This is a genomic window from Abditibacteriota bacterium (assembly GCA_017552965.1).
Lineage (GTDB): Bacteria > Armatimonadota > UBA5829 > UBA5829 > UBA5829 > RGIG7931.
Genome location: JAFZNQ010000039.1, coordinates 1 through 57,671, shown reverse-complemented (window position 1 = coordinate 57,671; position 57,671 = coordinate 1). Strand labels below are relative to the sequence as shown.

The 57,671-nt window shown below is 57.3% G+C and carries 44 protein-coding genes and 3 tRNA genes; 13 read left to right on the top strand and 34 right to left on the bottom strand.

Going from position 1 to position 57,671, the window contains the following annotated elements; translation table 11 throughout:
* Window positions 1-4: 4 nt before the first annotated feature.
* The 7 genes from IK083_04180 to IK083_04150 all read right to left on the bottom strand — a co-directional run bounded on the left by IK083_04180 (window position 5) and on the right by IK083_04150 (window position 7,110).
* Window positions 5-1,459, bottom strand: a complete 1,455-nt coding sequence (locus tag IK083_04180; protein ID MBR4748755.1) for a sodium/proline symporter — start codon at window positions 1,457-1,459, stop codon at window positions 5-7.
* An 11-nt stretch (window positions 1,460-1,470) separates the two neighbouring features.
* Window positions 1,471-2,571 (bottom strand): hypothetical protein, encoded by a 1,101-nt coding sequence (locus IK083_04175; protein MBR4748754.1) that lies wholly within the window; start codon window positions 2,569-2,571, stop codon window positions 1,471-1,473.
* Window positions 2,572-2,641: 70 nt separating this feature from the next.
* The gene (locus IK083_04170) at window positions 2,642-4,918 is read right to left on the bottom strand and encodes a DEAD/DEAH box helicase (GenBank protein MBR4748753.1); all 2,277 of its coding nucleotides are present in this window, start codon (window positions 4,916-4,918) and stop codon (window positions 2,642-2,644) included.
* Window positions 4,918-5,907 (bottom strand): RluA family pseudouridine synthase, encoded by a 990-nt coding sequence (locus tag IK083_04165; protein MBR4748752.1) that lies wholly within the window; start codon window positions 5,905-5,907, stop codon window positions 4,918-4,920. Before IK083_04165 ends, IK083_04170 begins: the two co-directional genes overlap by 1 nt.
* Before the next feature lie 2 nt (window positions 5,908-5,909).
* A complete protein-coding gene (locus IK083_04160; GenBank protein MBR4748751.1) occupies window positions 5,910-6,860 on the bottom strand; it encodes a hypothetical protein in 951 nt (316 codons plus the stop codon).
* A gap of 98 nt (window positions 6,861-6,958) precedes the next feature.
* Window positions 6,959-7,032 (bottom strand) — tRNA-Met (locus tag IK083_04155).
* Between the two features lie 3 nt (window positions 7,033-7,035).
* A tRNA-Glu gene (locus IK083_04150) sits at window positions 7,036-7,110 on the bottom strand.
* A gap of 139 nt (window positions 7,111-7,249) precedes the next feature.
* On the opposite strand from IK083_04150, the gene IK083_04145 reads away from it, so the two are divergent.
* Genes IK083_04145 through IK083_04130 form a run of 4 tightly spaced genes read left to right on the top strand, consistent with a single transcriptional unit; the run spans window position 7,250 to window position 11,932 of the window.
* Window positions 7,250-8,101 carry an ABC transporter permease gene (locus tag IK083_04145; GenBank protein MBR4748750.1) on the top strand — a complete coding sequence of 284 codons (852 nt, stop codon included), beginning with the start codon at window positions 7,250-7,252 and terminating at the stop codon, window positions 8,099-8,101.
* Window positions 8,101-8,877 (top strand): ABC transporter ATP-binding protein, encoded by a 777-nt coding sequence (locus IK083_04140; GenBank protein MBR4748749.1) that lies wholly within the window; start codon window positions 8,101-8,103, stop codon window positions 8,875-8,877. Before IK083_04145 ends, IK083_04140 begins: the two co-directional genes overlap by 1 nt.
* Window positions 8,874-10,901 (top strand): hypothetical protein, encoded by a 2,028-nt coding sequence (locus IK083_04135; GenBank protein MBR4748748.1) that lies wholly within the window; start codon window positions 8,874-8,876, stop codon window positions 10,899-10,901. Before IK083_04140 ends, IK083_04135 begins: the two co-directional genes overlap by 4 nt.
* Before the next feature lie 2 nt (window positions 10,902-10,903).
* Complete coding sequence (locus tag IK083_04130) at window positions 10,904-11,932, top strand: aminopeptidase P family protein (protein ID MBR4748747.1); 1,029 nt, start codon at window positions 10,904-10,906, stop codon at window positions 11,930-11,932.
* 168 nt (window positions 11,933-12,100) lie between these two features.
* On the opposite strand, the gene IK083_04125 is transcribed toward IK083_04130, so the two are convergent.
* A complete protein-coding gene (locus IK083_04125; GenBank protein MBR4748746.1) occupies window positions 12,101-12,670 on the bottom strand; it encodes a histidine phosphatase family protein in 570 nt (189 codons plus the stop codon).
* 1,122 nt (window positions 12,671-13,792) lie between these two features.
* Here IK083_04125 and IK083_04120 point away from each other — a divergent pair.
* The gene (locus IK083_04120) at window positions 13,793-16,696 is read left to right on the top strand and encodes a leucine--tRNA ligase (GenBank protein ID MBR4748745.1); all 2,904 of its coding nucleotides are present in this window, start codon (window positions 13,793-13,795) and stop codon (window positions 16,694-16,696) included.
* A gap of 203 nt (window positions 16,697-16,899) precedes the next feature.
* On the opposite strand, the gene ald is transcribed toward IK083_04120, so the two are convergent.
* The 10 genes from ald to IK083_04070 form a co-directional block, all read right to left on the bottom strand.
* On the bottom strand, window positions 16,900-18,015 hold the full coding sequence (gene ald / locus IK083_04115) for an alanine dehydrogenase (GenBank protein ID MBR4748744.1): 1,116 nt from the start codon (window positions 18,013-18,015) through the stop codon (window positions 16,900-16,902).
* Between the two features lie 43 nt (window positions 18,016-18,058).
* Window positions 18,059-19,246 (bottom strand): alanine racemase, encoded by a 1,188-nt coding sequence (alr, locus tag IK083_04110; protein ID MBR4748743.1) that lies wholly within the window; start codon window positions 19,244-19,246, stop codon window positions 18,059-18,061.
* Between the two features lie 117 nt (window positions 19,247-19,363).
* Window positions 19,364-20,485, bottom strand: coding sequence for a glycerate kinase (locus IK083_04105; GenBank protein ID MBR4748742.1), 1,122 nt, complete (start codon window positions 20,483-20,485; stop codon window positions 19,364-19,366).
* 8 nt (window positions 20,486-20,493) lie between these two features.
* Window positions 20,494-21,567, bottom strand: coding sequence for a metallophosphoesterase (locus tag IK083_04100; protein MBR4748741.1), 1,074 nt, complete (start codon window positions 21,565-21,567; stop codon window positions 20,494-20,496).
* A 29-nt stretch (window positions 21,568-21,596) separates the two neighbouring features.
* Window positions 21,597-22,673, bottom strand: coding sequence for a metallophosphoesterase (locus tag IK083_04095; GenBank protein MBR4748740.1), 1,077 nt, complete (start codon window positions 22,671-22,673; stop codon window positions 21,597-21,599).
* A 43-nt stretch (window positions 22,674-22,716) separates the two neighbouring features.
* On the bottom strand, window positions 22,717-23,802 hold the full coding sequence (locus IK083_04090) for a metallophosphoesterase (protein MBR4748739.1): 1,086 nt from the start codon (window positions 23,800-23,802) through the stop codon (window positions 22,717-22,719).
* 25 nt (window positions 23,803-23,827) lie between these two features.
* Complete coding sequence (locus IK083_04085) at window positions 23,828-24,940, bottom strand: metallophosphoesterase (protein MBR4748738.1); 1,113 nt, start codon at window positions 24,938-24,940, stop codon at window positions 23,828-23,830.
* A gap of 1 nt (window position 24,941) precedes the next feature.
* A complete protein-coding gene (locus tag IK083_04080; GenBank protein MBR4748737.1) occupies window positions 24,942-26,018 on the bottom strand; it encodes a family 10 glycosylhydrolase in 1,077 nt (358 codons plus the stop codon).
* The gene (locus tag IK083_04075) at window positions 26,015-27,505 is read right to left on the bottom strand and encodes an NAD(P)H-hydrate dehydratase (protein ID MBR4748736.1); all 1,491 of its coding nucleotides are present in this window, start codon (window positions 27,503-27,505) and stop codon (window positions 26,015-26,017) included. The genes IK083_04080 and IK083_04075 overlap by 4 nt, the downstream gene beginning before the upstream one ends.
* On the bottom strand, window positions 27,505-28,383 hold the full coding sequence (locus tag IK083_04070; protein MBR4748735.1) for a DUF805 domain-containing protein: 879 nt from the start codon (window positions 28,381-28,383) through the stop codon (window positions 27,505-27,507). The genes IK083_04075 and IK083_04070 overlap by 1 nt, the downstream gene beginning before the upstream one ends.
* Window positions 28,384-28,575: 192 nt before the next feature.
* Here IK083_04070 and IK083_04065 point away from each other — a divergent pair, with 192 nt between their 5' ends.
* Together IK083_04065 and IK083_04060 are read left to right on the top strand one after the other, a co-directional pair.
* The gene (locus IK083_04065) at window positions 28,576-29,517 is read left to right on the top strand and encodes a glycosyltransferase (GenBank protein MBR4748734.1); all 942 of its coding nucleotides are present in this window, start codon (window positions 28,576-28,578) and stop codon (window positions 29,515-29,517) included.
* Window positions 29,514-30,449, top strand: a complete 936-nt coding sequence (locus tag IK083_04060) for a glycosyltransferase family 2 protein (protein ID MBR4748733.1) — start codon at window positions 29,514-29,516, stop codon at window positions 30,447-30,449. Before IK083_04065 ends, IK083_04060 begins: the two co-directional genes overlap by 4 nt.
* Before the next feature lie 45 nt (window positions 30,450-30,494).
* Here the strand turns inward: IK083_04060 and argJ are convergent, their stop codons facing one another.
* The gene (gene argJ, locus IK083_04055; protein ID MBR4748732.1) at window positions 30,495-31,694 is read right to left on the bottom strand and encodes a bifunctional glutamate N-acetyltransferase/amino-acid acetyltransferase ArgJ; all 1,200 of its coding nucleotides are present in this window, start codon (window positions 31,692-31,694) and stop codon (window positions 30,495-30,497) included.
* Between the two features lie 10 nt (window positions 31,695-31,704).
* Entirely contained in the window at window positions 31,705-33,081 is a 1,377-nt protein-coding gene (gene dnaA, locus IK083_04050; GenBank protein ID MBR4748731.1) for a chromosomal replication initiator protein DnaA, read from the bottom strand.
* A gap of 136 nt (window positions 33,082-33,217) precedes the next feature.
* On the opposite strand from dnaA, the gene IK083_04045 reads away from it, so the two are divergent.
* From IK083_04045 to IK083_04020, 6 genes are all read left to right on the top strand, one after another.
* A complete protein-coding gene (locus IK083_04045; GenBank protein MBR4748730.1) occupies window positions 33,218-33,820 on the top strand; it encodes a hypothetical protein in 603 nt (200 codons plus the stop codon).
* A 37-nt stretch (window positions 33,821-33,857) separates the two neighbouring features.
* Window positions 33,858-33,940: transfer RNA gene (locus IK083_04040), tRNA-Leu, on the top strand.
* A gap of 109 nt (window positions 33,941-34,049) precedes the next feature.
* Entirely contained in the window at window positions 34,050-35,096 is a 1,047-nt protein-coding gene (locus tag IK083_04035; GenBank protein ID MBR4748729.1) for a metallophosphoesterase, read from the top strand.
* A 26-nt stretch (window positions 35,097-35,122) separates the two neighbouring features.
* Entirely contained in the window at window positions 35,123-36,094 is a 972-nt protein-coding gene (locus tag IK083_04030) for a metallophosphoesterase (GenBank protein MBR4748728.1), read from the top strand.
* Between the two features lie 13 nt (window positions 36,095-36,107).
* Window positions 36,108-36,926 carry a metallophosphoesterase gene (locus IK083_04025; protein MBR4748727.1) on the top strand — a complete coding sequence of 273 codons (819 nt, stop codon included), beginning with the start codon at window positions 36,108-36,110 and terminating at the stop codon, window positions 36,924-36,926.
* Window positions 36,927-36,938: 12 nt separating this feature from the next.
* Window positions 36,939-38,012, top strand: coding sequence for a Gfo/Idh/MocA family oxidoreductase (locus tag IK083_04020; protein MBR4748726.1), 1,074 nt, complete (start codon window positions 36,939-36,941; stop codon window positions 38,010-38,012).
* 60 nt (window positions 38,013-38,072) lie between these two features.
* Here IK083_04020 and IK083_04015 read toward each other — a convergent pair whose 3' ends face one another.
* The 14 genes from IK083_04015 to IK083_03950 form a co-directional block, all read right to left on the bottom strand.
* Window positions 38,073-39,053, bottom strand: coding sequence for a hypothetical protein (locus tag IK083_04015; protein ID MBR4748725.1), 981 nt, complete (start codon window positions 39,051-39,053; stop codon window positions 38,073-38,075).
* A gap of 77 nt (window positions 39,054-39,130) precedes the next feature.
* Window positions 39,131-40,189, bottom strand: coding sequence for a hypothetical protein (locus IK083_04010; protein MBR4748724.1), 1,059 nt, complete (start codon window positions 40,187-40,189; stop codon window positions 39,131-39,133).
* A 29-nt stretch (window positions 40,190-40,218) separates the two neighbouring features.
* Window positions 40,219-42,777, bottom strand: coding sequence for a family 78 glycoside hydrolase catalytic domain (locus tag IK083_04005; protein MBR4748723.1), 2,559 nt, complete (start codon window positions 42,775-42,777; stop codon window positions 40,219-40,221).
* Window positions 42,778-42,790: 13 nt separating this feature from the next.
* Window positions 42,791-45,109, bottom strand: coding sequence for a family 78 glycoside hydrolase catalytic domain (locus IK083_04000; GenBank protein MBR4748722.1), 2,319 nt, complete (start codon window positions 45,107-45,109; stop codon window positions 42,791-42,793).
* A 520-nt stretch (window positions 45,110-45,629) separates the two neighbouring features.
* A complete protein-coding gene (locus tag IK083_03995) occupies window positions 45,630-46,880 on the bottom strand; it encodes a hypothetical protein (protein MBR4748721.1) in 1,251 nt (416 codons plus the stop codon).
* 9 nt (window positions 46,881-46,889) lie between these two features.
* On the bottom strand, window positions 46,890-49,052 hold the full coding sequence (locus IK083_03990; protein ID MBR4748720.1) for a hypothetical protein: 2,163 nt from the start codon (window positions 49,050-49,052) through the stop codon (window positions 46,890-46,892).
* 751 nt (window positions 49,053-49,803) lie between these two features.
* Window positions 49,804-50,925: a hypothetical protein gene (locus IK083_03985; GenBank protein MBR4748719.1), complete on the bottom strand. Its 1,122-nt coding sequence runs from the start codon at window positions 50,923-50,925 to the stop codon at window positions 49,804-49,806.
* 462 nt (window positions 50,926-51,387) lie between these two features.
* The gene (locus IK083_03980) at window positions 51,388-52,746 is read right to left on the bottom strand and encodes a hypothetical protein (protein ID MBR4748718.1); all 1,359 of its coding nucleotides are present in this window, start codon (window positions 52,744-52,746) and stop codon (window positions 51,388-51,390) included.
* Between the two features lie 13 nt (window positions 52,747-52,759).
* The gene (locus IK083_03975; GenBank protein ID MBR4748717.1) at window positions 52,760-53,317 is read right to left on the bottom strand and encodes a transglutaminase domain-containing protein; all 558 of its coding nucleotides are present in this window, start codon (window positions 53,315-53,317) and stop codon (window positions 52,760-52,762) included.
* Window positions 53,317-53,643, bottom strand: a complete 327-nt coding sequence (locus IK083_03970) for a hypothetical protein (protein MBR4748716.1) — start codon at window positions 53,641-53,643, stop codon at window positions 53,317-53,319. The genes IK083_03975 and IK083_03970 overlap by 1 nt, the downstream gene beginning before the upstream one ends.
* Window positions 53,644-53,950: 307 nt before the next feature.
* Entirely contained in the window at window positions 53,951-56,122 is a 2,172-nt protein-coding gene (locus IK083_03965; protein ID MBR4748715.1) for a hypothetical protein, read from the bottom strand.
* 16 nt (window positions 56,123-56,138) lie between these two features.
* Window positions 56,139-57,146, bottom strand: a complete 1,008-nt coding sequence (locus tag IK083_03960) for a hypothetical protein (protein ID MBR4748714.1) — start codon at window positions 57,144-57,146, stop codon at window positions 56,139-56,141.
* Window positions 57,147-57,179: 33 nt separating this feature from the next.
* Window positions 57,180-57,467: a hypothetical protein gene (locus IK083_03955; protein MBR4748713.1), complete on the bottom strand. Its 288-nt coding sequence runs from the start codon at window positions 57,465-57,467 to the stop codon at window positions 57,180-57,182.
* A 100-nt stretch (window positions 57,468-57,567) separates the two neighbouring features.
* A partial coding sequence (locus tag IK083_03950; protein ID MBR4748712.1) for a lipid A biosynthesis acyltransferase occupies window positions 57,568-57,671 on the bottom strand: 104 nt, incomplete at its 5' end.

The window sequence follows — 57,671 nt, the reverse complement described above, 5'->3', positions numbered from 1 at the left end:
GGCCTCAGTCCTGATAATTGACCGATTTGTCAAACAGCTCCTCCACCTGAGCGTCGGGTCTGGGGCTCACCAGCGAAGCGATGACGGAGGCCGCCAGTCCGGCTATGAAGCCGGGCATCAGCTCGTATATGCCGGTCCCGTTCAGGAACACCATCCAGCAGATGTCCGCCAGAGCGCCGCAGAATATGCCCGCAAAGGCGCCGGCGAAGGTGAGTCTCTTCCAGAAGAGGCTCAGCAGGATCACGGGGCCGAAGGCGGAGCCGAACACGGCCCAGGCGTTGGACACCAGAGACATGATGGAGCCGCTCTCGGGGTTGGCGGCGATGTAGATGGCGGCCAGGGAGACCAGCAGCACCAGGGCTCTGCCCACCCACAGCATCTCCGTGTCGCTTATCTTGTTCTTGCGAATGACGGGCTTGTACACGTCGCTGGCCACGGCGGAGGCGGCGGACAGCAGCTGGCTGTCGGCGGTGGACATGGAGGCCGCCAGCACGGCGGACAGGAGTATGCCGGAGATGATGGCCGGGAACATCCTGCGGACCATGACTATGAAGACCACCGAGTTGCTCTCTATCTGCTCATCGTAGCCCAGATACAGGCGGCCGCAGATGCCTATGACGGCGGCAAATATCACTATGAGGGTGGTCCAGGATATACCCACGGCGGCAGCCTTTTTCATACCCTTCTGGCTCTTCAGGGACATAAATCTGATGATGATGTGAGGCATGCCAAAGTAGCCCAGGCCCCAGGCCAGACCGGAGACTATGTCCTTCCAGCTGGCAAACATGTTCCAGTAGTCTTCGCCTGCTATGGACTGGGAGGCGGAAAAATCTACCATGGACATGGCGGCGATGGGCACGAACATCATGGCGGCCAGTATCAGCAGAGCCTGGAAGAAGTCGGTCCAGCACACGGCGGAGAAGCCGCCCATGAAGGTGTAGCCCACTATGATGAGGGCGGCCACGTACATGGCGGTGATCTCGTTCATGCCGGTCACGGTGTGGAACAGGGTGCCGCAGGCCTTCATGCTGGAAGCGGCATACACCGTGTAGGCTATGAGAAACACTATGGCGCACAGCACCTGGAGCCCGTTGGACTTGGACAGGAACCTGTTGGTCAGATACTGGGGGATGGTCACGGAGTCATTGGCCACGATGGAAAAGCTCCGGAGCCTGGGAGCCTCCAGCAGCCAGGACAGGGCGTAGCCCACTGCCAGGCCGATGGGGATCCACATCTGCCCCATACCCAGGGCGTATATGGAGGTAGGCAGGCCCATGAGCACCCAGGCGCTCATATCCGACGCGCCGGCGGAGAGGCCCGCTACCCAGGGGGACATGGCTCTGCCGCCCAGGAAATAGGTCTTTTCTCCGCCTGCCTTGCTCTTGAAGAAGAAGTATATACCTATACCGACCATAAAGAGCAGGTACAGGATAAATACTGCCATTTCTGTAGGGTTCAGGGAAGCATTCATTATTTGTCTCCTTTCAATAGAGGCTTCAGCACTGTTTGGAGCCGTTTTGCCATGAGCACCATCCCAAAATCGTTGGGATGGGTGTCGTCCACGGTCCAGGCGTCGGCGGAATAGCCTCTCATAAATTCGTTTCCGGGGACCAGATACACGTGTTTGTCCCCTTCTCTTTTTGCTCTGTCATAGGTAGCCCTGATGACGTCCAGCCTGCGCCGGCGGTCCTCGTTGAGCACCGGATTGGGCCGGGAGACCAGTATGACGGGCAGGTCTCTGTGGGCGCGGCGCACCGTGCGGTACATATTGTAATGGGTCTTGTCCAGATGCTCTGCCGACGGGGCGTTGTGGTCGTAGTCCATGACAAAGCAGGACATATCCAGACCGGCTATATAGTCGCAGACGGCCTGCTCTCCCAGAGCGTTGCCGCTGAAGCCGAGATTGACGTAATTGACGTCCAGCTCTCTGGAAATGATATCCTCATAGGTGTTGCCGGGCCGGGAAGCGCATTCGCCCTGGGTGATGGAAGAGCCGTAGAACACCACGGGCTTCTCCATGCGGTAGTCCTCCGCCCTCTCCAGGCGGGAGCCCTCCTTCAGGCCTATCCAGAGCTCCTTTACTCCCGCGTATCGGGGCATATTCAGGGTGACGGTGCGAAAGCCGCCTTCCGGATACAATATGCCGTCAAAGCCCTCGTAGGAGACCTCGGGCGGCATATAGGTGCCCGCGTATCTCTGCTTTTTCCCCACGTAGAGGTCCAGCCCGTTGCTGAAGGTCAGAGTCAGATTGGTCCGGGGGATGCCGTCTGCCTCCGTCACGTGAACGGCCACGTAGGGACTGTCGGTGGCAAAGCGCACTCTGCCTCCCGCCGTATGCCGGGAAAGCATGGCAAAGACAGGGCTCACGGTCTCTGCCACCCGGCCGGGCACTCTGTAATAACAGGGATGCTCCCTGTCCGGCGCAAACAGACCGTACACCCGGAAGGGCTCTCCGGCGGCGTCGAACCACCTGATGTCCTGCTCCTTCAGGGTCTCGGATCTGTATTCCGCCGCCAGCAAAGGGACTGCCCCCAGAAGCCACAGGAGCAGCGCCAGAGTCAGATATCTCATAAACGCTCCGGAATATCTAAAAACACTAATTAATATTATACCATAATTACGGCAAAAAGCAAAACCCGGCCTACCGGCCCTTCAGCAGCTCCTCCAGCAGATACACCGCTCCCTGCTTGTCCAGAGGCGAGTTGTTGTTGCCGCACTTGGGCGACTGGACGCAGGCGGGGCAGCCGTCCCGGCAGGGACAGGCGGTGACGGCCTGATATGCCTTTTCGAACCAGGCCTCATAGTCGGCAAAGAGCTTGCCGCAGATGCCGCAGCCTCCCTGGACCCCGTCGTATATGAATATGCAGGGCCGCCCCTCGGACGCCGGGTGGGTCAGGAAGGACACCCCTCCCAGATCGTTCCTGTCGCAGCTCACCAGTATGGGGGCCACGGCTATAAGGGCGTGCTCCAGAGCGTGTATGGCTCCGGCGGGGTCCATGCCCCGGCCCTTCAGCCTGTCCGCCGCCTCCCGGGGGACGTCAAAGCACACGCTCTGGGTATAGAGCTCCGTGTCCGGCAGGTCCAGAGGGGTCTTGCCCAGTATCCTGCCGCCCTGCAGGGCCTTTTTGGTGTAGGAGGGCACGGACACGGTCACGGAGGAATAGCCGTAGCGGATAAAGCCGCAGCGGGTCTGCCCCCGGGCCAGGGCCCTTTTTTCGCTGACCGAGTAGCTCTCGTTGGTGACCGTGTAGTAGTTCACCCGGGTGGGCTCCACCCAGGCGCAGTTTTCCTCCCGGTCCAGCCGGCGGACTATATAGCTGTCTCCCTCGTGGATATACACGGCGCCCTCGTACAGGGTCCACAGGGTCCTGGCGGCGTCGCAGGTCCCCAGGAGCCGGACTCCCGTCTCCTCCATGGACATGATGCTGCAGGGCTCTCCCAGAGCGCCCCGGATATTCACCTCGCCGGAGGGCTCCCGGGTCCCCAGCCAGACGAACCGGCCTCCCATATATCCCGCCAGCCCCTCTTCGTACAGCCCGGAGAGCATCTCCAGCCCGGTCTCCCCGAACATTTCGAATATCTCCCGGGCGGTCCGGGGCAGCTCTCTCAGGGAGCAGGCCAGCTGGTCCGTGACCACGTAGGGGTTGCAGAGGTCCACCACGCAGGCCTCCACCTTGCCGTCAAAGAACTCTCCGGGGTTCTGCATGTAGTATTGGTCGATGGGGCTGTTCTGGGCCACGAAGACGCACAGGCTGTCGTTTTCGCCTCTGCCCACCCGGCCGAACTGCTGCCACAGGGCGGACAGGCGGCGGGGATAGCCGGCGGACAGGCAGACGTCCAGGCTGCCTATGTCTATGCCCAGCTCCAGAGCGCTGGTGGACAGGATGCCCCGCACCTTGCCGGAAAATATCAGCTGCTCCAGATGGCGCCGTCTTTCGGGAGTATAGCCCGCCCTGTAGGACACCACCTTGTCGGACAGGTCCCCGGCGCGGTCCTTCAGCGCCTCCTTCACCTTTCTGGTCATCAGCTCCACCGACAGCCGGGATTTGCCGAAGGCAATGGTCCTGCAGCCCCTTGTCAGGGCTTCGGTCATCAGCCGGGAGGTCTCGTCGGCGGCGCTGCGCCGCAGCTCCCCGTCGGCTCCCGCCACAGGCGGGTTCCAGAAGGCTATGGTCCTGCTGCCGGAGGGAGCCCCGGACCTGTCCACCGTCACGAAGGGCCTGCCGGACAGCTTTTCCGCCAGCTCGGCGGGGTCGGACACCGTGCCGGAGGTAAATATGAGGGAGGGCCGGGAGCCGTATTCGGAGCACAGGGCCAGCAGCCGGCGGAGCACAAAGGCCATGTGGGAGGCAAAAAGGCCCGTGTAGGTGTGCACCTCGTCGGTGACGATATATCTCAGGCGATGCAAAAAGGAGGACCAGTTCGTGTGATAGGGCAGTATGCCCATATGGAGCATGTCCGGATTGGTAAGCACTATGCTCGCCTGCTTTCTGACGTATTCCCGGGACTCCCGGGGGGTGTCACCGTCATAGGTGAACACCCTGCCCTTCAGACACTCGAATTCCGAGAGCTTTTTCAGCTGGTCGGCGGCCAGAGCCTTGGTGGGGTAGATATACAGAGCGGAGGCAGGGGCGTCGGAGCACACGGCGTGGGCCACCGGCAGATTGTAGCACAGGCTCTTGCCGGAAGAGGTGGGAGTGGTGATGATGATATCCCTGCCCTCCTGCAGCAGGTCCCAGGCCTGCCTCTGGTGGGAAAACAGTCTCTTGATGCCGAAGTTCCACCTCAGGTCCTCCGCCACCCTGGGCGACAGACCGGGAGGCAGGTCCGCAAAGACGGCTGCCTGAGCTTCCCGGGTGTTGACGCAGGCCAGCTGCCGGTCGTGCTCCAGCCGGCGCAGAAGAGCCCGGTAGTCCATCAGCGGCTGCAGCCCAGCTCCCTGCGCAGGAAATCCAGCATGGCCCGGAATTCCTCGGGGAGGGGCGCTTCAAAGGTCAGCTCTTCACCCGTGACCGGATGCAGCAGGCTGAGGCTGTATGCGTGGAGCAGCTGTCCCCTGAGGGAGGAGCACAGAGCGGCGTAGGTCTGCTCCTGCTGCTTGGTGGCCCGAAAAGGAACGTGTTTTTTCACTCCCCCGTAGAGGGGGTCCCCCAGGACCGGATGCCTGATGTAGGCCATATGCACCCGTATCTGATGGGTCCGGCCCGTGTCCAGCGCGCACTCCACCAGAGAAAAGCTGCCAAAGCGCTCCCTGACGGTCACCCGGGTCAGGGCTTCCCTGGCGGTATATTTGTCCGTGTCTGTGATCACAGCCTGCTTTTGTCTGTCGGCGGGGCTCCTGCCTATGGGAGCGTCTATGACCGCCTCTTCGAAGTCCGGGTCCCCCAGGACTATGGCCAGATACCGGCGGTGCATCCTTCTGGTCTGTATCTGCTGCTGGAGAGACTGATAGGCCACAGGGCTCCGGGCCACGCACATGAGCCCGGAGGTATCCTTGTCCAGCCGGTGGACTATGCCGGGCCTTTCCTCGTCGCCTATGCCGGCGATATCCCCGGTGTAGGCCAGCAGGCCGTTGACCAGAGTGTCGTCCCGGTGGCCGGCGGCGGGGTGCACCGTCAGCCCCGAGGGCTTGTTGATCACTATGAGATCCTCGTCCTCATACACTATGTCCAGAGGCATGCTCACGGCCTTGACCGACGTATCGGCGGGCAGCTCAAATTCCGCCTCTATCACGTCTCCCGGCTCCAGCCGGGCGCCGGCCCGGACCGGCTGTCCGTTCACCAGTATCCTGCCGCTCCGGATCAGCTTTTGCATCCGGCTTCTGGAATAGCCGGGAAAAGCCTGAGCCAGATATACGTCCGCCCTCAGGCCTCTCTCGCCCTCATATACGAGCCGTTCTTTTTCCATGTTCAGACACCCATTCCCATTATTATGATACCGGCCAGACACAGGGCCATCCCCCACCACAAAAAGCCGCCGGAGGAGCTGCGGTCCACGTCCTTCAGCACAAATACGCTGAACATCACAGCAGCCACCGAGTTCTTGGTGATGGGCCAGACCACCGCCACTCCCGCCAGCCCCACGGCGTAGTTTGCCATCAGCTGCCCCAGAGTCAGCCCCAGTCCGCTGGCCGCTGCCATGAGCCTGCTCCTGAAAAAGCCGTCTCCCCTTTTCGGGCCTCCCGCGGAAAAGGTGTGCTCGGTAAACACGGCTATATGGGGCCGCCAGCCGGCCCAGAGGGCCAGCAGGGTCATGCCGCAAAAGATGCCCACGGACATAAAAAACAGATAGTCCGAGGGAGACATGCCTGCCCGGAAGGCCAGCTTCATGGGCACCGTGTATATGCTGAAGGCCACGGCAGCCCAGAGAGCCAGGGCGCAGCCGGTGACATAGTCCCGGAGAGGGAGCTTTTTGGGGCCGGAGGACACTCCCACCCGGGACAGGAGCCAGGCTCCCGCCACTATGAGCGCCCCCGACAGGCAGATGCAGCATATTTTGAAGACGCTCCGGCCGTCCCCCTCCGACAGAAAGGCCATGCCGAACAGCAGCCCCAGCAGGGCGGACAGGTTTTTGATGGGAGTGGAACGGGTGAGCTCTATGCGGGAGATGCTGAGAGTATAGGCAAAGTTGCCCGTGGCCCACACCAGCCCGGCGGCCACCGACATGCCTGCCATGGCCGGCGTCACGGCGCCCCGGGGGCACAGAACAAAGAGGACCGAGGCGGACGCGATGATGCCGCAGGCCATCCAGAAGGTAAAGCGGCTGTCCTCCAGCCCGGACAGCTTTTTGGGCGACATATACACTCCGTATATGCACATGGACGCTACGGCCAGCAAATAGCCTGTCAGTTCACCGGACATACCCTCTCACCCGCTCTATGATATGGTCTTGGGGCCTCCGGGGGACGGGCCCGGCAGGCCGTGACAAAAAAAGGAACACTCCCCGAGTGTTCCGAAAGTAGCGAGAGTCAGGATCGAACTGACGACGCCCCGGGTATGAGCCGGGTCCTCTGACCAGCTGAGGTATCTCGCCTTGTGGCAGCCCCAAGGAGAATCGAACTCCTGCCTCATCCGTGAAAGGGATGTGTGTTAACCGCTGCACTATAGGGCCATACAAACTAATTATACACGAAACGCCGGCAAAATGCAAGCCTCTCATCCAAAATATTTTTCCCGGCGGTCAAACCGGGCGCCTTGACAAACCGGTCCAAAGTAAATATAATGAAAATAAGAACAGACAGGAACGAGCAGTGAACATAGATTTCAAGAGCATCATCGCGTACAGATACCTCATCTACCAGCTTGTGCTGAGGGACATCAAGGTCAGATACAAGAATTCCGTATTGGGCTTTTTCTGGTCTCTGGCGAACCCCCTCATCCAGGTGGCCACCATCACGGTGGTGGTCAAGTATATCATGCGGGTGGACATCCCCAACTACTCGGCCTACCTGCTGGCGGCCTTTTTGCCCTGGCAGTACGTCCTCAACGGCTTGGCGGACTCCTCCGAGGTGCTGCTGCACCACCGGGACCTGATCAAAAAGGTGCCCTTTCCCCGGGAGGTGCTGCCCATCTCCAACGTGCTCTCCAACCTGATACACTTTTTGCTGGCTCTCTGCATACTGGTGGTGTATCTGCTGGTATTCTGGCTGTTTCTCCACGGCTCTGCCCTGAGGCTCAGCTTTTTGTGGCTGCCGGTCCTCGTCCTGCTGCAGACCTGCCTCATCATGGGCATCGCTTTTGTGATCTGCGCCATCAACGCCTTCTACGATGACACCAAGTTCATCCTGAACGCCCTGCTCAACATAGGCTTTTATCTCACTCCCGTCATGTATCCCGTGGAGCTGGTATATACCAAGCTGCCGGAGGCCCACCGGGACCTGCTGTTCAAGCTGTATATGCTGTCCCCCTTCAACACCCTGATGGACGCCTACAAAAAGCTGCTCATGCCCCCCTTTGAGGGCCGGGTGGCGGGCAACACGGTGGCCAGCCTGCCCATGGACTGGGGCATGTTTGCCGTGTGCGCCGTCATCTGCGTCGCCGTATTGCTGGCGGGCATGTCCTTCTTCAACCGGCGAAAACACCTGTTTGCGGAGAAGCTGTAATGAACGAAGCCATAGTCATAGACCGGGTGTCAAAGAGCTTCGTGCTCCAGGGCACGGCTCCCACCATCAAAAAGCTCATCCTCACCCTGGGCAGATACAAGAAGCAATATAAGGAAGCCCTGCGGGACGTGAGCATCACCATCGGCAAGGGCGAGGCAGTGTCCATAGTGGGCACCAACGGCTCCGGCAAGAGCACCCTGCTGCGCATCATCTGCGGGGTGTACAAGCCCACCTCCGGCCAGGTCCGGACAGAGGGGCGGCTCTACACCATGCTGGACCTGGGCAGCGGCTTTCACCCGGACCTGACGGGCATGGAAAACATCTATTTCAACGGGGCGGTGCTGGGCATGAGCAAGGCCGAGATCGAAGCCCGCATCGACAGCATCATTTCCTTCTGCGACCTGGGGAGCTACATCGACCAGCCCATACGCACCTACTCCGCCGGCATGCTCATGCGGCTGGGCTTCGCCATAGCCACGGAGACGGACCCGGACATCCTGCTCATAGACGAGGTGCTGGCGGTGGGCGACGCGGCCTTTCAGGAAAAATGCTACGCCCGCATGGCCCGCATCAGGGAAGAAGGCCGCAAGACCATCGTGTTCGTCACCCATGACATGCACGCAGCCACGGGCTTTGCCGACAGGACCGTGTGGATAAAGGAGGGCCGGGTGTATATGGACGGCCCCAGCGGCGAAGTCGTCAAACAATACCTGCGGGAGCTGGACGCATCCGCGGACAACCTGCCGGAATTCAGAATAAGGGAGACTCATTTATGAAACTGTTACTGCCGATACTGCTCCTCCTGGCGGTCCTGGGGCCTCTGGGAGCGGAGGAAGTGTGTCTGAGAGACTTTTCCTATGACCAAAAGCTCATCCTGCGCCCGGGCAACGAAGTCCCGGGAGGCAAATACGAGTGCCGGACCGAAGGCGGCGCCGCCGTGATAGAGTGCGACCTGTCGGAGGGCGGAGCCTACGCGCAGCTGTTCTTCCCCGAAAAGCTGAGCCTGTCCTCTCTGCGCTTTACGGCGGAAGCCCGGGGGCTCATCCTCGTCCGGCTGACAGACAGCGAAGGCGAGACCTTTCAGACTCTTTTGACCCCGCGGGACGAAACGAAGCGGGAATACTCGGTCACCGCCGAAGACCTGGAAAAGGGCTTTTCCTTTCCCGAAGACAAAAACCGCAGGATAGACCTGCCGGCCCAGCTCCTGCTGGGAGTGGAAAAGCAGGGAGACGCAGACCGCGCCTCCATAAAAATCTATGAAATATACGCGGACGTGTCCGACCCGGACCGCCTGAAAAAGGAGCTCGCGGACAATATGCTGAAAGAGATCACCCTGTCAGTCAAAGGGCCCGGGGCCCTGAACATATATTACGCCGACGAAAAGCCGGCTCTCTCCCTGGTCTCCTCGGGCTTTGCAGAGGGAAGATGCGAATACACGGTCGCCGACGCCCGGGGCAAGCAGCTGGGTGAGCCCGTGAGCTGCAGCTTTTCGGGCAGCGCCGCCTCCGCGCCCCTCAGAGCCGAGAAGAAGCCGGGCATATATTTCGTGAATTACCGAGTCACCACCGCCGGCCTCACCAAGGAGGGCTTTTGCACCTACGCCATAGTGAACCGGCCCCGGGGGATAGACAAGGACAGCTCCTATTTCGGAGTCAACGGACACTTCAATCAGGGCTGGCCCCTGTCTCAGGGGGAGGTCATCAGCCGTCTGGGCATCACCTGGCTCCGGGACGGCGAGGCCACTCTGGAGGACAGGGCCCATCTGGCGGCTGAGGAATACGGTCTGAGATACATGCCCTGCTTCACAGGAGCCATGTGCGAGGACTCTCTGGCCTACGCCGAAAAGGAAGTAAAGGCCGGCAAGGCCCCGGACAGCGAATGGGACTTCACCCCATATATACAGAACTACGGCGAATACGCCGACAAGTACGGCTATATGACCCGGCTCTACGACATAGTCAACGAGCCCCACAATTTCGGCTGGTCCCGGAGGCTGGGAGGCAGCTGGGACGGAGGCCCCTGGTTTGAGGTGTACTGGCAGTGGGCCAAGCAGGTGTCCAAGGTCATCAGGGACCACCAGAAGGACGCTCTCATAGTCTGGGAGGATCTGGACGGTCTCAACTGGGCTGACCTGTATCTGGAACGGGGGATCGTCAACGAGCCGGACTACCTGTCCCCCCACGCCTACAACCTCCGCAGGGACGTGCCTCTCCCAGAGGACCAGAGCACTCTGCTGGGCTACGACGCCCTGAAGAAGAAGATGAAGGAAAAGGGCGCCCGGTGGAAGCTGAACATCGGCGAGGTGGGCTTTTCCTCCTTCCGGGAGGGCCCCGACACCAACCACTGGTACGCCCCCTGCGACCTGAACACTCAGGCGGACTGGCTGGTGCGCATGTGCGTGCTGCACCTGAACGAGGGAGTGGACCGGATCTTTTATTACGATCTGCACAACGACGGCACCTCCCCCTTCAATCAGGAGCACAACTTCGGCCTGGTGTTCGAAAATCTGGATCCGAAGCCCTCGGGAGTGGCCTACGCCAATCTGATCAACATCTGCGACAACTGCCGCTGGACGGGCCGCCGGACCGAATACGCTCCCTGCTATGCGTACGGCTTTGTCACCCGCTTCGGCAAAAAGGGACTGGTGTGCTGGAACAAGGATTCCTACGGCTCCATAGAGCTGGCCGCCGACAGGCCCGTGAAGATCATAGACATTATGGGAGGGGAGACCACGAAGCTGCCCGTGGGCGGCAAGCTGACGCTGCAGGTCACCACCAGTCCCGTGTACGTGATATTTTAGCCATGAACACAAGGATAGACAAGCTGCTGTCAAAGGCCCCTGAATACATGCTGATCAGCGATATTGACAACATGTATTATCTCTCCGGCTTCACCGGAGACAACGGAGTCCTGGTGCTGGGGAGGGACCGGCAGGTCCTGATCACCGATTCCCGCTACACGGGACAGGCGGAAAAGGAGTGCCCCGGCTTTGAGATCAGAGACTATGCCGGCGGGCACATGCTGTCCCCGGCCGCGGACATAGTGGGCAGCGCCCCCTGCGGCTTTGAGGCGGATTCCGTGAGCCTCAGGACCTACAGGGATATATGCGAGCGGATAGAGGACCCGGTGGAGACCCACGGCCTGACGGAAGCCCTGCGGCTCATCAAGGACCCCTCGGAGACAGAGGCCGTCCGGAAGGCCTGCCGTCTGGCGGACAGGGCGGCAGAGTGGCTGCGGGAATACATACGGCCGGGCATGACGGAGAGAGAGGTGGCTCTGGACCTGGAATACTACATGAAAAAGCGGGGAGCCTCGGAGACGGCGTTTCCCTCCATCATAGCCGCCGGGCCCAACGCAGCCTATCCACACCACGCTCCCACGGATGCGGTGATAGAAGAAGGGCAGATGGTGAAATGCGACTTCGGCTGCCGGCTGGACCACTACAACTCGGACATCACCCGCACCTTCTTTGTGGGCGAGCCCGACCCGGAATTCCGGCGGATATACGACATAGTTCTGGAAGCCCAGCTGAGGGCCATAGAGGCCATCCGGCCCGGAAAGACGGGCCGGGAAATAGACAAGACGGCCAGAGACGTCATAGCCGCCGCCGGCTACGGCGACCGCTTTGGCCACAGCCTGGGCCACGGGCTGGGACTGTCGGTCCATGACAGCGCCGCCTTTGCCCCCTCCTCCCCCGTCACTCTGGAGCCGGGCATCATCGCCACGGTGGAGCCGGGCATCTATATCCCCGGCTGGGGAGGCATCAGGACAGAGGACGACATACTGGTGACCGAGGACGGCTGCGAGGTGCTGACCCACGCGGAAAAATGACCCGGCGCAGCCGGGGACCTGATAATACGCGCATGGGCAGGCGCGGAGCGCCTGCCCATGCGCTCTTTTTTTGCCTTTTGCGGGCGCCCCGCGCCCGCAAAAGGCAAACTCTCTCCGACAGGACCGCGGCAAAGGGCGGCAGGCTCGCGCCTGCCGCCCTTAAACGCTTCAGTCAAACAATCTGCCCACCATCCTCAGCCTCTCTCCGTCCCACTCGCACACGATGCCTCCGCCGTTTTTCACCGACCAGAAGTAAAACTCCTTTCCGGCATCGTTGTCAAGGTACTCGTCCGTAAGGGCCTTTATGGTGCCGCCGTGGGCCACTATGGCCAGGGGGAACTGCCGCGTCTCGGCTATGATCTGCAAAAAGCAGCGGCAGGTCCTGCGGCGGAAGTCTCCGGCCGGCTCGCCTCCCGGCGGAGTCAGAGCGCCCCCCGAGTCCAGCCAGGTCTGATAAAAGTGGTGCTCCCGAAGAAGCTCCTCGTGATTTTTGTTGTCAAACTCGCCGAAATCTATCTCACGCAGATCGGGATACACTTTGTAATTGCTGCCGTATATTATGTCCGCGGTCTCCCGGCATCTTGTCATGGGCGACACGGCCACGGCGCCCGCGGGCGGATAGGAGCGCCCCTTCAGCTCGCGGATACTTTCCGGCGTCAGGGACTGGTCTGTGCTCCCCAGGAAACAGCGGCGCAGATTGGCCTCGGTGGCGCCGTGTCTGATGAGATATATGGTCATAAAAAAAACGGCAATGCATGAGCATTGCCAATTTTTCTAATAATCGTCCTCGTTAGCGGGGTCGCTTCCGGGAGGATCTGTGCTGATCACGTCAGAGACCTCGATCTCCTCGATCTCAATGATGGGTTCTTCGTACATGGTCGTACTCCTTGATGTGTAATGCATTACATATATTATAATAGCACAAACACCGCGCTTTGTCAATACAGAGCGGTATTCTGCGCAAAATTATAACTTTTTTCGGCAGGTCAGCCCAGCTCGCCGTTGTAGGACTCCCAGTCGTCGCCAAGGCTGATCACGTCGGCGACTTCCAGGTCTTCTATCTCTATCTTCGGCTCTTCGTACACAGCGGCATTACTCCTGGTCAAACGCTTCCGGAGCCTCAGAACATCGGAGTGTCAAAATCGGAATTCTCATCGTCATCGCCGAAGCTGATGACGTCGGCGACTTCCAGATCTTCTATCTCTATCTTCGGCTCTTCGTACATCAAATAAATCCTTTCACGGCTTTGCGGGCCGGGCCCGCCCGCCGTCACCAGCCGTCGTCCCCCCACTCGGAGGGGTCGCCGGGGCCTTCCGTGCTGATCACGTCGGCTACTTCCAGTTCGTCTGTCTCGATCCTGGGTTCTTCGTACATAGCACTATTCCTTCTGACCAAACGCTTCCCTTATCTTACGCGATGGGCGTTTCAAAATCGGACGGGTGGTCCGTACCGATCTCGTCGGTCAGTTCCAGCTCTTCTGTCTCGATCTTCGGCTCTTCGTACATGAGACTTCTCCCTTTTTCCAATACAGTTTTCGGAACTATGCCCACTCGCCGTCAAAGTCGGACTCGTAGTCGCTGATCACGTCGGCTACTTCCAGGTCTTCTATTTCGATCTTCGGTTCTTCGTACATTATAAACACCTCGCTTGTTAATGTGCATAATAGATTATACCAGCCTGCGTTTAATATGTCAACTGTTTTTGTGACGAATATCCCGAAATAATTGTTCCCCGGGCCGGCCCGGGGCGGAGCGGGCCGGTTTTCCGCCTCTCCCGGCGGGTGTGAAACGCTTTATACCCGGGCGTCTTTGTGGTATAATATATATTGATACATTGCCACAACCTTTACAGGAGCGTTTAATGGAAAGACCCTATGATTTCAGATCCATAGAAAAGGAAATGCAGGCCAAATGGCAGGAAGCCGGAGTATTCCGCACGGAGGAAGCCGCGGACAAGCCCAAGTTTTACGGCATGGACTTTTTCCCCTACCCCTCCGGAGCCGGGCTGTCGGTGGGACACTGCCGCAACTACATCCCCACGGACGTGCTTTGCCGCTACAAGCGCATGAAGGGCTTCAACGTCCTGCACCCTATGGGCTGGGACGCCTTCGGCCTGCCGGCGGAAAACGAGGCCATCAAGAAAAAGAGCCACCCCAAGAAGACCGTGCCCGAATACATCGAGACCTACAAAAGGCAGATGAACATGATAGGCATAGGCTACGACTGGTCCAGAGAGATCAATTCGTCCTCGCCGGAGTATTACAAGTGGACCCAGTGGATATTCCAGCTGCTGCTGAAGAGAGGTCTGGCCTACCGGAGCATGTCTCCCGCCAACTGGTGCCCCTCCTGCAAGACGGTGCTGGCCAACGAAGAGGTGGTGGACGGCCTCTGCTGGCGCTGCGACACCCCCATTGAGAAAAAAGACCTGCCGCAGTGGTTCTTCAAGATCACCGACTACGCCGAGAGGCTCATAGACGATCTGGACACCATAGACTGGCCCAACTCCATCAAGCTGATGCAGAAAAACTGGATCGGCCGCAGCGACGGCGCCGAGGTGGTGTTCAAGTCGGAGCAGGGCGACGACATAGTCATCTACACCACCCGCCCCGACACTCTGTGGGGAGCCTCCTTCATGGTGCTGGCCCCGGAGCATCCCCTGGTGGAAAAGCTGGCCTCTCCCGACAAAAAGGCGGCCATCGCCGAATACAGGCGGCAGGTAGAGCGGCAGAGCGCCATTGACCGGCAGAACACCGAGAAGGAAAAGACCGGCATCTTCATAGGCGCCTATGCCGTCAACCCGGTCAGCGGCAGAAAGATACCCATTTGGATCTCCGACTACGTCATGATGGGCTACGGCACGGGAGCCATCATGGCCGTTCCCGCCCATGACGAAAGGGACTTTGAGTTCGCCCTGAAGTTCGGCATAGAGATGCTGCCGGTCATCAGACGCTCCGACGGCGTCAGCAAATCTGTGGCGCACCGGGAGCAGGTCAGAGAGGGCTTCGCGGAAGCCCTGGCCGCCGCCGGGATAGAGTATGACCTCAAAGACGGCATGTATCTCATCACCCTCACGGGCAAAAATACGGACAAATATATCGCTCTCGCAGGCGAATATCTCACAGGCGGCTCCCGCGTCCCCGTAGCCGGCACCGTGTGGGGCTTTGCGGGACCCGAAGGCTTTCTCGCCTGGGACAGCTTTGAAGCCGGCGGCCGTATAATGGATATGCTCCGGCAGCATCCCGGCATAAAAGCCCGCACTGTGATGGAGTTTTACAGCGGCATAGAGTTCCTGAGAGACGTGCTGCTCCACGTGGAGAAGAACGCCATCTTCAACTCCGCCCCCGAGGTGGAGGCCTTTGAAGGCAGCGAGGCCAAGGACAAAGTCATAGACTGGCTGGAGGAGAAGGGTCTGGGCAAGCGGGCCAAGAACTTCAAGCTGCGGGACTGGCTCATCAGCCGCCAGCGCTACTGGGGCTGCCCCATTCCCGTGGTGCACTGTCCCCACTGCGGCATAGTGCCCGTACCGGAAGAGGAGCTGCCCGTAGAGCTGCCGGACGTGGAAAACTACGAGCCCTCCGGCAGCGGCGAGAGCCCTCTGGCCAACATAGACGACTGGGTCAACGTCAAGTGCCCGGTCTGCGGCGCGGACGCCAAGAGAGAGACCGACACCATGGGCGGCTTTGCCTGCTCCAGCTGGTATTTCCTGAGATACGTCTCCCCTCATCGGGACGACGTGCCCTTTGACAAGGACCTGGCGGCCTACTGGCTGCCGGTGGACCTCTACGTGGGCGGCGCCGAGCACGCCGTGATGCATCTGCTCTACGCCCGTTTCTGGACCAAGGTCCTCTACGACGCGGGGCTGGTGCCCTTCAAGGAGCCCTTCCAGTGCCTCAAAAATCAGGGCATGGTGCTGTCCTACACTCCCCACAAGGCCCTCACCATGGAGGACGGCTCCAAGACCAGGGAGCTGGTGTCCATCTTCCCCGAGGAGGCGGCAGCCCTGCCCGAGGACGAGGTGACCTACAAGTGGGTGAAGATGAGCAAGTCCAAGAGGAACGTGGTGTCCCCCGACGCCATGGCCGAGGAGTTCGGAGCGGACAGCCTGAGGATCTACGAGCTGTTCGTGGCTCCCTTTGACGACGCCATACAGTGGTCCAACGAAGGCATGATCGGCGCCAGCCGCTTCCTGAACAGGGTGTGGCGCATGGTGTACGGCTACATGGAGCGCTACGATCCTGACTTTGAGGCCAGGATGTCCGGGACCACCCCGGCGGAGGCGGACCTGCGGCGCAAGCTGCACAAGACCATCGCCAAGGTAAACGGGGATATCAACGACTTCAAGTTCAACACGGCCATCGCAGCCATCATGGAGCTCTGCAACGACATGCAGGCCTTTTACGGCAAGCTGGGCGAAGAGAAGAGCGCCGTGTTCAGCGAGTGTATATACAAGCTCATACTGATGCTGGCCCCCATCACCCCCCATATGGCAGACCAGATCTGGCAGGATCTGGGCTATGAGGGCTTTACCATCGACGTGAGCTTCCCGGAGCACGATCCGGAGATAGCCAGGGACGACACGGTGGAGATAGCCGTTCAGCTCATGGGCAAGGTCAGGGCCAAGATCCTGGTCCCCGCAGACGCGGACAAGGCCCGCATGGAAGAGCTGGCGCTCTCCAACGACAAGATCCAAAAGGAGCTGGAGGGCAAGACCGTGATCAAGGTAGTCGCAGTCCCCGGCAAGCTGGTGAACATAGTGGCCAAATAACACGGCGGGCCGCTCCCGAAGGAGCGGCCCCCGATGACGATCACACCCGCCCGACTCAGGTCGGGCGGGTGTGTGTTACAGCGGGTATTGCGGCAGCCGGGTCTCGTCGGCGCATCACCTGCGCGCCCCCTTTTCCCGGCGAGAATTGCTTTTATCCTGCAGCCGGCCATTAGGTCCGCGCTGCGCCGGGAACAGAAGCCGGTTTATTTGACAGCAGCCGCAGGCTCGGTGAACTCCAGCCCCAGACTCTCGGCCACGTTGACATTGGTGCACAGGTGGTCATAGGTGTTGAGGCCATAGGCAAAGTCGGGATCCATAGCCAACGCCTTTTCCAGGCCGTTGTCCGCGATGAGCTTGCCGTAGCGGAAGGTGGTATTGGCCAGGGCCACGGTAGAGGTGTAGGGCACCGCCCCGGGCATATTGCCCACGCAGTAGTGCACTATGCCTTTTTCGATGAACACGGGATTGTCGTGGGTGGTCACGCGGCTGGTCTCGCAGCAGCCGCCCTGATCTATGGCTATATCCACTATCACGGCCCCCTTCTTCATAATATCCAGATGCTCCCTGCGTATGAGCTTGGGGGTGGAGCCTCCGGGTATCAGCACGGAGCCTATCACCAGATCCGCCTCGGCCAGAGCCCGGGTGATGTTGGCCTCGGTGCTGTAAAGAGTGGTCACGGAAGCGCCGAATATATCCTCCAGATAGGCCAGCCTGTTGGGGTTGACCTCCAGCAGGGTCACCTGAGCGTCGATGCCCACGGCCGCCTTGGCCGCGTAGGTGCCGGCGATGCCGCCGCCTATGATGACTATCTTGCCTCTTTCCACTCCCGGCACGCCGCCCAGCAGCACGCCTCTGCCGCCGAATTCCCGCTCCAGATACTTGGCCCCTTCCTGCACGGACAGGCGGCCGGCTATCTGGCTCATGGGCCTCAGACAGGGCAGGTTGCCCATATTGTCCCTGATGGTCTCAAAGGCCACCGCCTTTACTCCTCTGTCCAGAAGGGCTTTTGCCAGCCCCGGATTGGGAGCCAGGTGCAGATAGGTGTAGAGTATCTGCCCTTCCCGCAGATAGTTGTATTCGCAGGGCTCCGGTTCCTTGACCTTGACTATCATTTCGCATTTATCAAACACCTCTGCCGGCGTCCCCAGTATTTCCGCGCCCGCGGATACGTAATCAGCATCGGCAAAGCCGGCTCCCTCGCCGGCCTTGGTCTCCACGAAGACCCTGTGCCCGGCGGCAGTGTATGCGACCACGTTGTCGGGGGTAAGCCCTACGCGGTATTCGTGATTTTTCAGCTCTCTGGTAGTTCCGATGATCATGCTCGTTTCCTCGTATTTCAGGCTGCCGCAGCAGCAGTAATGGCTAATTGAGGATATTGTCCTGTATATGGACTATCTCGCCGTTGTATATATACACCCGGGGCACCCGCTCGCCTATGAGGCATATGGTCTCATAGCCGATGGAGTTGCAGTTTGCCGCTATCTCGTCGGCAGAGAGAGCCGGCCGGGGGCCGAATATGACGGCTTCGTCGCCTGCGCGCAGGCCGTCTATGCCGCTGACGTCCAGCATCAGCTGGTCCATGCACACCCGTCCTATCACCCGGGCAAGGACGCCCTTTACCAATATGGACGACTTGTCGGCGTTGCCTCTCAAAAAGCCGTCGGCGTAGCCTATGGGCACGGTGGCCACTGTCATGGGCTTCCGGGCCTTGAAGGTCCCGCCGTAGCTCACCGTGTCTCCCGGGGACACGGTCTTGATGTGGCTTATCACCGATTTCAGAGTCATCACCGGCTTCAGGGCCTCCGTCTGCTGCACCTTGGCCGAAGGCCTGAGGCCGTAGAGGATGATGCCTGCTCTGACCATATCCATCTGGCAATCGTTCCAGTCCAGTATGGCGGCAGAATTGGAGCAATGCCTGATGCCAAAGGTGATGCCCTTACTTTCCAGATACCGGCAGGCTTCCCTGAAGCAGTCGTACTGGGCCAGGGTAAAGGCCGCGCCGTCCTTGCCTTCGTCCGCCGCCGCAAAATGGGTAAAGATGCCGTCATGCTCCAGCCCCGGCAGGCTGCATACGGCGGCCGCCCGGTCCAGCTCCTCATAGTGTCTGCCGGGCTCCCTGAACTGAAAGCCTATCCTGCCCATACCCGTGTCTATCTTGATATGGACCGACACCTTCACGCCTTCTTCGGTGGCGCTCACCGACAGAGCCTTGCCGTAGTCCTGGGAATACACACACTGGGAAAGGCGGTAGTTGGCCAGATCCGCGGCGCACAGGACGGGAGTATAGCCCAGTATCAGCACAGGCTTGGTGACTCCGGCGTCCCTGAGCTGGATGCCCTCTTCTATGTTTGAGACGCCAAAGCAGTCCGCCCCCAGCCGCTCATACAGCCTTGCCAGCTGCAGGGAGCCGTGTCCGTAGGCGTTTGCCTTGATGACGCAGCACAGCCGGGTCTCGGGGCGTATCCTGCCGCGTATATACTGAAAGTTGTCCTCCGCAGCATTCAGGTCTATCTCCGCCCACACACGCTTTTGTTTGTTCTTTATTACCATTTATCACACTGACTGTCGGCCCCGGACCGGTCGGCAAGACCTCTGCCCGCGCAAGGCCGAATACAAGATCATACTATCAAAAACCTTATTTATTCTATCACACAGCCCGGCAGTCAGTCAATAGCCGCGCCTCACTGCGCCGCCTGCCAGGTCGATGGCGGCCAGGCTGCCCAGGACCGTGAGATACCGGGGAGCCCGGGCCATAGAGTCTGCAGGGCTGTCCGCCAGGGACTCCGCCGTGAGTATTTTGGCTATCCCCTCCGGCCTCTCGGCGCAGGCGGAAGCTCCGCAGATGCAATAGAGAGGTATCCTGCGCTCTCTGCAAAAGCCGGCTATCTCGCCGGCCGCTTTGCCCCACAGGCTCTGGCTGTCTATCCGCCCCTCGCCGCATATCACCAGGTCGGCGTCTGCGGCGGCATCGTAAAAGCCGGAGGCGGAGAGGACGGCCCGGGCCCCGGAGCGCACCGTGCATTTGCCAAATGCCATGATGGGGACTGCGACGCCTCCCGCAGCCCCGGAGGAGGGCAGCTGCGAGACCTTTTTTCCGGTCATCCTTTCCAGGATCGCAGCGTAGTGAGCCATGCCCTGCTCCATGAGCCGCAGCTCTTCGTCGGAAGCGCCCTTCTGCCGGGCGTAGGTCATGGTGGCTCCCGACTCTCCCAGCAGGGGGTTCCTCACGTCCGCGGCCACAGTGAACTCACAGGCCAAAAAGGCCCCGGAGAGCTCGCTCGTGTCTATGGTCTCTATCTCCCCGAGGGTCCCTCCCGCGGGCACAAAGGAGGAGCCGTCCTTCCGGAGAAAGCGGGCTCCCAGAGCGCACAGCATGCCGCAGCCTCCGTCATTGGTGGCGCTGCCTCCCACCGTCAGCAGTATCCGGCGGCAGCCCCTCACGAGGCATTCTTTGATGAGCTCCCCCACTCCGTAGGTGGTAGCCAGGGCGGCGCGGCTGTCCGGGGCCAGCAGGAGGCCTGCGGCCCGGGCCATTTCCACTATGCCCATGCCGTCGGCGGCGGCGTATTCCGCTTCCACCGGGCCGCCCATGGGGCCCGTCACCCGGACCCGTCGCCGGGCGGACTCCTCCGTCAGGCACTCCAGGGTCCCCTCTCCGCCGTCGGCGACCGGGATAAGCGCCGTCTCTGCGTCGGGAATGATCTTTTTGATCCCTTCCCCTATATAAAAGGCAGCCTCCCGGGCTGAGAGGCTCCCCTTAAAGCTGTCCGGCGCAACGACTATCTTCATAGAGCCGGCTAATAGGCAAACACCCTGTCCAGCCCGGGGGCGGCTGCGCCACGCTGGCACCGGACGGTGGTGACCAGGCGTTTTTTGCGGTCGATGGCCACCAGGTCAAAGCCTCCTTCCTGATCCCTGAAAAAGTTGCTGATCAGGACGTGGGGCACTCCGTTCACGGATTCGCTGAGATTCTTGTGCTTGTGTCCGGCAAAGGCGGCGATGTATTCGTGGGAGCTGTTGTGCCGGAAATTGTATTTTACCTTGGCTTCCATGCCTTCCTCAAAGGAATAAAAGGTGCCCGCCTCCTGTTTGGCAAAGGCCTGCAGCAGCCCCTCCACTATCTCCGAATTGATGGGCATGGCCCAGTTGCCTATTGCCTGGGAAGCATAATCTATGTGGGTCATGACTATGACGCCCCAACCCTTTTTGCTGAACCTGAGGGCCTTACCCGCCAGCCAGTTGAGCTGGTCGCTGCTGTAGCCGCCGTAGTATTTGAACCTGTTCACCGGATAATCGGGTATATGGGGCATATCTATGCAGTTGAGCATGATGACTCTGATCTTGGCCTTGGTAAAGTCCTTGTAATACCATCCGCCGTAAGGGTTTTTGGGGTCCGTGACGAAGTCCTTTTCCCGGCCCTTCAGGACTATCCGGTATATATCTTCCTTGTTTATCACCTGCCCCATGTCAAAGGTGTCGTCGGGGTTGCGGGTCTTATATACGTAATACCTGTTGTCGTCGTGGTTGCCCTGGGTGAACATGACGGGCACCCGGCAGTCCTCAAAGAAGGTGCACAGCTCAGCCAGGTTTCCGAGGCCCGTGTCCTTGTCAAAATGGCCGTGGAACAGGTCTCCGGTGATGGCGGCAAAGGCCGCGCCGGTCTCATGGGCCGCGGAGACAAATTCTTCCATCATTTCCCGGGACACACCGTGATTGTCCTGAGGCTGGTAGTGGACGTCGCTGCCCCATACGAACACCAGATCCGCTCCGGCAGAAGCTTTTTTGGCAGCTTCCGTAAAGGCTGCGTCGGCAGAGAAAGCTGCGACAGACAGCGCCAGGACCGCTGCCAGCAGCGCAAACAGTTTTTTCATGACACTCCTCTTCTTTTTTTATTTTTCCGTCAATAGGCGCAGGCTCTGGTCCACTCGGGAGCAGTCTCGCCGTCGAGACACTTCATGAGGCCGATCCTCCGCCTTTTGCGGTCTATGGTCACCAGGTCGTAGCCCCCATGTTTTTTGTTGAACATATTCCCCACGATCAGCCTGGGAGAGCCGTCCTGATAGTCGCATTCATTGTTGTGGGTGTGGCCGGCAAAGGAGGCTATATAGTCCCGGGACAGGTTGTGGCCGAAGTTGTAGTTCACCCTGACAGTGTAGTCCTCCCTGTCGGACCTGAGAGTCCCCCGGCCTCCGGTCCTGAAGGCCTCCACCAGCTCGCTCACCAGCTCGTGATTGATGGGCATGGTCCTGTCGGGCCTGGCAGGCGCGGGCACAAAGGTCACGTGGGACATGATGATGACCCCCCAGCCCCTTTTGCCGAATCTGAGAGCCTTGTTGGCCAGCCACTCCAGCTGCTCCTGACGGAAGGCGTAGGTCCACTGGCCGTAGTATTTCAGCCCTTCGGCCGCGGGGATATAGGGCACGTCGGAGGAGTTCAGCATGATGACCCTCACCTTTGCCCGCGAAAAGTCCTTGTAATACCAGCCGCCATAGGGGTTCGCGGGGTCCCGGACAAAGTCGCTGCGCAGCGCGCCGAACACCAGGGCATACAGGTCCTCCTTGGGCATCAGCTCCTCGGGAGAGCCTATCTCCTTTACGGTGGCCCTGCCGGACACGAACCAGCTGTTGTCATCGTGGTTGCCCATACCCAGCAGTACGGGCACCCGGCACCCGGCGAGCCAGCCGCACAGCTCCTCCAGATCCTCTGTCTGCGCCGCCTTGTTATAGCCGCCGTGGACCAGATCGCCGGTGATGGCGGCAAAGTCCGCGCCGACCGCTTCGGCGGACCGGACAAACCGGCTGATGAGCTCATACTGAGCCCCTTTGCCCGTGGATCTCTGGTGATGGGTGTCGCTGCCCCACAAAAAGGCCAGATCGGCCTGCCCTGCAGCCTCCCGGGCTGCAGGGTCAAAGGGCTCGCCCGCGGCGCACAGGGCCAACAGCAGCAGCGCCGCGGTCAACAAAAACGATCTTTTCACCGGCTTTTTCCATGCTCAAAGGGGCGCAGCGCCCCTTCCGGGTCTAATACAGGAAGGACCTGTTGAACTCGGGAGCAGCCTTGCCGTTCAGGAATCTGCGGGAAGAGATGGTCTTCTTTTTGCGGTCTATGGTGACCAGGTCAAAGCCTCCCCTGCTCTTGTCGAATATACTGCCTATGAGGATATGGGGCGTACCGTCAATGTATTCGTACAGATTGCCGTGCCTGTGGCCTGCGAAGGAGGCTATGAATTCGTTGGACTTGTTGTTGCGGAAGTTGTATTTGACCTTGGCCTCATGGTCCTCCACTTTGGATTCCAGGGTGCCCATTTCCTTTTTCTGATAGGCGTCCAGAATGCCCCTGATGATATCGGAGTTCACGGGCTCCATGACCTGGTCAAAGAGCTTGCTGGTGGCGGGAGCATAGTCATTGTGAGTCATGATTATCACGCCCCAGCCGGGCTTGCTGAACCTGAGGGCCTTGTTGGCCAGCCAGTTGAGCTGGTCGTTGCAGAAGCCGTAGTGCCACTGGCCGTAATACTTGAGGCCCTTGTCCAGGGGGATATAGGGTATGTCTATGCTGTTGAGCATGATGACTCTGATCTTGGCCTTGGTAAAGTCCTTGTAGTACCAGCCGCCGTAAGGGTTCTTGGGGTCCCGGACGAATTCCTTTTCCGAGCCGCCGAAGGCCACCTTGAAAAAGTCCTCCTTGGGGAAGAGCTCGTCCACGCTGCCTGTCTCCTTCACGGAGGCATGACCGGATATGAACCAGGCGTTGTCGTCGTGGTTGCCCATGGTGAGCATCAAGGGCATTTTGCACCCGCTCAGCCACTCCCTGAGCTCCTTCAGGTCCTTTTCCTGATTGGCTCTGTCATAATAGCCGTTCACCAGGTCGCCGGTCAGGGCGGCAAAGGCCACGCCTATGTCGTTGGACTCCCTGACGAATTCGTCTATCAGGCTTTTGGGCACGCCGTAATTGCCCACAGCCTGGTGGTGGGTGTCGCTGCCCCACATAAAGGCCAGGTCGGCCTTTTTGGCGGCCTCTTTGCCTATCTCGGTAAAATCGGTCTGGGCATACAGAGCGGCGGATACGGCCAGCAATAATGCCAGGGCTGCAAGTAGCTTTTTCATGTTTCTCTCCGTTGTACAGATAGTTTTATTCTTTCGGGGCTCCGCCAAGGGCGAAGCTTCTGTCCAGCTCGGGGGCATACCCCTTGAAATAGCGCTTGGCGCTTATGGTATGGCGTTTTCTGTCCACCGCCACCAGATCAAAGCCTCCGGCGCCGGCGTTGAATATGTTGCTTATGAGGACGTGGGGGACTCCCGCCACATATTCGCTGAGATTCTTGTGCCGGTGTCCGGAAAAGGAAGCGATGAATTCGTTGGAGGCGTTGTGCCTGAAGTTGTATTTCACCCTGGCCTCAAAGTCCTCCCTGTCGGAGTAAAAGGTGCCGGCCTCCCGTTTGACAAAGGCCTCCAGCAGCCCCTCCACTATCCGGGAATTGGCAGGCATATTGCCGGGCTCGGAGGCTATGGTGCCCAGATATTCCGAGCCGTAGTCTATGTGGGTCATGACTATGACCCCCCAGCCCTTTTTGCTGAATTTGAGGGCCTTGTTGGCCAGCCAGTTGAGCTGCTCCTCCCCGAAGCCGTAATTCCACTGGCCGTAGTATTTCAGGCCGTTGCCGGAGGGGATGTAGGGTATGTCTATGACGTTGAGGACTATGACCCTGATCTTGGCCTTGGTAAAGTCCTTGTAATACCAGCCTCCCAGGGGCTCCCGGGGGTCCGTCCTGAACTCGCTCTCGTGGCCCTTGAGGATGGCGCCGAAAAAGTCCTGCCGGGGCACCAGCTCTCCGATGCCCACGCCTTCGCTGTTGTCCATGCTCCTTCTGATGAACCAGGAGCCGTCGTCATGGTTGCCCATGGCGGGCATCACGGGCATACGGCAGCCGTCCAGCCACCCCCTGAGCTCGGCCAGGTTGTTGAGCTGGCTGTCCCTGCCCTTGTTCCCGTGGACCAGATCCCCGGTAAGGGCCACAAAGTCCACTCCTATCTCATTGGCGCAGGAGACCAGGGTCCCCACCAGCTCCTCCTGAGCGCCGTGTCCCGTCTCGGCCTGATGGTGTGTGTCGCTGGCCCACAAAAAGGTCAGGTCGGCCTTTTCCGCGGCGGCCCTGCCGGCTGTGACAAAGGCAGAGTCGGCGCCGTAGAGCGCGGCGGCGCACAGGGTCGCCAGCAGCAATGCGCAGAGTTTTTTGACTGCCATTTTACAGACCGGCCTTTTTCACAGCCTCTTTGATGGGCTGCCTGTATTCGTTGTCGTTAAAGGCAAAGATGCACCAGCCGTAGCCGGCCTTTTTGATGAGCTTTATCTGCTCCACCGCGTCCTCGGGGTCGTTCATGGTGTCGGACACGGTGACGGCGAACTGGGTGTCCTTGCCCTGCTCGGCAAAGGAGGCCAGCCATCTGCGAAAGTCTCTCTTCTGCTCGGCGTTTTCCTCCCGCTTGTAGAGCATGGGCATGGCTATGTCTATATAGCCCTGCTTCAGCCACTCCCGATAGTCCTGAAACACGGACACGTAGGGAGTGGAGCTCTCGTAGGAATCCATGCCGCCCCAGGTGATGGTGGCAGCGGAGATGGGCACGGTCTTGTTGACGGAGCGCACCGCATCCCGGAGATCCCGGGCCAGCAGATTCATATTGTGGCGGCGGAAGGCGCTGTATTCGGGAGCGGTCACGTCTCTCATGCCGTATTCCTTGTAAAACAGAGCCCTGGAGTAGCCGGAATAGCTGTAGGACTTGGACGCGTAGCGTATGTAGTCCCAGTGTATGCCGTCCACCTTATAACGGGTCAGCACGTCCCTGACCACGCTGCACAGATATTCCCTGGCCGCGGGAACGGCGGGGTCTATATACACGGCGTCGTTGGACATGGCCTGACCGTTTTCCATCAGGGCCAGCCAGCCCTGCTGGCGGGCGGTGAGGGTGGTCTTGTAGTCCGGGCCGTCTATGCGGCAGATGACCAGCCAGGCGTGTATCCGGAGCCCCATGGAGTGGGCCTTCTTGAGGGCGTAGCCGAGAGGGTCAAAGCCCGCAGCCACGTTGGACACCTTTTTGACCAGAGCCGTGTCATACATAGCGTCGTCATATTTCCGCACCTGCAGAAATACGTCCGTCGCCCCCATTTCCTTTACGCCGTTCAGGGTGGCGTCCACCTCTGCCTTGGTAAAGGCTCCGCCGGTCCAGCCCGTAACGTAGACGCCCTTGATGTCCTTGCCGGTCAGGGCGCAGCAGGCGCTGCAGGCCGCGATCAGTATCAAAACAGCAAATATCCGCAGTGTCATACATTGCTCCTTTCTTTTATGCACACAGGTATATACCTGATGATATCCTCTGCTGTCACGCAGGTCTCCGAGCGGTCCGCCGCCGCTCTCTCCCCCGCCAGCCCGTGCAGATACACCATATCCTCGGGCGAGGAGGCTCCCGCGGCGATCATGCCGCACAGAGTGTCCCCGAAGCCGGGGCCGGCCATGGCGGGGCAGCCGGAGGTGTTGATAGACACGGCGCCCGGGCGGGCCACCACCGTGTCCGGGCCCTTCAGGACCAGACAGGTGTTGTATCTGTCGGCAAAGTCCGCCGCCACGCCCACCTTGTCCGCCTTGATCTCCTCTATGGAAAGCCCGGTGAGATAGCTCATCTCTCCGTAGTGGGGAGTGAATATGCTCCTGGGGCCTATGTCCGCCAGCAGGCCCGGGTCCTTGCCGATGCACCACAGGGCGTCCGCATCCACCACCATGGAGCACGGGGTCTCCGTCAGGACACGGGTCACCATCTCTCTGCGGTCCCTGCCCAGGCCGGGACCTATCACCAGCGCGGTCTTTCCCCGGGCAAAGGCCTTCAGCTCCTCCGCGGCGTCCAGATATCCCAGAGCGTCCGAGGCGAGTATGGGACAGGTCATGGCCTCCGCGACCTGCTGCTCAAATATGTGGGCGTAAGCCGCGGGAGCGGCCACGGACACCAGGCCGGCGCCGCAGCAGAGAGCGCTTTTGGCTGCCAGTATGCCTGCGCCGGTCATGCCCAGCCTGCCTCCCACTATCCCCACGTGGGGAAAAGAGCCCTTGTAGCACATGGGGTCTCTGGGAGGGATGCAAAAGCTCTCCTTCAGCCGGACCGAGGGGCGCTCCTCCGGCAGATAAGGGACCCGCAGGTCTGCGGTGATCACTTCTCCGGCCCAGGCCCTGCCGGGATACAGCCAGAGCCCCGGCTTCGGCGCATGGATGGTGACGGTAAAATGAGCCCTGCACAGAGGGCGGCCCTGACCTGTGTCGCCGTCTATGCCGGAGGGTACGTCTATGGCAAACACGGTCCCCCGGGGCGCCAGGCTCTCTGCCAGAGGCAGGAATTCTGCTCTCAGGGGGAGCCGGAAGCCCGCTCCGAACACTGCGTCCACCAGCAGGGGGGCGCTGTTGATCTCCTCCGTCAGGGCCGGGGGAAGGGCGGAGAGAGGGATGGTCTTTTGGGGTATATTGAGGGCCTCGGCCATACGCCTGTTCTGCTCCGTCTCTTCGGAGCCGGCGCCGGAGCCGGCGTTGTATATGGTCACCTCATAGCCGGCAGACAGGAGATGTCTGGCCACAGCCAGCCCGTCGCCGCCGTTGTTGCCCCTGCCCGCCAGCACGGCGGTCCTGCAGGGGGCGGTGCGGGCTATGATGGCGTCGGCCACGCCTCTGGCGGCGTTTTCCATCAGTATGGCTGCCGGTATCCCCAGCGTGTCGATGCAGTATCGGTCCATACGCCGGACGTCCCGGGCCCTGAGGCAGATCCTGTCCACTATATCAGGCCCTCCTGGGGATCCCTGTCGGGAGTCACCAGCAACACGTAAAGGAAGCTGCAGCCGGCAATGGCCACGAGGCCGAAGAGCTTGGCTCTCAGGTTGTAGGACCCGGCAAAGGGCAGCCACATCAAAAAGGGAACGAGGCCCACCCAGATCCACCGGCGCACAAAGCCGGCGCTCCTGAGCCTTTTGGCGGTAGCGGACAGCAGGGGCACTATGGTCCCCACGAACACGATGAAGATGAGAGAGTTGGAAAAAGCGGCGCCGCCGCTGCGGAAATATATATCCAGCAGGCCCCCCAGGGCGCCTGCCAGCAGGAGGAGGCAAAAGTCCAGTATGACGAAGCTCCAGTATTCCTGCAGATTGCATTTGCGGGCAAAGTCGGCATATTTGGCAAGGCACTGCTTCATGCAGGCAAAATCCGACTTGAACAGAGGCCCCTGGGAATATCTGGTCCGGGGATCCTCGCCAAAACGGTTGGTCCCCTTGTCCCCCGGGAGCATACATGCGATCAGCAGGCCCACGGTGCCCGCCAGGGGGATCCAGTTGAGCAGTATCCACATGCCGCTCCTGCCCGTGTCATGGAGCCTGCGGACAGTCACCGCGAGGGAGGGCACTGCCGTAGCCATCAGTATGACGTAAAGGGACACGGCCGTAAAGGCTATATCCGCATTGGGATATCTGTGTTCGGTGAAGATCCTTTGCACGTCCCTGATATCCTGCAGTCCCAGCAGGTAGATGAGAGCCCATATCAGCGCGCCCCAGATGAGCCAGACCAGGACGAGAAACAGCACGAAGAGCCAGTACTCCCTTCTGGACGCCCTGCTGTAGCAGTCGGCCCGCCTGATGGTAAGACACTCGATAAAATACTTCATTGCCAGTCCTTTGCCAGAGGCTGCCATATGCAGAGGTCAGCCTTTCCGGTAGAAATTATATATATTTATTATACACCACAATAGCCATTCTGTCAAGGGAAAAAGCATTTTCCGGGGCCGGGTCATTTTGGGCCGCAGGCCCGTCTTGCAAAGACACCGGCAATATGCTATCATAATTTTAGGTATGAGAGAATGGCATTTGTTACAGACAAAAAAATAGCGGTGCTGCTGCCCTGCTACAACGAGGCAGAGACCATAGTCGGAGTCGTGGAAGACTACAGGAGCGTCTTTCCCGGCGCGGACGTCTACGTCTATGACAACAACTCCACCGACGGCAGCGGAGACCTGGCCCGGAGCGCCGGGGCTCTGGTGGTGCGGGAATACAGACAGGGCAAGGGCTTTGTGATCAAGAGCATGTTCCGGGACATAGACGCCGACTGCTACGTCATGGCCGACAGCGACATGACCTACCCCGCCGGGGAGGCCGTGGCCCTGGTCCGGGCAGTGCTGGACGGCGAGGCGGACATGGCCATAGGCGACCGGCTGTCCTCCACCTATTTCAGAGAGAACAAGCGCCGGTTCCACAGCTTCGGCAACCGGCTCATGCGGTATCTCATCAACCGTATATTTCACAGCAGCATCCAGGACATCATGACCGGGATGCGGGCCTTCAGCCGGCGTTTTGTGGCGGGCTACCCGGTCCTGAGCCGGGGCTTTGAGATAGAGACCGAGATGACTGTCCACGCTCTGGACAAGCACTTTCTCATCAAGGAGATACCCATCGAATACAGAGACCGCCCCTCCGGCAGCGCCAGCAAGCTGAACACCTTCAGGGACGGCGCCAGAGTGCTCGGCACCCTGTTTGCCCTGTTCAAAAGCTACAGGCCCATGCAGTTCTTCGCCTCGGTCAGCCTCCTCCTGGGGCTCATAGCCCTGGCGCTGTTCGTGCCCATCTTCATAGAATTTCTGAACACGGGCGAGGTGCCCCGGTTCCCCACCCTCATCATATCGGCGGCCATAGGCTCCGCCTCCGTCATCAGTCTGGTGTGCGGCATCATACTGGATACCATCAAGAAGTATTCGGATCAGAATTATCTCCTGCTCCAGAGACTCACCGAAAAGGACCGCAAATGAAGACCCTTTCCATAGTAGTGCCCGTATTCAACGAAAAAGACAGTCTGGCCGCCTTTTACCGGGAGGTCTCCGGCGCTCTCTCGCAGCTGCCCGTGGCTTCGGAGCTGATCTTTGTTGACGACGGCAGCGCCGACGGCTCCCTGGACATCATCCGGGAGCTGGCCGGCCGGGACCGGAGCGTCAGATATATATCCTTTTCCCGCAACTTCGGCAAGGAGTCGGCGCTGCTGGCAGGCCTCAGGGCCGCCGGAGGCGACCTCATAGCGGTGATGGACGCGGACCTGCAGGATCCCCCCGAGCTGCTGGGGCCCATGCTGGAAGCCGTCGCAGAGGGCTATGACGTGGCGGCGGCCCGGCGCACCACCCGGGAGGGCGAGCCCCCCATACGCAGCTTTTTCGCCCGTCTGTTTTACAAGTGCATCAACAGGATCAGCAAGACGGAGATAGTGGATGGGGCCCGGGATTTCCGGGTCATGACGAGGCAGGTCCGGGACGCCATCATAGCCGTCACGGAATACAACCGTTTTTCCAAGGGCATCATGTCCTGGGTGGGCTTCAGGACCAAATGGTTCGACTATGCAAACACCCGGCGGCTGGCGGGAGAGACCAAATGGTCCTTCTGGAAGCTGCTGGCCTACAGCGTGGACGGCATAGTGGGCTTTTCCGAAGCGCCTCTGCTGATAGCGTCGGTCATGGGCATAGTGTTCTTTGTCATCTCCCTCCTGATGATCCTGGTCATCATAGTCAAGACCCTCATCTGGAAGGACCCGGTCCAGGGCTGGCCCAGCCTGGTGTGCATAGTGTTCTTCGTATCCGGGGTCCAGCTCTTCTGCACCGGCATCCTGGGCCAGTATCTGGCCAAGACCTACATGGAGACCAAGAGGCGTCCGGCCTATATCATCAAAGAGACCACCTGTGACCGGGACGAATAAACGCGCGGGGCTCCCCTGAGGGAGCCCCGTGATCATATGCGGTCGTCAGGTGTGGTATTCGCCGTTGATCTTCACGTAGTCGTAGCTGAAGTCGCAGGAAAAGCACACGGCCTCTCCCCTGCCTATCCCCAGATCCAGAGTGATGAACACCTCTTTGCCGGCAAGCGCGGGACGGGCGTCTGCGCCGGGCACCGGCTCGCCGTTTTGCACTATGAGTATATCGCCGAACCACAGGCTCGCCGCCGAAGGATCGACCCGGGCGCCGGAATAGCCTGCCGCGCACAGCACCCTGCCCCAATTGGGGTCTTCTCCGAACACAGCCGTTTTCACCAGAGGCGAGTTGCCTATGGCCTTGGCGGCCCTGCGGGCGTCGGCCACTGTGGCGGCGCCCCTGACTGTGATCTCCATATACTTGGTAGCCCCTTCGCCGTCGGCGGCCAGAAGCCTGGCCAGCCCTGTCATGACTTCTCCCAGAGCCTTCTCAAAGGCATAGTATGCGGGGGTGTCATACTCTATCTCCGGAGCGCCTGCCGCGCCGTTGGCCAGCACCAGGCAGGTGTCGTTGGTACTCATATCCCCGTCCACCGTCAGGGCGTTGAAGGAGGTCTCTGCCGAAGCGCCCAGAGCCCTTTGGAGGGCCGGGCGGCCTATACGGGCGTCGGTGGTGATCACGGTGAGGGTAGTGGCCATATTGGGATTGATCATGCCGGCCCCCTTGCTCATGCCGCCTATGGTGACGGTGACGCCCTCCTGTTCAAAGGACGCCGAGACCCTCTTGGAGCAGGTGTCTGTGGTGATGATGGCCTCGGAGGCCTTGCTGCCTCCCTTGTCCGACAGACTCCGGGCAGCCTCTCTGACGCCTGCGAGCAGCTTGTCCATGGGCATGGGCACGCCTATGATGCCGGTGGAGGCCGCCAGCACCTCCCGTGGGGACACAGAGAGCAGCGACGCCGCCTCCGCGCAGGTGTCGGTCACGTCCCTGGAGCCCCTGATGCCGGTGCAGGCGTTGGCGTTGCCTGCATTGAGCACCACGGCCCGGACGGAGCCTCCCAGGGCCAGTATCTCCCGGTCATATACCACCGGGGCGGCCTTGAAGGCGTTGGTGGTAAAGATGCCCGCGCAGACGGCAGGCCTGTCCGAAAACACCAGAGCCACGTCGAGCCCCTTTTGCTTCAGGCCGCAATATACTCCCGACGCCGAATATCCCTTTGCTTCGGTGACGCCGGTATTTTGATTGATATTCATGGCAATTATCCTAATTCAGCAGCTTGGCCAGCATCTTGTCCACACGCCGGCGAAACTCCTTGTCTTCCAGCTGTTCTTCGATCTTTTTGTAGTTGTGCAGCACGGTGGTATGGTCCTTGCCTCCGAAGGCCCTGCCTATCTGGGGAAGGCTCATGTTGGTGGTCTCTCTGGTGATATACATGGCGGTCTGCCGGGCCTGTATGATCTCCTTGACCTTGGAGGTGCCTATGATGTCCTCCTCAGACACGCCGTACTCTTCGGCCACCAGCTTGATGATGCCTTCCACGTTCACCGTCTTCTTCGAATCGTTGCGCGAATAGTCCTCCAGGACGCTCTTGGCAAAATCCACGGTGACGGACTGGCCCAGCAGGGAGGACCTGGCTATCAGGGTGGTCAGGGCGCCGGTCAGGAGCCGCACGTTGCCCGTGATAAGCCTGGCCACGTATTCGATGACGTCCAGATTGAAGCTCATGCCCTCCCGGCTGGCCTTGTTCTGCAATATGGCCATACGGGTCTCCAGATCCGGAGCCTTCACGTCTGCCATCACTCCCCACTCAAATCTGGAGGTCAGCCTTTCGTCAAACTTCAGATCCTTGGGAGCCCGGTCGGAGGTGAGCACGATCTGCTTTTTGGATTCGTAGAGAGCGTTGAAGAGCAGGAAAAACTCTTCCACGGTCTTTTCCTTGCCCAGCAAAAACTGCACGTCGTCCAGCAGCAGCAGGTCTATATTGCGTATCTTCTTTTTGAACTCAGTGAGCTTGTTGGCGGAGTAAAAGTCCAGATACATCACCGCAAAGGCCTCCCCGGAGGTAAAGAACACCCGGGCGTCGGGGTCCTTTCTGTACACCTCATGGCCGATGGCGTGCATGAGGTGGGTCTTGCCCAGGCCGGAATTGCCGTAGATGAAGAGAGGATTGTATTTTCCGCTGGGCTCGTTGGCCACGTTCTGCGCGCAGGACAGGGCAAATCTGTTGTTGCCCCCCGCCACGAATCTGTCAAAGGTAAACTCGTCCACCAGAGGGAGATTCATGTCGTTGAAGGAGGATATCTTCTTTTTGGGGGCGGGGCGCTGCACTGTCTTTTCCGCCCTGCTCACGCCGGGTATGAACTGGACCAGATACACCTCGGCGTCGTAGCCCAGAGTCTTGCAAAAGGCTTCTCTGATCTGGTCAAAATAATTGTCCCTCAGCACCGTGAACACACTGCTGTTCCGGGGGGTCAGTCCTATCCTGCCGTCGGGCTTCAGCTCAGGCTTCATAGCCTTGATCTCGGAGAATATCATCTCGCCCAGACCCATGTGTCCCAGCAGCTCCAGGGTCCGCTGCCAGGCCTCTTCTATTTTGTCCCTGTCCATGTTTACCCGTACTTCCTCTTCATCCAGAATCATAATCGGTCTCCGTCATCATTGGTAATTATTATTATATCACAAAATGCCGGCGTATGGCAAACGGGCCCGGGGTTTGACAAAGGTCCGGGACTGTGTTATAATGAAACGTACATCAACCAAAAGGATACTGGCGCACATGAAAGTTCTTATCTCAGCCGCTCTTCAGGCGGAAATACAGCCGATCATAGACCACTACGCTCTCACTCAGACCGCGCCGGATATGTTTTCCGGAGGCGACCTGTCGGTGCTGGTCACGGGCGTAGGGCTCTTGAGAGTAGCCACCAGGCTGTCGCCGCATATGGACGAGTATGACTTTTTCCTCAACATAGGCTCCTGCGGGTGCATCAACGGGAAATACGGCCGTTTTGAGCTGGTGGAGCCCCGGGGCTTCATGCAGGGCGATTTTCCCGGCTTTGAGCTGAACACGGACACCCCCGCCAACAGGCTGGATCCCTGTTATCTGGGTCTCACGGGCCTTACGCCCACTCTGTGCAGCGTGAACCGGTTCGTCACAGAGCCCATTCCCGGAGCGGAGCTGGTGGACATGGAGGGCTATGCCTTTGCCGCTATGATGATCACATACTCCAGGCCCTTCAGAGTGCTGAAGGCAGTCAGCGATTCCGGCGACCGGGACGAGTTTCACTCCTCCGTGAGCGCCTGCATCGAAGCGAATATGCCCGCCATTACCGCCGCCATAGACGAAGCCCTGCAGGGGCGGCTCCGGGGGCTTCCGTATTGACAAACAGCGGCCGCTAATATATAATAAAGGTGTATTTGCCGGAGTGGCGGAATGGCAGACGCAGTGGTCTCAAAAACCACCGAGGGAGACCTCGTATCGGTTCGACTCCGATCTTCGGCATACCGGCAGGCTGACAGCCTGCTTTTTCTTATTTTGCCCCCGCTGTATATTGTATTTCCGTATATGCGGGGGTATAATGAATATAGCAAGCATCAAGTCGGGAGCATATATGAAACGTTTTTCCAATGCCATTCTGGACTTTGCCATCGCCTGCAGAGAAGCGCAGGGACCGGGCACACTGTCCTTTTTGTGGTCCGCAGACACTCATTTCCAGAGGACGGACAATCACGTCTGGGGCGCCGACCCCGAGCTCATAGAGGAGGTCTGCGACATAGCGAACCTGACGGACACGGACTTTGTGACCGTGGCCGGCGACCTGGTCAACGGCTACTATGACCTGACCCATCAGAAGCGGGATCTCTTTGAGCTGTGCCGGCTGATGAGGCAGCGCTGCAAGGCGCCTCTCATGCTCACCATGGGCAATCATGACGACAACGCCTGGTATTCCAGCGGCGAGGCCTCCCGCAAGGACTACGGAGGCACGGAGCACGTGCTCTGCAAGGAGCGCTGGTATTCCATAGCCCTGGGCAGCAGCATAGACGATTTTGTATATGACGAGGCCAACCCCTGGGGCGGCTGGTATTACAAGGATTTCAAGCGGTCAAAGATCAGGGTCATAGTGCTCACCACCACCGACCTGCCCTATATAGAGAACCCGGACAAGAGCCTGAGGTATTACGGCCAGTGGACCTACGGCTTCAGGCAGCAGCAGCTGGAGTGGCTGGCCGACAAGGGCCTGAGGTTTGACGAGGAAGGCTGGGCGGTGATCACCATCACCCACGTCAGCTACGCCGCCCTGGCCCTGGCCATACCGGGTGAAAAGCTGCCCTACAACTCGGAGATAGTCTGCGGCCTCCTGGACTGCTTCAAACGCCGGACCCGGGGACGCTTTGAGGGGGCCAACCCCGATTTTCCCGCCCGGATATCCTGCGACTTCGGCAACAATCCGTCAAACGAGTTCATAGCCTCCTTCAACGGACACATCCACTCCGACCTGCAGTCGGAGGAAAACGGCATCCTGTCTCTGAGCACCGAAGATCTGGTGGGACACAAGGCCTTTGATATAGTCACCATAGACCGGGGCGGACGGCAGATCATCTGCAAAAAATACAACGATGGGCCCAGGCCCGAAAGAGACAGGCTCATACGGTATTGACGGGCGCGAACAAAGGCGGCATCCTGTTGGCAGGCATTTTCTTTACCCTGGCGCTGGCCCTTCCCTCCTTTGCGGACGGCCGCTTTCAAAGGGAGTTCGGCCTGGTCCGCAGCGGTGAAAGCCTGTCCTTCGTGTGGGCCTCCGACCTGCATTACAGGAGCAGGATCCTGTACAACTACGGCGTCACCCCGGCGGGCCTCAGGGCCATAGTCCGGGAGACCGACCGGTCCGGCGCCGACTTTCTGGCCCTGACGGGCGACCTGGTCCACGGCTTTGATCCGGCGGACAGACTGACCGGGGACCTGGGGGAAATACGGAGCATACTGGCAGAGTGCAGCGCGCCGGCGCTGGTCCTTATGGGCAACCATGACGATGGCTCCTATTATCTGAAAGGCGGGCGCCGGGGCAGCATGCTGACGGAGAAGGATTTTTTCGGCGCTCTGGGCATGCCGCAGTATGGGAGAGGCTACTATTTCGCCGACTTCCCCCGAAGCAGGATCCGGGTCATCTGTCTCAATTCGTCGGACACGCCCAGACAGGCGCTGCCGGACGGGAGCTATGAGCATTATCCCATAGACTACTATGCCTTCGGGCAGGAGCAGCTCCGGTGGCTGGCCCTGGAAGCGCTGCGGCTGGAAAAGGGCTGGGCGGCGGTGATACTCACCCACGTGGACACGAGCCACGTCTCTCCCACCGCGGAGCAAAGCGGCTTTGACACGGCATGCGCCATTCTCGACGCCTTCAGGGCGGGCTCAAGGGTGTCCCTGGGTGAAGGTCCGGAGGCGGATTTTGGCGACTACCCCTCCCGGGAGCTCATAGGAGTCTTTGCCGGCCACATCCACAAAAAGCAGATCAAGACAGTCCGGGGAGTGGCCCACATCATACAGGGCTGCGCCTTCGGCAGGTATCCCGATTTCACGGGAGTGACGATAAACCGCAGCGAAAGACGCATATTGCTGACAGACAGCGCAGGCAACACCGACACGGTGAATTTTTAACAAGGAAGATACAGTGAAGATCCTTCTTACCTCAGACATCCACGACTGCCATCTGGATTGGTATGGCACGGCCACGGACGCCAGGCTCAGACAGTGGGCCGCCGACATCTGCAGGGAGCACGAAGCGGCTCCCCTGGACATGATACTCATGCTGGGCGACTACGCTCTGGACTTTTGGTTTGACGGCGGGTCCTTCGTCCGCCGGGGCGAGTCCCGGACGAAGCATTTTCTGGACACCTACGTGACCCTGCTGCCCAAGGTGCCCATATATATGATCCCCGGCAACCACGAGCAGTATTCTCCGGAAAAATGGCGGGAGATCACCGGCTCCGAGAGGTATCTCACGGTGACCAAAGGCAACGCCATGTTCATCATGACCGACTCCTACGCCGGCGACCTGGGTCCCGCGGAGGATAGCGACGGCACCTACGTCCCCGTGGACTGCGCCTGGGTGAAGGAGCAGCTGAAGAGGCATGACTGCGAGCACGTGTTTATCTGCACCCACGGCTTTGAGATACCCCGGGAAACCGACGAGTTCAGAGAGCTGGTGAAAAACGAAAGCCGCATCAAGTGTCTGTTTCAGGGACACTATCACCTGTCTTCGGTCATAGACCTGGGCCCGGACTGGGGCGGCAAAAAGATACTCCAGACCGGCAATTACTCCTACACCAGCGACCCGGGCGGCCCGGAGGCGAGCTTTTGGGGCTACAGGCTCCTGGATATAGACAAGAGCAGGCTCTCCAGCGAATACGTGATGTGCGCCTGCGATTTCATATACAAAGACCAGAAAATGCATATCGACAGACATTCTGTGGATTGCTGGAATAATTAAAAAGAGGACATCATGACGAACAAACTGAAAGTAGCCATCGTAGGAGCCGGCGGCATCTCCGAGGTGCATATCGCGGGCTATAAGGCCCTGGACAACGTGGAGCTGTATGCCCTGTGCGACATCAACGAAGAGCGCCTCAGGGAAAAGGGCGCCCGCCACGGCGTGACCCGCCTGTTTACCGACGAAGCCGAGATGCTGAAGGCCCTTCCGGAGATAGACGCCGTCAGCGTGACCACCTGGAACTCCCAGCACGCCCCCTGCACCATCATGGCCCTGGAAGCGGGCAAGCACGTGATCTGCGAAAAGCCTATGGCCATGAACGCCAAGGAAGCCGCCGCCATGGAAGCCGCCGCCAAAAAGGCGGGCAAGCTGCTGATGATCGGCTTTGTGCGCCGCTTCGGCAACGACTGCGCCGTACTGAAGGACTTCATTGACTCCGGCGACTTTGGCGAGATCTATTATGCCAAGGCCAACTACACCCGCAGAAACGGCTGCCCCGGAGGCTGGTTCGGAGACAAATCCCGCTCCGGCGGAGGCCCCCTCATAGACCTGGGAGTCCACGTCATAGACCTGGTGCGCTACCTCATAGGCAACCCCCAGCCGGTCAGCGTTTACGGCGCCACCTTTGACAAGCTCAAGGACCGGCCCGGCATCAAATCCCTGACGGCGGGCTACACCGCCGCCGACGCGGGGACGGAAAAGCCCAAGTTTGACGTGGAAGACCTGGCCACCGCCCTGGTCCGTTTTGACAACGGAGCGGTCCTGCACGTGGAGGCGGCCTTCAGCATGAACATCCCCCACGACAAGGGCATCATCGAGCTCTACGGCACCAAGTCCGGCGCCGTGCTGGACCCCGAGCTGGCCATATACACAGAGCAGAACAACTATCTGACCAACGTGACCATGGCAGGCAGCACGGCCCTGAGCTTTACGGGCCTCTTTGAAAACGAGATAGCCCACTTTGTGCGCTGTATCACCGACGGCATCCCCTGCCGCAACCCGGCGGAGGACGGCGTGGCGCTGATGAAGATACTCGACGCGGTATATGAATCCGCCGCCACCGGCCACGAAGTCATCATCAAATAGCCCATTCAAACAATCTCCCCGCTCAACTGGCGTTGAGCGGGGAGCATTTTATACCCGGATTCATTTGTCCTTCGGACCTCTCAGCAGCTTGCGCCAGCCCTCCCAGTCCTTTTCGGTGGGAACGGGAGGCTCTACAGTCAGGGTCTTATCGAGACAGCCTTTCATGACGTATTTATTTGTCTCGTCATCAAAAACGAGTTCCTTGCTGAAAAGCAGTTTCAAATAATCCCGCTTGCCGACTTCATTCCAATAAACACAATCCAGGCACATTCGTTTCAGCACACCGAGATCCCGACCATCAGGATCGGTGAGGCCCAATGCATCTTTTTCGCAGATCCTCACCGAATAGAGCATTCCCGTATCGCAGGACACGTTTATTACGTCGGGCAAAACAAAATATGCTTGGACCATGTTGCCGGAAAACGGAACTGCATACTTGCCAAACACCTTCTGCCTTCTGTGTTTGATCAGGGTCTGATAGCGCCAATTCTTTTCGTCAAGATGCAGCTCACACACCTCTGTTTCTGAAGGATCAACAGACATGATACAGCGCAGTATCTTTCCGTCATCCGACAGTATGGCATCCAGAACATACGGATAATTGAAACGCAGAGTCTTCAGGTCTTCATTGAGCGAATCATTTTCGTACATTTTTACCACGCTGCTCTGCAAGTTTTCTTCCTGGCCGGTTTGCCAGTCTCTCTGCAGGATCTGCAGCGTTTTGCGGCAGGAATACCGGAGCGGTTTGGAGCCCGGGATCTGTATTTCCGATTCGTCAAGCCCTGTCTCACTCACATACCTGAAGATCACCGTGGTATCTTCGTCCACAGGCAGTTCTTCTTCGACAACGCCCGGCCGAAAATCATTTTTGCTCCTGATGGTCAGATAGTTCTTTACCAGACCGGTGTTATCAACATCCTGTATTTTCACCTTTCCAAAGTTCTTATTCGTTTGGACAGAAGGATCCGTTTCTCCAAAAACAGCCCCGGCAGCGACAAGCAATAACGCCGACACAAAAAACAAGCATAGCGATCTTTTCATCATATCCTCCTATTGTATGGCATTTCCTATATCCGGAATTAATGCCGAATCTACAAGCGTGTCTAATACATTAGGACTCATTTGTCCTTTGAGTGTCTCACCAGCTTGTGCCAGCCCTCCCAGTCCTTTTCGGTGGGAACGGGCTTCTTGTCCGGCAGGCTGCGGTCGTTTATCAGGGTCCCGGGCTTTATCATGATATTCTCTCCGGTTTCGCTGTGCTCCGGTTCTTTGAATATGTTCCAGCCGGCCGCTATGAGCTGTTCGGCGCCGGCTCTGTTCCAGTAAACGCCTGTCAGGAAGAAATACCGGGGCACTGCCGTGCCTTTGTATTTGCCGGACAAATACTCCTGCGACCGGTAAAACTCGTCCATCTTCCGTTTGGCCTCCCGGTTGTCCAGCCGGATCCGCTCCGCCAGCTCCACGCCGTTGATCTTAGTGGCAATATACACTACGTCCGGAGCCAGAAGACAGGCCTGCTTGATGGGGTCCTGATTCCACATGGAGCTATCGGGATCTATGACAAACCGGGACAAGCAATAACTGTTGAAGCCGTATTTGTCCCGCCAGTCCTTTTCGGTCAGATCGTATTGATACAACTCGACAAGGCTTTCGTACCGAAATCTCTGGTTGTTCACGATGTATCTCAGGGTGCGACCGTCGTCGGAGACCGCGGCATCCATGATATAGGGATAGTCACAGCACTCTTGCCGGCTGCCTTTGCGATAGGAAGCGGCGTATTCCTTGATGACCTCTTCCGCTGCTTCTCCGTCCGGCGTCTTTTCCCTCAGCAGGACTGTGAGGGTCCTGCGGACGGCTGTTTCACTGTCGCCCTCGCTCTTGCCCGGGCCCAAGCTGCAAACGGTGCGAAACACCACCTGTTTGCCGCCGCCCAGAGGCAGGATCTCTTCGGACGTCCCCTCTGCGCAGTCCTCCGGTGTCCGGGTGGTCTCCAGCTCACTCACCAGGCCGGTTTTGGCCAGGCTCTTCACGTCCACCCTGTCAAACTCTGAGGCCCGGGGATCAGCCTTGCCGGCAGTTGCGGTCCCGCCGCTGCCGCCGGCTTTGATGCTCCCGCAGACAGCCAAAGCTCCGAAGATGAGGGCCAACACGGCCACGATCGCGATCATATGTTTCATAGTTCTCCTCCCTGTTCCGTGTCCTCTATTCAGAAGGTCATCTCATACGCCCCGCCTTCGAGGCAGCGGGTCTCTCCTGCCGCAGTGAAGCGGCACGCGATCCCCTCCGGCACCGTGAGCTTCACCTTCAGGCCGTCGGCGCCGTAGCGGTATTTCACGCATATCCTGCCTTCGGCGGCCTGGTATTCCGTGTCTGCCCACTCTATGCCCAGGCTCCTGGGCGGAATGGCCACCTTGAGCCTGCCGCGGCTGTAATCAATGCCGCCCACGTTTTTTATGAGCCAGGCGTCATAGGCTCCTAACATGGGGTGATCGTGGGACACGCCTCCGTCCCAGGTTTCCCACACGGTAGTGGCCCCGTTTTTCAGCATATAGCCATAGGAGGGATATTCGTCCCTGTCCAGCAGGGCCTTTACCAGGTCGTTGCGGCCCATCCCGGCCAGACAATCAAATACGTATTTTACTCCGGTGAGGCCTGTATTGAAGCCGTTTTGACTGAGGGACCGGACCAGAGCCTCCTCTGCCCGGGGGCGCAGCTCTGAGGGAATGATGTCAAAGAGTATGCCCATCACCAGAGCCGTCTGACTGTCCTCAAAATAGGTGCCGTCTTCTCTGAGATACCTGTCGTTCAGAGCCTTCTTTATCAGTTGTCCGTGTTCTATATAGCGGGTCTGATCATAGCCCAGCCGTCCGGCCAGCTCCGCCATATACAGGTTGAGCACGTACATGAAGCAGGTGTTGCAAAACAGCACGTCGGTCCGGGGTCCGTCCTTGGCGGGCACCTCTACCCAGTCCCCAAGGCCCATGACCGAGCCTTCTTCATACAGCCAGTCCGTCATTTTGCTTTCGGCATAATCCATATAGGCGGTCATGCACGGCCACATTTTCCCGAGCAGCTCTGTGTCCCCGTAATACCTGTCATAATACTTCATGAGAGCGATCACGGCTCCGGTCCACTGAGTATCAAAGAGGCGCATATTACATATCTCCCAGTCGGGATTGGGCACGATGCCCGACATATTGCCGTCGGGATACTGGTCGTCCGCCATATCCGTGAGCCACTTTTTGTAGGCCTCCTTCATGTCAAAGTTCAGCATGCCGTATTCGGCAGCCATCCAGCCGTCGGCGGTCCAGCCGTTCTTTTCCCTGTGGGGACAATCGGTAGGCACGGAATGGTAGTTGTTGAGAAAGGTGCGGCAGGCGATCCGGTGCAGCTGTTTGCCCCTGTCCCAGGAGCAGTCAAAACGTCCGGCTCCCTGCAGATCCGTGTGCACCATAATACCTCTGATGTCGGAAAGGGCCGGGATATAGCCCAGGCCGGTGATATGTATGTACTGAAAGCCGTAATAGGTGAATTTGGGCTTGCACAGGTCTTCTTCGCCGGACAGCTTGACGGTCCAGCGCTGAAAGCCTCCCTTGACCAGCGCCAACAGATGGGATTCATCGCAGCCCACCTCCCGTCCGTGCCAGTCATAGGGGCCTCTTTCCCTGAATTCCAGGGTCACGTTCCTTCCCTTTTCACCCTTCAGCCTGAGCTCGGCCCAGCCGGCCATATTCACGGGAAACTTCACCCACAGGTCATCCTCGGTGCCCGCCAGGCCGCAGGGCAGCACCGTGTCGCGCTCCCTGATGGCAGGCTGCCTCTGGGCTGTGATGCAGGGATGATTGAAGGCGTGCGCAAACACAGGCCGCCAGTCCTCAAGGCTGCCCGCCCAGGCGCCGCAAAAGGCCTTTTGGGTCATGTCGTGCCTTTCCCCGGCCCGCAGGTTCTGATATTCTATATAGCTTGAAGCGCAGCAAAAGCTGTCGTCGCTGACCACCGCGGTATGGCTGCCGTCCTCAAAATATATGTCCGTCAGCATGATAAACTTGGTGTTGCCTCTCCAGCGGGCGTTGTGAAAGCCCCAGGTATCCATGCACGAAGAGTTGTACAGCCCGTTGCCCATCCAGACTATGAGCCTGTTCGTTTTCTTCAGGCAGTCCGTGATATCATAGGAGCGATACAGAGCTCTCTTGTCAAACCCCGTGAAGCCCGGCTCCAGCACTCCGTCGCCCGCCTTTTCGCCGTTGATATACAGCTCGTGGTATCCCAGGGAGCAGATATTTGTCTGGGCATAGGCGACCTTTTTGTCTATGGCGATATCCTTTGCATACAGATAGCTCCTGTCCTGATCCGGATCGTAGTCTATCAGCTCGTTTTTGCCCCAGGTCCCCCAGCCCGAGGTGTTTTTATAGACCTCTATCTCATCCTTTTCGTAGGCGCTGATCCATTTGGCGTATTCAAAGGACAGCTGTCCCTCAAAGAGGCCGGTGGAAAAGGGCAGCTCCCGCCGGGCCAGCAGCCTGTCTTCACCGTCATACAGGCTGAGGATGACCAGGTAGGGCCTGCGCTCCTTCAGGGGAGCTGCGCAGCGCAGGGCGCAGCCCGCCGGACTGAAGGACTCTGCCCATATCTGCTCGCCCGTCAGCCGGTCAACTATGGCGGCGCGGCCCCGGGCAGCGCCGTCGCAGCGCCATTCCAGATCAAAGCAGGGGGAATCGATACCGATATCAAAGCCCCTGTTGATAGTCATTTGTGTGATGTCCATATTATTCTCCCGATCATATATTCAGCGTCAGCTCTTGCAGGCCGCCCTCCGTATCCATGGCCCCCGTCGGCCACTCCAGGCGGCATTTCATGCCGGCAGGGGTCTCCAGGCGGACCCTGACGGCGCTCTTGTCATATTGCCACCGGAGGCTGATGAGTCCCTCCGGAGACTGATAGCTCGTCTCCGCCCATTTTAACCCCAGACTCCCGTCCGGGATCCTGAGGACCGTGTTCCCCCGGGTATATCTTATGCCGCCCACGGTCTTTATGAGCCAGGCGTCAAAGGAGCCCATCATAGGATGGTCCAGAGATATATGCCCCTCCCAGCTTTCCCAGAGGGTAGTGGCGCCGTTTTTCAGCATATAGCCAAAGGACGGAAAGTCTGTCTGCCGCAGCAGACCCGCAGCCAGATCGCCCCGGCCCATATGGGTGAGAGCGTCAAAGATATATCTCGTGCCCAGCAGGCCCGTGGCTATGTGCATGTTTTCCTTTTCCAGAGCCATGAGCAGGGCTTCCTCCGCCTTTTTTCGCAGGCTCTGCGGCAGGATGTCCAGCTCCAGAGCGATGGCCAGAGCCGTCTGGCTGCAGTCACACAGAGCCTCCTCCGAGGGGAAGTATTTGGCGCACACCGCAGCCCGGGCCGTCTCCGCCCGCCGGGTCCACTTGCCGGCGTCCCGGCCCAGCTCCTTGGCAAACTCCGCCATGATGCGGTTGTAGGCGGTATAAAGAACGCCGTTTGTCAGGGGCGGATCGGTCCTCCGGACTCCGAAATCCGCTCCCGGCTCCAGCCAGTCGCCCAGAAAAGCCACGTTGGAGAGGCAATCCTTTGTCCGGGCGTCCACGTAGTCCATATAGCGCTCCAGATGCTCCCACATATAGGAGAGCAGCTCTCTGTCGCCGTAAAAGTCGTTGTAGTGCTTCATGAGCATCATGCCGCCGCCGCTCCAGAGAATGTCAAACACCCTCTTGTTGCAGGTCTCCCAGTCGCAGTTGGGCACTATGCCCGACAAATTGCCGTCGGGCTGCTGATCGTCCGCTATGTCCGCCAGCCATTTTTTGTAGGCCTCTCTCATGTCAAAATTATACATGGCGTATTCGCAGGTGATCCAGCCGTCGCCGGTGTAGCCGTTCTTTTCCCTGTGGGGACAGTCCGTGGGGATGGAGTGATAGTTGTTGAGAAAGGTGCGGGGCACCAGGCCGTGCAGACGGTTCAGTATAGGCTCCGAGCACCTGAAGTCCAACACGGGCCGCAGGTCCGTGTGCACAAATATGCCTCTTATATCCCGCAGCTCGGGGACATAGCCCAGGCCGGTGATCACCACATACTGAAAGCCGTAATAGGTGAAATGGGGCTCGCACACGTCTTCCTCTCCCGACAGGATGATACGCCAGGTCTGAAACTCCTTGCGCACGTGAAACTGATTGATGTGCTCGGGCTTCAGATCGGGAGCGTGCCACTCAAAGGGATCCCTCTCCACAAACAAGAGCGCAGCCTCTCTGCCCTTTTCGCCCTTCAGCCTGATATTGATCCAGCCGGTCATATTCACCGGAAACTTCACCACGCATCTCTGATCGTCGCCCCCTATGGCGCAGGGCTCCACAAAGCCGCATTTCCGGATGGGGGGCATGGCTTCCTCCGTGATGTTGTCCAGAGCAAAATCATCGTATTCGTTGACGTCCACGGCCTGCTCCCAGCCGGACACCGGCCCCATATATTCGCCGCAATACTGCTTTTGCCTCATGTCAAAGGTCTCGCCGGAACGGATATTCTGATACACGATAAAGGAGGGATGCATGACAAAAGAACCGTCGCTGACGATGGTCTCCCGTTCGCCGCCGGCGCAGGTCACCGTGAGCTCGCATATGAACCTGGCCTTTGCCCTCCAGGGCGCGTTGTGAAAGCCAAAGGTGTCCGGAGTGCTCTGGTTGTAAAAGCCGTTGCCTGTCATCACGGTGAGCCGGTTGCGCCGCTGCAGCAGCCCCGTCAGGTCGTAGGTGTTGAAAAGGCCTCTCTTGTGATAGACGGTAAAGCCCGGGGAGAGCGCTCTGTCTCCCAGCTTTTTCCCGTTCAGATACACTTCATAATAGCCCAGAGCGCAGATAGTGAGGGAACCCTCCGCGGGAGCGTCCTGCAGGTCAAAATCCCTGACAAATATATACGATCTGTCTTCGTCCTTGTCTTCGTTTACCAGTTCGTAGGAGCCCACAGTGCCCCAGCCCGCGGTGTTGGGCAGGGTATCCACCCGGGGCTCCCGGGAAGCGCACAGCCATTTTGCAGCAGGAGAAAACCGGCCACGGACAAAAAGGCCGTCATCCGTCTTGTTGATTTGCATGATGCATCCTTTTCACATATGGTTTTGTTTATTATACCATATCCGGCAGGAAAAGTATATCTCCGGACGCAATCCGGCAGCCCCGCGTCACCCCGGCAGTTTTCGGCCTCCACCTGCGTCATCTCTGCATAAACGGCATATGTCAAACGCCTTGGCGTTTGGCCGTTTGCGCTTTGAGATCCAGGCCGTTTCCCTTTGCCGCGTTCCTTACTCCGGCTTTGCCGGAGGCGGCAAAGGGAAACGACCGTACAAGCGGGGTCAGAATAGCCCGGAAAAGCGGTTTTCATTCTCTCTCGCCCGGCGGTGAGCATGATGCCCTGCCGGAAGTCTGTCCTTCCACTACAGGAGATCTCTTACCGGTGAGGGCCCTTCAAGCCCTCACCGCCGAGATGACGTGAAAATTGACCGTCGGCCCAAGCCGGCAGGCTTGGCTCTCATCGGGATCCCCGCAAGATCGCAGATTTTGGGGGCAAAAAATGCAGGTCTCGGTCGAGACCTGCGCTGCTTTTTTATACCCGGCTTACGCAAACAGCCCGGCAAAGAAGCCCTTTATCCTGGCGAACAGGCGGGCAAAAAGGCCCGGCGCTGCCGCGTCACTGTCTTTGTTCGCCGTCGCCTTGGCCGTCTGCCCTGCAGGAACGCCGGCGCTCTTTGCCGACGGGAGACTGTGGGAGGCATTGGCATACTTCATAGTACTCATGTCTTTCATTCCTTCATATACCGGCTCTTCTCCGTTTTCACTGTATTCCCAGGACTCCTCACTTCCTTTGTATGCATAACCTTTGCCCACACCGTTACACCAGATAAGGTGTTTGCTTCCGCCTATGCGACCGTCCTTTATTCCGTATTTTTCGTAATACGTATCCCATTTCTCCTTGTTCTTCAGAACGGCATCCTCGCCTATGTGCGTCCGCCAGTGCTCCACACAACCGTCTTTGTATTCCAGACGCACTATATTGTCTGTCAGGATACGGCAGGAGACAGGCCTTTGGATTGGCGCGTTGACTTGATGGCCAAACCTTCTTATTCCCCCATACACCTCGGCAATGATCCTTTCGTCAGTCACAGTAACGTAATAGTCGCTTCCGGCAGTAGAGACAAAGTATCTGCCGTCTTCCGTTATCGCCACGTCACCCAGCTCATGGCCACGGTCATACCATATTATTTTACCGTTGTCTTTTACCACAGTCAAAAGGCAACAATGATGATATTTGGCGCCATAACGGCTGGCATCATATAGCGTGCATTCAAAACGGCCGTGCAAGATAGCCCTCTGCACAACGGGCAACGTCTTGATAACGTTGTCGATGTCGGAATCTATTTCATTTACAAAACTGTCTCCACAATATTCATAAAACAGTTTGCCGTTCGTATGTATGGTAGTGTTTTGATACACCTGCACAAAATTGCTGTTTTTCAGAATAGGGTTGTAGGAATAAACTATAGAAGTATACAAGCCTTCGCCTTCATATTTGAAAACACCTTCCAGATAATCCGGCACACGAAGCAGAGGAACGATCTTTCTTTTTCTGATTATTTCAGGAGGAATGGGCTCATAAAGGCCGGGATCCATCCCGTAAATCAACATAGACCACCCCTCATTTGCATAAGGATCGTCTGCAGTAAGCATTTTATTATACTGATCTTCCCCATAGTATTCCTTTAATGAACGTGGTTTTTTGTGGTCATCAAATACACTGTACGTCTGACAAAAGCCTGCACCTGCCGCAACAAGAACCAATAAGATATATATGATCAGACATCGTTTCATTTTTCTCTCCTAATGCATTATCGGGTAACTATAATATGACGAGTCAAAATCGATGATTTGAAGATCATCGCCGCTGTAAGTATTCTGCCCAACTTTTATGGCAACATTGTCCAGCAGGTAGTTTGTAAAGCCGCTCATGTTTTCTGTATATGGTCCGGCGCCGCAGGTGGCGTCATAATAGTTGTCGTCATATATGTTTATTACATGATCCTGAAAGTCACCGCTGTTGGGATGACCACCACCCTGAAAGCGGGAAGCAGTCTGCTTCAGTCTAACTATATCCCAGTCAGTACCGAAATGCCACATCACCTTTCCTTCAACATCATCATAAACAAAACTCCGGTCTGGATTCGGTCCGATTTGGAACTCCTCACAGTCACTATAACCCACATTCAAACCCTGGCTTCTCAAAAGATCCACAAAAAGATTCTTCCAATGACCACAGCGTCCATCCCCTTTCTCCAATAACTTATCGGTAGTAAAATGTTCGCCCGGAGTATTGTTGCCGGCTCCCCAATAAGTCAAGGTCCTGCCATCCAACAGTTCTATATTGTTTGTTTGGACCTTTTTCCACAACAAGTCAAAGACCTCAGATTGGATGGAAGCGCCAGAGGCAGCCTTGCATGAGATATTCAGCAGAGATTCAAATATGCCCGTAGGATGGGTTGTTAAACAATTATATTTTAAGCAAGGACTATTACTCTCTAAGGGAGTGTTAAAGGGTACATATACTTTGATATCGCAGGAACCTGCCGCTATATTGGAGCCTCCGGAGGTGGTCACCTTCCAGGGCAGAGACAGATACTTTACATCCACCGTATTTGAAACGGCCTGTATGCTCTCCATATTGCTCCGGCAGCTGAGAATATTGTAGCCGTTATAAGCCGTGGTATCAAAATGACTGGAATTAAAGGTATATTCATTTCCCGCGCCGGTGATATAATCAGTATCTCCGTTATAGATATTCGCTCCCGTATCCGCCAGCTCCAGAGTTGTAAACTTGAGCGTGTCCCCCATCTTTACCACAAAAGGAACGTTTTTGTCATTAATGCCGAGTATATTTTGATAAGGATACTCTTCATAAGCAAAGCCGTCTAAAATATTGCCGCCAACAGCCTCTCTGTCATTCCAGATACCGCCGGAAAAAGAGCTGTAATATCCCATAACATAATCACTGAGCGGAATATATTTCTCGGCTGAGTGGCAATAAAGGACGGTATTCGTGAAGTAAAGATACCTGTGGGCAAGATTTATCGTCTGAACGGAATCATATACGTTAAAATCGATCCAAATATCCTTGTATCCGGCGGAAGGCATTTTAAAATATATATATTGCGGAACGCTGTCCACCTGCCAGGTCTTACTCATTCCATACGGGGCATCAGACTGGATGGGCGTAAGGCAAGCCGCGTCGGTATAGAGATCCGACACTGAGGGCTGCCCGGGCAAAGTCATACCGGACCAGGTCACAGATATATAGCAGATATTCTCATGAGGAAAAGCAGCAGGAACAGTGGACAGGTCTATGCGATATACGTCATCCTGCCTCATATACACAGATTTGCTTTGCTCTTTGAGATCCACGACATACACTTTTACCGGCGCTTCAAAAGGCGCGTCCTTCACATCGCCCTCATATCCGGAGGAAAGGGTGCTCTCATCGGTCACTTTGTATATCAGATCATACTTCCCGGCAGGAACATACTGGAAGTTGCCTGACAGACCCGGAGTTATACCGGGGCTGGAATAAGCGTTAGTCCGGGATATCCGGGGATGACCAATGATATTCAAATAATAATTATAGATAATTCCGTTGGAAGATGGGGTGTATGAGACCAATCCGGTCATAGGATCCGTGAATAGCAGATAGTCTATATCATTGAAGGCATAGGGAGTGGAAACAGAGCCGTTCAAAGGAAGGACAACATTGTTATTGTTGTCTGAGGAATTCACATAAAGGTTGTTGGCAAACAGAGTAAAAGGCGAGCCTCCATAGAGGGACATCGCAAGGTTGCAACCAGTTGAATCATTTGTGGGCACATAGACAACATCGGACATACACACAGACGCGCAACAGAGCAGCAACAGGCACATTGCCAATATACGCCATGCTTTCCATCTGCTTGTTACTTTGACCATCGTCGAACCCGGCGCGATAATTCTAAGTATCATAACACATCCTCCTTAATATTACGCAGAGCAATTTCTCTGCGTCGTTGAATCAAATTACAATTATATTATACAGTATAAAAACCAGCAAGTCAAGCGATCCAAAAAATACTATATTTTTCGGAAATCTGTGTCACAGGTTTGCCTTTTTGTCCCGCTCTGGCTGTCCGTGTGCGGAAGCCGGCATTTCTTTCAAAGGGGATCCCGTCCCCGGGCCCTGCGGGCCCGGGGACGGGATGACGATAAGGGTTTTCCTCTGCAAAGCCTGCGGCTTTGCAGAGGAAAACGGACCGCCCGACCGGAGCAGGCCGGGTTTGTGATCTCCGGCGGTCATTATCACGTCATTTCGCCGCCTGTGCCGCAGGGCACAGGGGGTAAGAAATCTCGAACAAACGAGCCGAACAGCCCCGGAACGACGCCGGCTCACCGCCGGGGAATGAAAATACCACTGCTCCGGAAGGAGTGCTTCGGCAGGCGCGCTGCGCCTGCCGAAGCACATTTTTTAATATGCCATTCGCGGGCGCTTCGCGCCCGCGAATGGCATGCTTTTGTCCCGCTCTGGCTTGTCCGTGACCGAAGGCCGGCGGCTCTATTGTTCGGGATATCTTACCGGTGAGGACGAGCGTCCTCACCGCCGAATCGCGGGGTCCCCGCAAAATCGTGAGATTTTGTGGGGCATTATGACGTTAAAATGAACGGGACAAAAAATAGCAGGTCCCCATCGAGACCTGCTTTGGTTCGTTTTTCGGCAGTCTTACGCCAACAGCCCGGCAAAGAAGTCCTTCACCTTCGCTATCAGCCGGGCAAGGGATGTCCGGCGATCCGAAACAGGATTCGAAGCCCCGGGCAGTCGGGAAGGAGCTTTTCCGGAAACCATGAGTGTCTTTTCCATACTTATCCCATCATAACTGTCGGCAGCAGGCTCTTTTCCGCCTTCATGGTAGCACCACATATTTTGCCGTGTTTTTGTTTTCAGCCAATTTCGGGTCGGTGTTCCTTCCAGCTTACCGTCATTGCACCATAACAGAGCCCTGATGCCACTGCCAAGAGGTGTTCTTACGCCATATTTATCGTGCTCATCCTCATAGAAGGCGTCGATATTTTTGGTCACATCTTCCTCTGTAAGCCTGATCTTCCAGTGCTCAACGCAAATACCATCGGGATCAGAGTAGGACTGACGCAATACGTTATCGGTCAGGATCTCCACCTTTGGATGCTGAATACCTGAATATCCGGTATGCTTGCTTCCCCTCCAAATTATTCTGGTACCGGAATATACCTCTGCTACCAGTCTGTCTTTCATCTCGGTGATATAAAAGGCGCTATCGGAGGTCACGATCATAAATCTCCCGTCGGGAAGCAATTTTGCGTCGGGAATGTTTTCCTCGTTCCAATACCATATTATTCTCCCTTTGTATGTGATGACCGCAAGGAACGAATCGTCATATACCTCCCGGGCATATTTTTCTGCATCGTATCTCGTGTAGTGAAAATCATTATCGAGATCGCATTCTTTGACTGCCGTTAATTCCTTGACCACGCTGTCGATCTTGTCTCCGATCACGCCAAGCAAGGTGTCGGGGCGATATGTGTAAGTCAGCTTTTCTGCTTTGGGGTAGTTTATCTTTTTAGTCACCAATATCAGCCTGGCTTTATCGATATCCTTAGTGTGAACAGTGATCACGGAGTGATAAAAATCATCTTCGTAAACATTCAGCAAGTAATCCGGAAGCGCATTCATATCATAACGAGCGATCTGTTTATCCAACCCTTTTGAAATATATAAATCCAGATCGGTTCTGCAATCGGCAAACAAAGAGGTCGATCCGATTACTGTAACGAGAACAGCAAAAACAATACTGCAGATCTTTTTCATCGTCAAACTCCCATATATGGTAATATTATAAAGTCCTCAACTTCCAGTTGACTCCCCGGGATCACTAACGAGCCAACGTGTTTTTCACAGTTTTCACGCAAGTATTGGCGAAATCCCAAATATGTATTGGGGTATGGCCCGGAACCACATGTTGCGTCGTATAATGCATCATTTTTTAGTCGTGCAGAAATCGCTGTGGCTTGTTAATATCCACATTTTTATATTACAGTATTCAAAACCATATGTTAAGCAGTCCCGTAAAAAATCTACCGATAATCTCCGTCACAGGTTTGCCTCTTTGTCCCGCTCTGGCTGTCCGTGTGCGGAAGCCGGCATTTCTTTCACAAGGGAGATTTCTTACCCCCAAGCCTTACGGCTTGTCGCCGATATGACGTTAAAATGAACGGGACAAAAAAAGCAGGTCTCGCCGGAGACCCGCTTTGCTTCATTTATTCTGCAGTCTTACGCCAACAGCCCGGCGAAGAAACCCTTTACCCTGGCAATCAGCCGGGCTAAGAGCCCCGGATCACCTTTTCCTGTCTTATCGCCTGATGACGCAACAACCGGGTCGGCAACAAGGGCAACAGGGATCACGTCGGAGACCTCGGCATCCTTCATCTTGCTCATGTCTATCATGTCTTCGTAAACCGGCTCGACTTCGCTCTCATGATAATCCCACGCCTTCATTATACGCAATCCTTTGTAGGAGCGGGCGAAGCCGTCTTCGTTTCCTTTTCCGTTGGACCATATAGTATGCATCTGCGCAGCATTCGACTTGGGGGGCTCTTGCCCTTTTGATTCATAGATCTTATTTCTCTTAACAGTGTTCTTTTCCATATCTTCATCGGAAAGACGCACACGCCAATGCTGAATATAACCATCCTCATATTCCAACCGGACGATGTTGTCCGTCAGGATCCTGCAGCTTACGGGCATAAGATGCCATTTTCCCACCTGCAAACTGTTCATGTAGCCTCTGCTGAACGGAGTATAGCTCTCGGCAATGATCCTGTCCCCGGTCACCGTTACGTAAAACTCACCTTCTACCGTAGAGATCATATATCTGCCGTCATCCGTGATGGCAACGTCGCCCAGTTCCGAACTGCTGTCATACCATATGATCCTGCCGTTATCCTTTACCACCGTCAGAAAACAGGGCTGATAATATCTGGCTCCGTATCGTGAAGCGTCATACAATATACATTCAAAACGCCCGTGAAGGACGGCCTTCTGGATAACAGGAAGCTTCCGGACCACTTTTTCAATTTCTTTGTCGATCTCGCAAATATAGTTTGAGCCCTTGTATCTGTAATACAGGAGTCCGTCGTCTTTCGTTTCGTAGGTCTGACTCACTTCCACCAGCCGCGATCTGTCGATATCCATATTATACGAATAGATTTGGGACCTGTAGTATTCATCGTTTCTGTACAAGCCCATCAAATAGTCGGGGATACCCGTATATATATCAGAGACATGTACGCTTTTCCTGCCGGCGGTGATCCTTTTGCCGACTTCGTCGGGCACCGCCATAAGGTAAACTGGCTCCAGTCTGTCCAATATCTCGGGATGGGCAAAAGTTATCTCGCTTTGCACATCCCCCAAAAGATATTTTCTTATTGACCAGCCTTCGTTGGCAAAAGGATCCTGTAGATCCATATACTTAGCGTATGCCCCTTCTCCGACGATATCCCTTATGGTTTTTACGCTCTCGGGGTCAATATCTCTCAGTCTCGCTGTTTGCCATTGAGGCGGCTCCAGGCAATAGCTCACGCTGCAAAGCAAAACAAGAATAATAACGCTGTATATCAAGCCTTTTTTCATTTCTGCACTCCTGTTATTCATTTATTGGGTAATATGAAGAATAAAAGTCTTCTATGACCAGATTATCGCCCTGGCACACCAAGTCTCCGGACGTGATACGGACGTTTTCCCGCAGATATTGCAAAAAGCCGGATTGGCTTTCTTCATAAGGCCCTGCGCCGCAAGTCGCGTCGTAATAGTTGCCGTCATAGATATTGATCACATGGTCTTGAAAATCTGCCAGATCTGGATGACCGCCTCCCTGATAACGTGAAGCTTTCTGCTCCAGTTTTACAGAGCGCACTATGCCGCTGTCAGAGAAAACAACACCATGACCGTGTATATACTCATACTGTCTATTGGGGTTCGGAAATATACTAAAAGGCTCATTGTCATTATAGTTTGCGTCTATCCCCTGGCTTCTCAGAAGATCCACAAAGAACAACATCCAATGATGACATCGGCCGTGCCTGGAAGTCAAAAACTCATCGGTAGTCCAGTGAATATCCGGCGTGTCGTTTCCGTCTCCCCAATAGGTCAGCACACGACCATCCAACAACTCTAAATGGCATGTCTGTATCTTCTTCCACATCAATGAAAACGTCTCGGCTTTGGTCGCAGCCCCTTTTGCTGCCTTAATGGAGTAGCAATAGAACCGGTTACGGGCACGACAAAGTTGATATTGCCGTCGGAGGAATTCACATAGCGGTTGTTGGCAAACAGAGTGAAGGGATAACCTCCGTTGAGGGCCAGAGAGAGGTTGCTGACATCGGGATCATAGTTGGGCACATAGAGCGTGTCGGAGACACACAAAGAGGAGCAGCCCAGCAACAGGAATACTGCCAGCAAGCAATACGCATACTTCCATTGGGCGCGTGCGTTTGACACGGCGGACACCATTTCGCAGGAATGTTTCATAGCCATTCTCCTAATTTATTACGCAGAAATCGTTCTGCGAAGTATTCTTATAATTACTTTAATCATACCATAAGTAAAACCATATGTCAAGAAGTCCCCCCAAAAAAAGAATCACGGAAATCTCCGCTACCGGTGAGCCTTCTTGTTCCATTGGGCTTGTCTTTAACGGAGGCTCGCATTTCTTTCACAAGGGAGATTTCTTACCCCCAAGCCTTACGGCTTGGCGGCGAAATGACATTATATTGCGCGGGACAAAGAGACCGCGCGCAAAAAACGGGGCCCGCAGGGGCCCCGGTCCGCGTTCATCCTACCAAAACACGCTGATAGTCCTCGGATCGACTTCGTTGGGATACACCAGGAGATAGGTGCTGTTTATGGCGTCCCATTCCGCCCTCAGCACCTCCACGCCTTCCGCTTCCAGCCTGACAGGCTTTTTCGGCAGCAGCAGACGGGTGGCGCAGGTGGTGCCCGCCGGGCCTTCGGTGGTGAAGGTGATCCTGTCTGTCATACCCCTCTCTCTGGCTATTTTGGAAGAGGAGGCCAACACGCAGGCCTTGGTCTTGTCCAGCTTGCCCAGGTCCTTCAGCAGATATCTGGAGCCCGGGGTCAGCTGCACCGAATTCATGACGGTGAGCAAGGGGTCAAATATGTTGACGAACCTGCCGGTCAGGGTCCTGACTCCCGTCAGCTCGGTCTCATCCAGTCCTGCCGCTATGACGTAGGGGCCTCTGTGGAGGAGGAAATAGTTGGTCTCGTTCCAGTCCATATCCGCAGCCAGCACGGCCTCCCTGGCGATCTTCGCAAAGGTCTCGCCGCCGTTCTTGTCATGGCTCAGGGCGGCGGGACTTTCCTTTGAATATATCAGGGTGCCCTTGCCTATCTTCTGAGCGCCCTTTGTATCATTGGCTCCCAACACCTCAAAGAGATGCTTGCGGGGACAGGAGTAGCTCTTGCCGTCAGAGTTCCACCATTCCTTGACCTTGTTGTAGGGATCCCGGTCGTCATCCACAAACACCAATACTCCGCCGTCCTTTACCCAGTCCGCCAGAGCCGTGTGTATGTCCTCTCTGGGCGGCTTCATGCCCTCATAGGTGACGAACAGCACCTTGTAAGGCTTGAGGTAGTCCTTGATGTTCACGTTTTCCAGCTGCACCGGAGCTACGGGCATACCTCTCTTGATAAGGGGCATGGCCATGCCGAAAAAGCTGCCGAAGGCGCTGTCGGAGGGATTGGGGTCCATACGCTGAAACATCATGGTGTCGCTGACCAGGATGCCCAGCTGCAGGGTGCCGCAGTCCCACTCGATGGACTTTTGGTTCATCTTGTTGAGCTCCATGCTGATAGCCATCAGCTCCGCGGCGTAGGTCTCGGGAATAGTCTCTTTGGGGATGTCCGCCGCGTTCTCGCCGGGGCCCAGGCTGTTCAGGTTCCTGGCGGGATAAGAGCCGGTAAACACGCGGCTGGCCCAGGGCATGACCTCATAGTGATATACGTCGGTCCACAACAGCGACGCCACCAGGGTGGACTCGTAGTTTTGCTTGTAGTCCTCCCAGCAATAATTGGGGTTGTCCTCCACAGGGTCGTTCAGATAATACATCCGCTTGCCGGTGGATCTGATGAGATTGTCCAGCACGCCGTATTCGCAAAAGGCGCTTTCAAAGGTGCGCTCCTTTTGCACCCCGTTATACACGTTGGCAGTCCGGCTGGTCCCGGTCCACACCTGCCCTATATAGCCGTCGCAGCCCTCTATCTGCACCAGAGAGGCTTCGGGGGAGATGATGCCCCACCAGGCATAGTTGATCATGGAGTGGGTGGCCACGTAGCACTTGACGTCCCTATTGATGGACCTGGAGTATTCGCGGATAAAGCTGAATACCTCGTTCAGCTCTCTGCGATACAGATAATACTTCAGCTTGCTGGACCGGTACATGGCGTCCGGCGAGGTATGCTGGGCCTGCCAGGGCTCATCGTAATAGTCCTGCCACTCCCGCTTGAAGGCCTCGCTGTAGCCGGCCCGGGTCCAGAACTCGGGCTCCTCCAGAAATATGGCTTCGGCGCCGGCGTCTATGGCTTTTTTGACTCCTTCGCAGAGATATTTGCCGTAGGACCTGACGGGCACCATATAGGGCACCGTGGGACCGTGGTTGATCTCATTGCCGTTCCTGTCCTTCTGTCCGGCATCCTCGTGATTGACTCCGTCCCACTTGCCGAACAAAAAATCCTGATAGTCGCCCCAGGCCACTCCGGTCATCAGGTGGGTGATGTATCCCCTTTCCTTCCACTTGGCCAGCCTTTCCTCGCAGCCTCCGATGCCGTACACCATCACGGCGTCGGTCTTGATGTCGATCCTGTCGCTGTAAGGCGACGCTTCCTGAAAAGTGGTAGTCTCGTTTTTCTGGTTGGGATCGTGTCTGTCCACTGCCCAGGCGCAGCCGCCCAAAACAACAGCCAGCGCCAGCAGGCATATCAAATGTCTCATACTGTGTGTCTCCATACTACACGCTCTGCTCCACCGCTCTGAGGGCATATTCACAAAGCAGCTTTTTGTATATCATATAATTCTCCAGGCTGCACTGAGGCGGAGTCTGATGGTCCACCGCAGGGACAAAGCCGCCCTGCCGCATCACCGGCAGCAGTCTCTCAAACTCTGCCCTCATAGCCTCCTCGCCCTTTTCCATGACGGTCTTGTCAAAGGCTCCCAGCAGACGCAGCCGGGGGTGCTGTTTTCTGAGGGACGCCACGTCCACTCCGGCCATGCGCTCCAGGGGCAAGAAGCCTTCCACGCCCACTTCTTCCATCCAGCCCACCAGGTCGGTGATATCGCCGTCGCTGTCCACAAAGGGGACCGTGCCGCGCTCCCTGATCAGGGGCGTCAGCCGGCGGTAATAGGGCCCGATGAAGCTGTCAAAGAGCTTCTTGCTGCACATGACTCCGTGATTGTAGCTCATATCCTCGGCCACAGTCATAAAATCCGGAGTAAAATAGTCGTACACCCGTTCCAGCACCCTTTTGTTGTATGCCAGCAGATCCCCGTTGATGCGCCGGATCAGCTCGGGCTGATCATAAAAGGCATACATATGGGCTTCTACTCCCAGCAGCCTCCGGGGGAACCAGAAAAAGCCCTCCAGGGTGATCCAGGTGGCAGCGCCTTCGGACTGCTCTTTTTTCATCCTTTCGAGAGTCTCCCGGGTCAGGACCTCGTCCGAATACAGGGTGGGCAGCACTGCCTCATAATCGGCTTCGTCCCTGATGACAAAGGGATAGACGCCTCTGCTCTCGGGATGCAGGGGGGTGGCCGCCGAGGTGGCGTTTATCCACACCTGCCGCAGCCTGTCCAGCCCCAGATAGTCGCTGATGCCGTCGGGATAAGGAAGGCCCTCGGGCAGTCCTTCCTTTTCCCAGCGTTTTATGGTCAGATCCCACCAGGTGGCCCACTCGACCACCGGCAGCCTGTCGGGCCTGCGAAAATGCAGGGCTTGCTGAAATCGTTCTCTCTCTGTCATGTGTCTCCGCAGTATATGCGCCGGGCAGCGGGCCTACAGGTCTTCTCCGGACTCCTCGTCGTCGTCCTCGTCATCCTCTTCTTCCTCTTCTTCTTCGTCGTCGATGTCGTCTAAGAGCTCGTCATCTTCTTCGTCGTCCAGAATGATCTCATCGGCGTCGTCATAGTCATAATCGTCTTCGTCATAGCAGCCGTGACAGGTGCACTCGCCGCCATCCATCAGGCTAAGGATATCCTTCAGTCTCGCATCTATGTCGCTCAGCTTTCTGTGCAGCTTGACCAGTCTTTTCTCGATCCTCTTCAATCTCTTGGCTTTTTTCATGGCTATCCTCCGAAAAAGTATTACAGTATTATTATACACCAAAAACGGGACCAACGCCCGCAAAAAACGCAAAACCCGTACTTTCGTACGGGTCTCGGGATCAATCCTGCTTCCAGCGGTCATGTATCCACAGCCAGCCGGCAGGATACCGCCTTATTTCGGCCTCAATGGCGTCGTTGACCATCTGAGTATATTGTTGTCTGT

Coding starts and splice junctions, on each gene's coding strand:
- IK083_04175 (MBR4748754.1), bottom strand. CDS start 2,571: ATGAGATATCTGACTCTGGCGCTGCTCCTGTGGCTTCTGGGGGCAGTC.
- IK083_04170 (MBR4748753.1), bottom strand. CDS start 4,918: ATGGACTACCGGGCTCTTCTGCGCCGGCTGGAGCACGACCGGCAGCTG.
- IK083_04165 (MBR4748752.1), bottom strand. CDS start 5,907: ATGGAAAAAGAACGGCTCGTATATGAGGGCGAGAGAGGCCTGAGGGCG.
- IK083_04160 (MBR4748751.1), bottom strand. CDS start 6,860: ATGTCCGGTGAACTGACAGGCTATTTGCTGGCCGTAGCGTCCATGTGC.
- IK083_04140 (MBR4748749.1), top strand. CDS start 8,101: ATGAACGAAGCCATAGTCATAGACCGGGTGTCAAAGAGCTTCGTGCTC.
- IK083_04135 (MBR4748748.1), top strand. CDS start 8,874: ATGAAACTGTTACTGCCGATACTGCTCCTCCTGGCGGTCCTGGGGCCT.
- IK083_04130 (MBR4748747.1), top strand. CDS start 10,904: ATGAACACAAGGATAGACAAGCTGCTGTCAAAGGCCCCTGAATACATG.
- IK083_04125 (MBR4748746.1), bottom strand. CDS start 12,670: ATGACCATATATCTCATCAGACACGGCGCCACCGAGGCCAATCTGCGC.
- IK083_04120 (MBR4748745.1), top strand. CDS start 13,793: ATGGAAAGACCCTATGATTTCAGATCCATAGAAAAGGAAATGCAGGCC.
- ald (MBR4748744.1), bottom strand. CDS start 18,015: ATGATCATCGGAACTACCAGAGAGCTGAAAAATCACGAATACCGCGTA.
- alr (MBR4748743.1), bottom strand. CDS start 19,246: ATGGTAATAAAGAACAAACAAAAGCGTGTGTGGGCGGAGATAGACCTG.
- IK083_04105 (MBR4748742.1), bottom strand. CDS start 20,485: ATGAAGATAGTCGTTGCGCCGGACAGCTTTAAGGGGAGCCTCTCAGCC.
- IK083_04100 (MBR4748741.1), bottom strand. CDS start 21,567: ATGAAAAAACTGTTTGCGCTGCTGGCAGCGGTCCTGGCGCTGTCTGTC.
- IK083_04090 (MBR4748739.1), bottom strand. CDS start 23,802: ATGAAAAAGCTACTTGCAGCCCTGGCATTATTGCTGGCCGTATCCGCC.
- IK083_04085 (MBR4748738.1), bottom strand. CDS start 24,940: ATGGCAGTCAAAAAACTCTGCGCATTGCTGCTGGCGACCCTGTGCGCC.
- IK083_04080 (MBR4748737.1), bottom strand. CDS start 26,018: ATGACACTGCGGATATTTGCTGTTTTGATACTGATCGCGGCCTGCAGC.
- IK083_04070 (MBR4748735.1), bottom strand. CDS start 28,383: ATGAAGTATTTTATCGAGTGTCTTACCATCAGGCGGGCCGACTGCTAC.
- IK083_04065 (MBR4748734.1), top strand. CDS start 28,576: ATGGCATTTGTTACAGACAAAAAAATAGCGGTGCTGCTGCCCTGCTAC.
- IK083_04060 (MBR4748733.1), top strand. CDS start 29,514: ATGAAGACCCTTTCCATAGTAGTGCCCGTATTCAACGAAAAAGACAGT.
- argJ (MBR4748732.1), bottom strand. CDS start 31,694: ATGAATATCAATCAAAATACCGGCGTCACCGAAGCAAAGGGATATTCG.
- dnaA (MBR4748731.1), bottom strand. CDS start 33,081: ATGATTCTGGATGAAGAGGAAGTACGGGTAAACATGGACAGGGACAAA.
- IK083_04045 (MBR4748730.1), top strand. CDS start 33,218: ATGAAAGTTCTTATCTCAGCCGCTCTTCAGGCGGAAATACAGCCGATC.
- IK083_04035 (MBR4748729.1), top strand. CDS start 34,050: ATGAAACGTTTTTCCAATGCCATTCTGGACTTTGCCATCGCCTGCAGA.
- IK083_04020 (MBR4748726.1), top strand. CDS start 36,939: ATGACGAACAAACTGAAAGTAGCCATCGTAGGAGCCGGCGGCATCTCC.
- IK083_04015 (MBR4748725.1), bottom strand. CDS start 39,053: ATGAAAAGATCGCTATGCTTGTTTTTTGTGTCGGCGTTATTGCTTGTC.
- IK083_04010 (MBR4748724.1), bottom strand. CDS start 40,189: ATGAAACATATGATCGCGATCGTGGCCGTGTTGGCCCTCATCTTCGGA.
- IK083_04005 (MBR4748723.1), bottom strand. CDS start 42,777: ATGGACATCACACAAATGACTATCAACAGGGGCTTTGATATCGGTATC.
- IK083_04000 (MBR4748722.1), bottom strand. CDS start 45,109: ATGCAAATCAACAAGACGGATGACGGCCTTTTTGTCCGTGGCCGGTTT.
- IK083_03995 (MBR4748721.1), bottom strand. CDS start 46,880: ATGAAACGATGTCTGATCATATATATCTTATTGGTTCTTGTTGCGGCA.
- IK083_03990 (MBR4748720.1), bottom strand. CDS start 49,052: ATGATACTTAGAATTATCGCGCCGGGTTCGACGATGGTCAAAGTAACA.
- IK083_03985 (MBR4748719.1), bottom strand. CDS start 50,925: ATGAAAAAGATCTGCAGTATTGTTTTTGCTGTTCTCGTTACAGTAATC.
- IK083_03980 (MBR4748718.1), bottom strand. CDS start 52,746: ATGAAAAAAGGCTTGATATACAGCGTTATTATTCTTGTTTTGCTTTGC.
- IK083_03975 (MBR4748717.1), bottom strand. CDS start 53,317: ATGTGGAAGAAGATACAGACATGCCATTTAGAGTTGTTGGATGGTCGT.
- IK083_03970 (MBR4748716.1), bottom strand. CDS start 53,643: ATGAAACATTCCTGCGAAATGGTGTCCGCCGTGTCAAACGCACGCGCC.
- IK083_03965 (MBR4748715.1), bottom strand. CDS start 56,122: ATGAGACATTTGATATGCCTGCTGGCGCTGGCTGTTGTTTTGGGCGGC.
- IK083_03960 (MBR4748714.1), bottom strand. CDS start 57,146: ATGACAGAGAGAGAACGATTTCAGCAAGCCCTGCATTTTCGCAGGCCC.
- IK083_03955 (MBR4748713.1), bottom strand. CDS start 57,467: ATGAAAAAAGCCAAGAGATTGAAGAGGATCGAGAAAAGACTGGTCAAG.